This is a genomic window from Cypionkella sp. (genome assembly GCF_030652235.1).
Lineage (GTDB): Bacteria > Pseudomonadota > Alphaproteobacteria > Rhodobacterales > Rhodobacteraceae > Cypionkella.
This window is the reverse complement of sequence record NZ_JAUSBA010000058.1, coordinates 1-42,359: the sequence shown is the minus strand read 5'-3', so window position 1 is coordinate 42,359 and position 42,359 is coordinate 1. Positions and strand designations below refer to the sequence as shown.

Here is a 42,359-nt window from a genome sequence, read left to right as displayed (position 1 = left end):
GGCATCCCGCCTTCAGCCTGACGCAGGATCGCGAGGATCTGCGCCTCAGTGTATCTGCTTGTCTTCATTCGGAATCTCCTCGTTCATATTGCCGAGAAAATTCTACTTATGCAGCCCCTTACTTTCAGGGGGGATTACCACGGCACTTGCTGCCGTGCGTGGCGTTCGCTCTATGCCTGCTGCCCACGTGGCGAAGTTGCATCGGGAAGAACTGTTGCAGCGCAGTGAGGCGGTCCAGACGCCACAAACCGCGCCGCCTAATCATCCGCGTCACCCAAATTCAACCATAGCGCGGTCCACTCTACAGGCCGATACGTCTCAAATAGCTGTGGGCGGAGGACAAAAGGCGTCGCGCAACGCTGCGATTACCGGTTTAACGTCGTCACGCAAGAGATTGTAGATCACGGTTTTTCCGTCTCGACGTGTCCCAACATAGCCTTCGGCCCGCAGTCGCATAAGTTGCTGAGAAACTGTTGGCTGTGACAGACCAAGCGCGTCGGAGAGGCTGCCTACCGAAAGCTCTTGATCCAGCAAAAGGCACAGAATTTGCAAGCGCCCCTCATGCGATAGGGTCTTCAGGAAGTTCACGGCCTTGGCCACGGCATTGGCACTGCCGCCAAAACCTTCTGCGTCAAGAACGGGTCTCGTCATGGAGGCTCCTGCAACTGTGGGCCTTGATGTTTATGCGCGGCTTACTCGAAGGCGCAACCCTTCTTGATTCCGAACGCGCGGAAAACCGAAGCTGCCGGGCAAAAGCCCGTGAGGGAGGACTGAATCAGGTTCGCCCCAATAAAAACGGTGAACCAGACGAAATGGGGGGAGACGAAGGCCGTCAAGACCACGCTAAGCAGGGTCATGCAGCCTGCGAACAACAGAACGGAACGATCGAGGGTCATTTCAGTTTCCTTAAGGTTGGGGGCCGGGGCGAAACGTCCCGGCGGCGGGCCTTAGCCCTTTTTGGTTTCTTTCAGTTTGTCGATGCCCAGCACCTTGAGTGCCAGGCTTTCGTAGAACGGCTCGGACTTGCCCTGCCGTAGCTTGCGCATGAAGTATTTCTCGAATCCCACCTTGGCGAGGTGAACCCATTTCCCACTGGACGACCAGTTCACGTTGCGCGGCGGGATTTGCGGTTGCGCCACAAAGGCGATGCCGCCGTCGCCGAAATCAGCCAGACAGATGGCGTTCCAGGTGCCGACCTGATCAGGCTCTGCGCCGCGCACCAGTTTACCGATGTTGTGGGCGGTGGCTGTAACCATGGATTCAATCATGAAGCCGGTCTTGGGCACGCCGCAGGCCACCGGAGTAGGCGCAAGCGGCGGGATGGCCACACAGACGCCCACGGCAAAGATATTCTTGAACCTTGGGTTCTGCTGGTGCTGATCGACAAGGGTAAAGCCGCGCGGATTGGACAGACCTTCAATCCCCGACACCGGTTTGATGCCGCGAAAGGCGGGCAGCATCATGGAATAGGCGAAGGGCAGAACCTTTTCGGGCTTGGCCACGCCATCTTCACCAACCTCCTCCACGGTCATCTTGCCGTCTTCGACCTTTTTGATCCGGGTCGAGGTCATCCATTTGATCGTCTTGGACCGCATCTCGGATTCCAGAAGGCCCTTGGTGTCGCCCACGCCATCAATGCCCAGGTGGCCGACATAGGGCTCGGGGGTCACGAAGATCATCGGCACCTTGTCGCGGATTTCCGCGCGGCGCAGAGCGGTTTCAAGGATGAACAGAAACTCATACGCCGGGCCGAAGCAGCTTGCCCCCTGTGCCGCCCCGATGATCACCGGGCCGGGGTTCTTCAGCAGGTGCTGGAAGGCCAGTTCGGCCTTTTCAGCATGGTCGATGTGGCAGACCGACTGGGTAAAGCCGTCCTGCGGGCCAAGGCCCGGAACCTCGTCAAAGGCCAGCTCAGGGCCGGTGGCAATCACAAGATAGTCGTAAGCCACCGATTGGCCGTCAACCAGTTCAATGCGGTTCTCCTGCGGGTGCAGACGTTCGGCGGCAACAGGGATAAAGTTGATCTTCCTCTTGGCCATTGTCGGGGCCAGATCGACGGTAATCTCCGCGCGCTTGCGCCAACCCACCGCAATCCACGGGTTCGAGGGGACGAAGTGATAGGTCGGGTCCTTGGTCACCACGGTGACCGTGTCTTCTTTGCGAAGCTGGTCCTTGAGTTCGTAGGCCATGATGGCCCCGCCAAGTCCCGCTCCAAGTACGACGACATGCGCCATTGCAAACTCCTCTGTTACGTATGAACCGCAGGGCCTCCCGCCCGGCGGGCAGAACGTCAGGTCTTGAACACGCGGTAGATCGCCGGGATGACCAGCACGGTCAGCAGGGTTGACGACAGCAGCCCGAACAGCAGCGAGATCGCCAGGCCCTGGAAGATCGGGTCGGACAGGATCACCACGGCCCCGATCATGGCGGCAATAGCCGTCAAGAGGATCGGCTTGAAGCGGACCGCCCCGGCCTCGACCAGAATGTCGATGGTGACCAGGCCGTTGCCGCTGTTGCGGATGAAGTCGACCAGCAGGATCGAGTTCCTGACGATGATCCCCGCCAGGGCGATGAAGCCGATCATCGAGGTGGCCGAGAAGGGCGCGCCAAACAGCCAGTGTCCCGCTACGATGCCAAGGAAAGTCAACGGGATTGGCGTCAGGATTACCAAGGGCAGCCGGAACGAGCCAAATTGGGCGACCACAAGGATGTAAATGCCCAGCAAGGCCACGCCGAAGGCCGCCCCCATGTCGCGGAAGGTGACGAAGGTGACTTCCCACTCGCCATCCCACAGAAGCGTGACGCGGCTTTCGTCCTGCGGCTGGCCGTGCAAGCTGATGGTGGGCTTGCCGTTCGGCCAGTCCTGTTTGCTGATTTGATCGGCCACGGCGAGCATGCCGTACAAAGGCGCTTCAAATTGCCCAGCCAGTTCCGCCGTCACCATCTCGGCGTAGCGGCCATTGTGGCGGAAGATCGGATAAGAAGCGGGCTCTTCCGCCACTGTCACGACATCGCCCAGTTCCACCACCGATTTGGCGCCGGGCAGCACATTGGCAGGGATCGGCGTGGTCATGAATCGCTGGTCCATCACGCGGTCAGACTTGGGCCGCGCGACCTGCAGCGGGATCGGGAGCCGCCCCTCGCCCCGGTTGGAATAGCCCACCGTCTGCCCGCCGTTCAGCAAGGCGATGGTGTCGAACACGTCTTGTTCCTGCACCCCGAAGAAGTCGAGGTTGTCGGTCGACACCGTCGCCCGCAACCGGCGCGCCGGGGTGCCGTAACTGTTATCAACATCGACGATGAAGGGGACCGCCTCAAACGCCATTTGAATCTTGGCGGCGGCAGCGCGGCGGGTGGCGGCGTCGGGGCCATAGACCTCGGCCAGAAGGGTCGAGATCACCGGCGGGCCGGGCGGCGGTTCGACCACTTTCAGGCTGCTGCCGGCCGGCATGGTCAGTGCGGCCAGCTTGGTGCGGATGTCCAGTGCTATGGCATGGCTGGCGCGGGCACGGTCGCCCTTTGGCGTCAGATTGATCGCCACTTCGCCCAATTGCGGTTCCTGACGCAGGTAGTAGTGCCGCACCAGACCGTTGAAGTTGAAGGGGGCCGCGGTTCCGGCATGGGTCTGCACGGTGGTCACCTCCGGCATCTGCATGACGATCGCGGCCACGTCCTGTGCGACGCGGTCGGTCGCTTCGACCGAAGACCCTTCGGGCAGGTCGATCATCACCGACAGTTCAGATTTATTGTCGAAGGGCAAAAGCTTGACCGTGACATCGCGGGTATACAGGGCAACCAGCGAGCCGAAGGACAGCGCCGCAGTCACAAGCAGGAAGGTCAGCGACCGCGCCTTTGACTGCAGCAAGGGCCGGGCCACGCGGTTATAGGCGCGCGCCATCCAGCCGCCGTGATGCTCGCCAGAGATGTCGTCATCGCCGTGCGCCGTTATATCGGCCCGGCCCGCGATCTTGACCATCAGCCACGGGGTGATGATGACGGCCACAAAGAACGAGAAGATCATCGCGGCGCTGGCATTGGCCGGGATGGGCGACATATACGGCCCCATCAGGCCCGAGACGAATAGCATCGGCAGCAGCGCCGCCACCACGGTCAGTGTGGCCACGATGGTGGGATTGCCCACCTCGGCCACCGCGTCGATGGCGGCGGCGGACCGGCTGCGGCCATCCTTCATGCCCCAATGCCGCGCGATGTTCTCGATCACCACGATGGCATCGTCGACCAGAATCCCGATCGAGAAAATCAGCGCAAACAGGCTAACGCGGTTCAGCGTGTAACCCATGATCCACGCCGCAAACAGCGTCAGCAGGATCGTGACCGGGATGACGATGGCCACCACGATGGCCTCGCGCCAGCCGATGGCAAACAGGACCAGAACGATGATCGACACCGTGGCAAGTCCAAGGTGGAACAGCAGCTCGTTGGCTTTCTCATTGGCGGTCTCACCATAGTCGCGGGTGACGGTGACGGTCACCGAGTCAGGGATTTGATGGCCCTTAAGCGCCTCGACCTGCGTAAGGACCTGTTCGGCCACCACAACCGCATTGGCGCCAGCGCGCTTGGCAATGGCCAGCGTAACGGCGGGGGACCGGGTGATCGACCCATCGGCGTTGCGGATGATGTTGGCGACGGTATGGTCAGAGGTATCGGCCACATAGACGACCGCGGCCACGTCAGAAACATAGACCGGGCGGCCATCCCGCGTGGTCAGCAAAAGCTGCGCCACAGCGGCTGGCGCGGTCAGTGTCTGGCCCGCCACAAGGTCGATCTGTTGACCGCCGTCGCGCAGCTTGCCGGTGTTCAGCGTGCGGTTCGCTTGTCCCACCTTCAGCGCCAGTTGTTGCAGCGTCACACCGTAAAGCGCCAACCGATCCGGATCAGGCTGGATCTGGATGGCATCCTGCGCGTCGCCGACCAGATAGGTCAGTCCGACGTTGTCGGCCTTGGCAACCTCGGTCTGCAGGGTGCGGGCGATGCGGGTCAGGTCGTTGGCCGAAATGTTCTCGCCGGGGGCTGAAGACAGCGTCAGGGACAAGATCGCCACATCATCAATGCCGCGCCCGATGATCAGGGGTTCGGGGATGCCCAAGGGAATCCGGTCCATGTTGGCGCGCACCTTGTCATGCACGCGCAGCATCGCTTCGTCGGCATTGGTCCCCACGGCGAAGCGCGCCGTGACCATGGCCGCGTCGTCGCGGGTCGAAGAATAGACATGCTCCACCCCGTTGATCCCCTTTACGATGACCTCAAGGGGTTCGGTTACCAGCTTGACGGCATCCTCAGCCTTCAAGCCTTGCGCTTGCACATGGATATCGACCATCGGCACCGAGATTTGCGGCTCTTCCTCGCGCGGAAGCGAGACGACGGCCAACATCCCGGCGGCGAGGGCGGCCAGAATGAACAGCGGGGTCAGGGCCGATTGAATGAAGGCCTGAGTCAGACGTCCGGCGAGACCCAAAGGCTTGTCTGCCGGCTTGTCAGAGAAATTACTCATTTTGCGGCACTGGGTAGGATGTGGTCACCCGCTTCAAGGCCTGACAGAATCTCAACCATCTCGACCCCGTCAATGATCGCGTGTTCTCCCGGAACGACGCTGCGTTGAACCGGCCCAGAGGCCGTTTCGACGCCAACAAAATCCAGACCGGCGGTTGACGAAATCGCCGTCACCGGCACCATCAGCGCGTTCCGCTGGCCAACCGGCAGCCGCACCAGCATTCGCGCTTGGACGAAGGTATCGGGCAGACCTGCCAGTTCAACATCGGCAATCACCCTTCCATTCTGAATCAGCGGGTAAATCCGCGACAGGGTGCCCGTCTGGGTCGTATCGCCTGCGGAAATCTCGATCTTGTCGCCCTGATGCAGGCTGGGGGCATGACGTTCAGGAATAGAGATCCGCAGGAAGGTTCCGCCACCGCCGATCAGGGCAATCTCCTCGCCCGGCATCACCACCCCGCCTTTCGAGACGGGCACATCCAGCACCCGCCCATCGGCAGGCGCCAGCACCGTGCCCTCTTTGACCTGTTGGCTGATCACCTCGGTCTGCGCATCCAGCGCCGCGATCTGGCCCTTGAACACATCGACCCGCGTGCGCAAGGCATCCAACCCCTGCGCTGTCGTCACCCCCTGCTTCAGCAGGCTTTCGCCCCGCGTGAGTTCGGCTTGCGCATTCGTCAACTGTGCTTCCAACGCGCCCCGCTGCGCAGAAAGCGCCGAGAGTTGAAACGCCAGCTTTTCATCTTCTATCCGCCCGATGGGCTGACCCGCGGTGACCAGATCTCCCTCGACAACGGTCAACCCAATCAATGTACCACCAAGGCGAGCCCGCGCGGGGATGCGGTCCCTTGCCTCGACCTGACCGTAAACCGCCTTCCACTCGATGATCGTGGTCGGCTGCAGGGCTGGCGTTTCAGCATAAGCCAAGCCGCCAAACAAGGGCAGCACGGCGCATAAAAGGCTTTTCAGGGCAGAGCGCATGATTCAGGTCCTCACTTCGGTGCAGCATACATATTCTTATATATGAATTTGTAAATGTATAATTTGCAAGAAAATGCCGCAACTGGCCGTATCCCGAGCGCTCAGGTTCAGACGCGCGGGCCGTTTGGGTAAGTCTATCTGAGAATTTTGGCGTCAAATATGATCCAGATCATCCGCAGAACGGCCGCGCGACATTACATTTAGCATATGGAATGTGAAATCATCGGAAGCTGATCATAAGAAAGAATCTGGCGGCCACACTGGCCACCACTGTTGCGGCCTATGCTTGGTCCATCACTGACTTCGAACCCTAGCTGTTTGATCCCGGGCTTTGATGGTGCAATCTTTCCAAAGCAACGCGGGCAATGCCGACGCCACCCCGATGGCCCTGCAGTCTCTGTCCGACAAGGGGGCAACGCCTGCGTCAGGTCGCCAAAGGCCGGATGGGGGGCTGTGTGTTGTCGTGGGTCACCCAAACCGCAATGACGGCACGGACCTTGCGCTGAACACGCGCAGGCAGCTAGGATCGATGCAATGTGCCGGGATGGCACAGCCAGCAAACCCATTCAGCCTAAAAGGTGTTGTGCAGCAACAGCCCATTCTGCGCGGCGATAATTGCCGCATGGGCACGGTTTTTTGCTTTCAGTTTTGTGCAAATCGACCGCATGTGCATTTTCACGGTCACTTCTGCAACATCAACTTTCCAAGCAATTTCTTTGTTGGTCAGACCGTCAGAGACGTGGTTCAGGATGCGCAGTTCCTTGAGTGATAGGCGCTCCAGATCTTCGATTTCCGGCTCTTTTGGCGGGCTATATGCGACGAAGGGCACAAAAATCTGCCCCGAGGCTATCAGATGGATCGCTGTCGCAAGCGATTTTAGCGGCAGCGTCTTTGGGATGAAACCGCGTGCCCCCAGCGCCAAGGCCTGCGTGATAAAGTCAGGAGCGATATTGCCCGAAAACACCACAACCGCGCCGTCGGCGTTCACCTTGACGAAATCCTCGATGCTTTTCAGCCCATTCATCCCCGGCATGACGATATCCAACAACAGCACATCGACTTTGCCAAGTTTAGAGATTGCGGCCAAAGCCGCCATGTAGCTGTCTGCTGTGGTTACGGAAAACCGTTTATCGAACGACAGAGCCTGCGCCAATGCGTCCCGCACAAGGTCGTGATCATCCGCAATCAGAACGGAAACTGTGGAGTGGGTGTGTGATTTTTCCATACGAAGGTGCGGCTTTCTCTGCACATTTTTCTTGTTTTTGGCACACTTACATGACCTTCTGGCACTGGCACATTCCAATGAATTCGCATGATATCCATAGGATATGCAACAACATAGATCAGTTACTAAAGTATATGACCCTGCGCCAATCTATCTAAAGTATAACTATCAACTCTGCTGTATTTCATGCACGCGCGTCATGCGATAGAGAGGTCAATGTGTCGTTTGGCCGTGGAAAGGGCATATCGAATGATATCAAGGCGTACATTTGTGGCTTCACTTGCCTGTTGGGTGCCGATCTCGGCTTTGGCACAGACGCCCGCCCTTGCGATGCCGCAGGGCACGGTGCTGTTGGAAGCAGATGGCGCCATCCATCGGCGAAACGCAGGCACGACAGCCCAGTTTGACCTTGCCATGCTGGACGCTTTGCCACAAACCAGCTTTAGCACCACCACAATCTGGACCGAAGGTATGGTATCTTTTTCGGGCCCTACTCTGATGTCGGTGCTGGATTCGATCGAAGCCGAGCCAGGGCAGATCACGGCCATTGCCGCCAACGAATACAGCATCGCGCTTTCGCCTGACACTGTAGATGCATCTTATCCGATTCTGGCGACACGCAAGAACGGCCTGCCATTTTCGCTGCGCGAGTCGGGGCCAATTTGGCTGATCTACCCATTTGATTCATATGAAAAATACAGAAACGATCTGATTTACTCACAAAGCGTGTGGCAACTGATCCAGTTGCGTGTGAACGCCCCATAAATGCGCATCACGATCCCAATTTGGGCTTGGTTAAGAAAAAACGTAACCAACCGCGGTCTGGGCAACTTCACTGCGGCCCTCATTATAGTAGGGATCATTGGGTTAGAGCTGACAGCCCTGGTTGTCATGAAAAAGATGGATGCTCTGAAGTCCGGTCGATTCGACAATTCCATCTGGACCGTGTCGCAACTGGAAGTCGAGTTTCAACGCTTTCTTCTGGCAACGCACAACGCTGTTGATGCGCCTTTGGCCAGCAGGCCCAACGCCATTGCCGCGGTTGTCAACAGTTTTGACATTTATTTTAGGCGCATCAGCATCGTTTCGGCGCGCATAAACTACTTTCGCATTGAAGATAATAAACGACTTGCGCTGCGTCTGGGGATGTCCAAGATCGAGGCCCATCTGCGCGAGCTTGCGCCGCTTGTTGACAACAGTGCGGGGCAGAACGCCGATTATTTTCGGAGGCTTTTGGCCGAGGCCGAGTTAATTTTACCAGTTTTGCGGCAGAACGCTATGGACACCCTTGACGGGATCGTGCGCAACGACACGACAGAATTCTCGAACCGCGTGCTTGTGCTGAAATGGCTGATGGTGCTGACCCAAGGCGCCGCCATCTTGTTGGGGGGCATCGCGGTGTTCGTGCTGCGGCAATCTTCGTTGTTGACGCGGCGCACTGTGGATTTCGCCCGCATCAGCGCGAATTTAACCAAAGCGATCGAAACATCGCTGGATGCGGTGATCATCACCGATGTTTCTGGCCGGATCAGCAGCTTTAACACGGCGGCTGAAACCATGTTTGGCCACAGCCTTGCCGAGGTGAAGGGCGATCTTGTCGAAAACCTGTTGCACCGCGACGATCGTGCCCAGCGAAAGGGCCAACTGAGCGGGCGGCAGATAGCAGCAAACCTGGTACGTTCGGCCAACAAGGGTCGGGTGCGTCTGACGCTGCAAAAAAGCGACGGCTCTGATTTCATGGCAGAGGTTGCCATCGCTTCGGATGTGGACGTCGACGGCAAGCCGATCTTCCTCGCCTTTCTGCGCGATATCACAAAACTGGTCGAGGCCGATGCAATACAACGGGCGGCGCGGCTTGAAGCCGAACGCAGGGCTGCCGCCAACGCGCGCTTTCTGGCGGTGATGAGCCACGAAATGCGCACGCCGTTGCATGGCGTCATCGCGGCAATCGACCTTTTGGGTGGGACTACCACGGACGCACAAAGACGGCCATTGCGAAAAATTGCACGGGATTGCGCGGGTGCCGCGCTTGAGCAGATTGAAGAGGTGCTGCAACTGGCCTCGGACGATGCGGCAGATGTTCCGGGTGTGGTGTTGACATTTTTTCCAGTCGAGCTTGCAAAGTTAATCGTGGATCAGATGCAGTACCTTGCATCTGCCAATACTACCTTGCTGTCGCTTGATTTCGACCCCGCTTTGTCGGGGCCGATGCTGGGCAATCGCCGCGCGTTTCGCAGCGCATTGGCCAATCTGGTGGGCAACGCGATCAAATTCACCAAACAGGGCACGATCACTGTACGGATTTTCCCGACGCCTGACATGGTGGGGAAAATGCGGGTTGAAGTGCGCGATACAGGGATTGGCATTGAACCCCAGCACCTGACCCGCATTTTTGATGATTTTGTGACCGTGGCCGATCCGAGGCTGGAATCCTTTGGCGCATCGGGTCTTGGGTTGGGTATCGTGCGCCGTGCCGTCGATTTAATGGGCGGCACATTGCAGCTTGAAAGCACCTTCGGAAACGGCAGCCGCTTCTGGTTCGACATTCCGCAAAGCATCGCACCGCTCATACCCGTTGATCGCGTCGAGGCGGCGCAGGATGAGGCATCGGTTTCGCCGCTGACTGTGCTGGTGGTGGATGACAACGTGGTGAACCGATTGCTGCTGGAACAAATGCTAAAGCGGCTGGGGCATAGCGTCGAATTGGCGAGTGATGGGGCGGTCGCCGTCAAAGTCGCAGCTCAGCGCCAGTTCGACTTGATCCTGATGGATATCAACATGCCGGAAATGAACGGTTTGGAAGCCACGCGGTTGATTCGCGCCAGTGGGGCCTCGGCCAAGGTTCCGATCATGGGGGTGACCGCCAATGCCATGCCGCAAGACTTCGCGCGGTTCATAGCGGCTGGAATGAACTGCACACGGGTCAAACCGATCACCTCGGCTGCATTGGCGATCCATTTGCAGGGTTTGGCCTCTGCGCCTCCTCCTGCGCCTGCGACTGCGCAGGACAACCCACACCCGCTGATCGCCGTTGAAAGTCTGCGCGACATGCAGGCTGTGTTACAACGCGATGATTTTCTGGCGTTGGTGCATACTGCCCTGAGCGATGCAAACCTTGCCTTGATCAGCGCCCGCGATGCGCCCTTGGACGATGCGCTGGCCACGCAAATGCACCAAGCCGCCGGGTCAGTCGCAGTGATTGGGGCGCATCGGTTGTATAAGCTGCTTTGCGCGCTTGAGGATGCGATAAGGGCCGGCCAGTACATGGCAATTGCCACGCTGCTGGATGCGGCCATCGCGGCCAAACAAGACACGGACGAGTGGTTTGAGACACCATTTCCACTGCTGGTTGGTGCAAACACCTAAGGCCCTGCAGCGGTCTGATCGTCAAAAACCCGAGACCTCACTATCTTTGGCACAGCCTCTCACGCGGAAGATAGCGCCGGTTATGCCTTTGCGCCACGCCGTTTGGCACTACCGCATGCTAGTAAAAATTGGGCAACAAATTTACTCTGGGTGGCGGACCTGGGGTGATCGACCAACAGGCATTTTATGAAAGCCAAAAGGCATCTGAAACACCTGCCCTTACTCGGGGCAGAGCACGATAGGTATTGCTTACACTGGTTTGCAATGTGGCGTCGACCATTCAGCTGACGCAACGCGCATAGCGCCAAGATGCGGCGCATGCCCGCAAACGGTCAGGTACGGCACAAGAAACCTGTCTGACCGACCGATAAAATCCATAGAAATTAACAAGTACCGCGCTTGGCCCGGATGTGAAGTCACGTCCCGCCGTCGCTGAAGGAATAAAAATGGCAACCTTGACCGTTGGACTGCTTTCCACCTACCCGACAATTCAAGCCGCACTGGTTGCGGCCTTGCCCGGCGATACGATCAAGTTGGCGGTGGGTTACAGCAATGAAACCGCGACGATCACCAAAAGCAACATCACCGTCGATTCGGGGGCTTTGTCAGCGGGTATTCATTTGAAGCTTGCGACGGGAATCGCAAATGTGCAGCTGACCGGAACCGGCGCAATCGACGTGGTGGACAACACGTCAAGCAATACGATCACCGGAAATGCGGGCGATAACGTGATCACCGTGACGGGTGGACTCGATGTGGTCAATGGCGGCTTGGGCGATGATCGCCTGGTCATTGACTATCACACCGCAACTAACTCGGTGATTGGCACCGCGACCACCGGGTTCGCGGCACTCGGCACTGGCTCTGTCACCACGACGCCGGGCAGTATTGAACATTTCACCGTTCTTGCCGGGTCAGGCTCTAACACGCTGACCACAGGTGCGGGAAATGACTATATTGAAACTGCGGGGGCCGGCGACAACCTGATCGATGCGGGCGAAGGCAACAATACCGTAAAAACCGGTGCCGGTGTCGATACGATCACCGTCGGTAGCGGTAACGATATCATCAACGCGGGCGAAGGCGCCAACACCATCACGGGGATTGGTGGGGATAAACTTATCGTCACGGGTGCCGGGGCCGATACCATCACCGTGACGGATGGTAACAACAACATCTTCGCGGGCGAAGGCGCCAATACGATCACAGCCGTCCGTGGCAATAACATTATCCACGCTGGCAGTGGTGTCGATACGATCACCGTGACCTCTGGCACAAACATAATTTATGCGGGGGATGGTGCCAATACGATCACAGCCACCTCGGGCAACAACACCATTTACGGCGGTACTGGTGTTGACACCATCGCCGTGACGAGCGGCGGCAACTACATCGATGCCGGCAATGGCGCCAACACAATCACCGCAAGCTCTGGAAATGACACCATTATTTCCGGTACCGATACCGACACCATCTTCACTGGTGCAGGCGACGATAGCATCACGGTAAGGGGCGGCACAGACGGGGTTGCAGGCGGCGTGGGCAATGACACACTTGTGGTTGATTACGCCAACGCGACGACAGACGTCATAAGCACGATACCCGTGGGCATTTTGGACACCGGGTATGCAGGTGCCTTTACCAAGGGTGTTACTGGAACGGTTACCTACGCGGGAATTGAAACGTTCGATATCAGAACGGGCAGCGGCGACGATTTAATCTACACCGGGGGTGGCAATGACACCATCAATACCGGCGCAGGCGCGGATCACGTTCATGCCGGGGGGGGGGCTGACCTGATTTATGGCAGCGTCGGCGATGAGATTGACGGGGGTGAGACCGGAACAGACTTTGACACGCTCAACCTATACGGCATCGGGCGCTACGAAATCGACTATGATCCAATGAATGGCGAAAACGGCACCGTCTATCTGCTGAATGCAGAAGGAGGAAGAACCGGCGAAACTCTGTCCTTCACCAATGTTGAGAACATCGTCGCCTGTTTCACACCCGGTACATTGATTGCCACACCTCAGGGTGCACATGCGATCGAGACTCTGAAGGCGGGCGATCTGGTGCTGACGCTGGATCACGGCTTCAGACCTATTGTGTGGGTCGGAATCAAGCGCCTATCGAGCGCGCTGCTCGCGGCAGATGCTGCGCTGCAACCGATCTCAATTCAGCGCGGGGCCTTTGGCAACGACACCCCCAACCGCGATATGCTGGTATCGCGTCAGCATCGCATGATGGTGTCCAGTCCAAGAGCCGAACTGCTGTTTGATACCCATGAAGTCTTGGTCCGGGCAAAGCATCTTGTTTCGCTTCCCGGCATCGAGGAAGTCTATTTAGAGTCGGTGACTTACATACATATCATGTTCGATCAGCACGAGATTGTGCTTGCCGATGGCGCATGGAGCGAAAGTTTTCAGCCCGGGGATCGCACCCTGGCTGGGATCGATGCCGACCAGCGGCAAGAACTGGCGGCAATCTTTCCCGAGCTTTCTGACGCGAATCGCTTCGCAGAGTTTGACGCGGCGCGACTTACGCTGAAAGCCCATGAGGCGCTCGTCTTGCTGGCGGCCTAGCAAGGCGGCACAAAGTCTCGATCGCTGCGCTGCGCGGTCGCCACATCAGCAAATCTGTGTCGCTGATGTGGCGACTTCGCGGCAACACCTCGCACACACTCAAATAAGACGCAATCGTAGCGGCTAGTGTGTCCAGCTGCGCGTTGATGAAAGGCTGTTATGACAATCCTCACTGTTGGACCGACGTCTGCGTACCAGACGATTCAAGCGGCAATGGCTGCAGCTTTTCCGGGCGATACCATCATGTTGCAGGCTGGCTACAGCAACGAGATCGCCACAATCACCCAAGACAACATAACAATTGATGCGGGTGCTTTATCGTCGGGCATTCATCTGCACCTTGCGCCGGGGGTTGCCAACCTGCATCTGGCCGGAACCGCTTCGATCAACGTGTTGGACGCTGGATCGGGGAACGTGATCAGCGGCAACGCGGGCGATAATCTGATCACGGTGACGGGTGGCACGGATCACGTCGATGGCGGTTTGGGCGATGATCGCCTTGTCATCGACTATCATTCTGCAACGGCTGCAATGAACGGCTCGTCAGACAGCGGCTTTGCCGCCGCCGATGCAGGCTTGGTCACGGTCACTGCCGGAACGATTGAACATTTCACCATTCTGGCCGGATCGGGCATCAATACATTGACCACCGGCGCTGGCGATGACCGCATCGAAACCGCCGGGTCCAGCGCCAACACCATCGCGGCGGGCGACGGCGACAACACGGTGATCACGGGGGCTGGCGCTGATACCATCACCGTGGGGGGCGGTCGCGACATCATCATGGCAGGCGACGGGGCAAATACCATCACGGGCCTCGGCGGCGACAAGATCATCACCGCCGCTGCGGGTGCCGATACCATCACCTTCACCACCGGCAACAACACGGTCCACGCCGGGGCTGGGGCCAATACGATCACCGGCACTTCGGGCAACAGCAAAATCTGGGCGGGTGACGGGGCTGATACCATCACGCTGACCTCGGGCCACAATGTGATCCGGGCCGAGGGCGGTGCCAACACCATCACCGCGACGTCCGGCAACAATATCATCACGGCGGGGGCTGGGGCCGATACCGTCACCGTCACCTCGGGCAACAACGCGATCTGTGTGGGCGAGGGCGCAAACACCGTCACCGCGACCTCTGGCAACAACACCATCGTCACGGGCAGTGGTGCCGACACCATCACTGTGACCAGCGGCAACAACACCATCCATGCCGGGGATGGCGCCAACACCATCACCGCCACCTCGGGCCACAACACCATCATCAGCGGTAACGGCGCAGACACCATCGCGACATCCGATGGCGGCAATTACATCGCGGCGGGCAACGGGGCCAACACCATCGCAACCGGGGCCGGAGACGACACCATCATCACCGGCGTTGACATCGACACCGTCGATGCGGGCGCGGGCGACGACAGCATTACCATCAACGGTGGCACAGATGGCATCGCGGGCGGCGCTGGATCAGACGTGCTGATCGTCGATTTTTCCGCAGCGACTGGCCCTGTCGTGATCAGCGCGCTTGCGGGCACCTACAGCGCTGGATACGCCGGAAACGTCTCGGGCTTGGGCGTTGCCACCTTTGCGGGTATTGAGACATTCAACCTGCGCAGCGGATCAGGCGATGATTGGCTGGCGACGGGCGGTGGCGATGACACCATCGACGCAGGTGCGGGACAGGATCATGTCGCAGCCGGCGCAGGCTCTGACCTGATCCTTGGCGGTATTGGCGATGTGATTGACGGAGGCGAAGGCGGTTCCGATCTTGACACGCTTAACCTGCACGGCATCGGGCCATATGAAATCGTCTACGACCCCCTGAACGGCGAAAATGGCACCGTCTATCGGCTGGATGCACAGGGGCAGCGCACCACCGAAAGCCTGTCCTTCAGCAACATCGAACAGATCACCGATATCGCCGTTGAAGTGGCCCCTCCCCCTGCCCCGACACATCTGAGCGTGGTGGAAGATACCGCCTCGGCGCTGGATTTATCGTCGCTGACCGTCTCGAACTCGGATTGTTGCGAGGATCTGACCGTCGTGGTCAGCGCCACGGCAGGCACACTCAACGCCGAAAGCCATGATGGCGTGACAGTCAGCAACTCTGGCTCAGATGCCATCTCCCTGACAGGCGCGGCAGAGGATATTGACAGCTATCTCAACGCCATGACCAACATCCTTTACATGGGCGCTTTGGATGCGGTGGGCGACGCAGCTGCCGCAGTCACCGTCACTGCCGGTGATTGCGATGGCGCTGTCACGCTGGGCAGTTTCACCGTTGATATCACCCCAACCGACCATCCCCCCGAAGACACACCAATCAACGGTGTGTTTTCGGGCACCGAAGGCCCAGACACTGTGCTGGGAGGCGCGGGAAATGACCTGCTGCTGGGCAATGATGGCGACGATACTCTAGCCGGTGGCCCCGGAGATGATACGCTTTACGGCGGCAACGGCACCGACAGTTTGCTGGGCGGTGACGGCGATGATCTGCTGGTAAGTGGTGGAACTGACTGCGTCGTTATGGTGGTGATTGAAGGCCCAAGTTGGAGCCCTTGTGCCGATCTTCAGGGCAACGACACCCTGATCGGCGGGGCGGGCAACGACACGCTGCTGGGCAATTTCGGGGCTGAGTCGCTCGACGGTGGCAGTGGCGACGACATGATGGCTGGCGGGCCGGGCGATGACACCTATAGCGTTGAGTCTGCGGGTGATACCGTGACCGAAGATGCCTATGGCGGCTTGGACACGGTTCTCACCACGCTTGCCAGCTATACGCTGGGCGCCAACCTTGAAACGCTTGTGGCCATGGGTGTGGCCGGCTTTACCGGGACGGGCAACACGCAGGACAACACCCTCATCGGCAGCGCCGGGAATGACAGTTTAGATGGCGGCTTAGGGGCAGACACCATGCGCGGCGGTCTGGGCGATGACACCTACCACGTCGACTCGGGCAACGATTTGGTGGTCGAACTTTACAACGGTGGCTTTGATACGGTCGTAACCTCGGTCAGCTACACCCTTGGCGATAATATCGAATCCCTTATCCTGATCGGCTCTGCTGCACTGGATGCAACCGGTTCTGCCAGCGATAACCTGCTGGTCGGCAACAACGGCTCAAACCATCTTTGGGGCATGCGGGGCGATGATACCCTTTTGGGTGCAGACGGCGCGGATACGCTGGATGGCGGTGCTGGCGACGACAATATGCAAGGCGGCACAGGCAACGATACCTATTATGTCGATAGCCTTGGCGATGTGCTGACCGACCAAACCGCGAGCGGCACCGATACAGTGATCGCGGTCGTGGACTGGACCTTGGGCAGCAACTTTGAAACGCTGATCCTTGATGGTACAGATAATTTGAACGGCATCGGCAATTCCGAAGCCAACCTGATCTACGGCAACACGGGCGACAACGCGTTGTTCGGGATGGCCGGGAATGACACGCTGACGGGCGGCGGCGGCAACGACACATTGGATGGCGGTCTTGGTGCGGACACCATGAAGGGCGGCAATGGCGACGACACCTATGTTGTCGATACGACCTTCGACAGCGTAACCGAGGCTGCCTATGGCGGGACCGACGCCGTGCTGTCCTCGGTCAGCCTGACACTGGCGGCCAATGTCGAAAATCTGACCCTCACCGGACAAGCGGCGATCAACGCCATCGGCAACGCGGCAAGCAACCTGCTGATTGGAAACACGGCTGATAACCTACTGTCGGGCCTTGCCGGGCGCGATACGATGATCGGCGGCTTGGGCAATGACAGCTATACTGTCGACTCCGTCTTGGATATGCTGTTTGAATTTGCCGATGAAGGTACAGATCTTGTCACAAGTTCGGTCAACTGGACGCTCGGCAGCGGGTTTGAAGACCTGATGCTGTCCGGATCAACAGCCTCCAGCGGCACGGGAAATGCGCAGGCCAACGCCATCACCGGCAATGGTGCGGCCAATCGCTTGCTTGGACTGGCAGGCGATGACTCGCTGACCGGAAACGCAGGCAACGACACGCTGACGGGCGGCGCGGGTGCCGACCACTTCGTCTTCACCATGGCCAACGGCAATGGCGTCGACACGATCACCGATTTCAGCGCGCTGTCGGGTGGTGCGGACCAAGGCGATGTCTTCGAGTTTAACGGGCTGTTGATCGGCACCTTCGCCTATATGGGGGATGCTGCGTTTTCGGGTGGGTCGGACAATTCCGAGGCAAGGTTTGTTGGAACGCGGGTGCAGGTCGACGTGAACGGCGACGGTACGGCGGATATCCTCATCACCGTAAGCGGCCTGACAAACGCCGGGCAACTCAGCACGATGGATTTCATGTGGAGTTAAGCACTGCATAAAACGGGATTTGCGGTGTTACCCCCAGCTCGGCGCGGGTGATAAAGCTCGGCGCGCGTGATAGTGGTCACTGAAGTGTGGCCAAGCGTCCAAAGTTCTATCGAACGCGTCAGTTACAGTTTTCAGTGCTGCCGCAACGCGTTTCCCGCGCATGCCATTTGCGTGTCGCACTGCGCCACACCCGAAACCCTTGCTCAGCCAGAAACCGACGACGATCACCCCCAAGGACTGTCGCTATGACCGAGGAACGACCGGGGGCGAGGTCAGCAAGCTGGAACAGCAACTTCGGGTCGCACTTCAAACCCTTGGCTGCGTCGGGCACCCGGTCAATGGGTAGCTTCGATAAGCCATTCTTGATCCCCGCAGGCACTTTCGGGTTCACCTATCCGGTTTCGGTGGCGATCTTGATCTGTGATTTGCGCGGGCGCAGTTCGCAGATGCGGGTTTCGATGAACTCGGCCAAAAGAGACACTTTCTTCACGCCCTTCAGACCTGCCGTTTACAGGATATTTCAGCCTGGCGGCCCGGCGCCGACTGACGCACCGACGCCGTAGACCAAGGCGGTGGTCGCTAAAGAAATCATCGCCCTGCCGGCCCAGCCGATGCGCCCGATCAACGGAATAAACCGGGAAACCAGCGCCATCGCAGCGGCAAAAGGCAAGATCAGCCATGCCGGGGCCTGCATGAATCCCAGCAGGCCCAGCACGAAAAGAACAAGCGCGCCAATCATGGCGCGCCTCGCTTATTGATCAAGGAAACTCCGCAGCTTGCGCGAACGGCTCGGGTGCTTCAGCTTGCGCAAAGCCTTCGCCTCAATCTGCCGGATACGCTCGCGCGTCACCGAGAATTGCTGGCCCACTTCTTCCAAAGTGTGATCGGTGTTCATCCCGATGCCAAACCGCATCCGCAACACCCGTTCTTCCCGTGGCGTCAGGCTGGCCAGAACCCGAGTCGTCGTCTCTTTCAGGTTTTCCTGAATAGCCGAATCCAGCGGCAAAATCGCGTTCTTATCTTCGATGAAGTCGCCAAGCTGGCTGTCTTCTTCGTCGCCAATCGGGGTTTCCAAGGAAATCGGCTCTTTGGCGATCTTCATCACCTTGCGGACTTTTTCCAATGGCATTTGCAGCTTTTCAGCCAATTCTTCCGGCGTCGGTTCGCGGCCGATTTCGTGCAGCATTTGCCGGCCGGTGCGCACCAGCTTGTTGATCGTCTCGATCATATGCACCGGAATACGGATGGTGCGGGCTTGGTCGGCGATCGAGCGGGTGATCGCCTGACGGATCCACCATGTCGCATAGGTGCTGAACTTATAGCCCCGGCGATATTCAAACTTATCAACCGCCTTCATCAGGCCGATATTGCCTTCCTGAATCAAATCCAGAAACTGCAGCCCGCGGTTGGTATATTTCTTCGCAATCGAGATCACCAAACGCAGGTTGGCCTCGACCATTTCTTTCTTGGCCTGACGGGCTTCTTTCTCGCCCTTCTGCACTTGGTTCACGATCCGGCGGAATTCGGAGATATCGACACCGATATAGGTGCCGACTTGCGCCATCTCGGCGCGCAAATCTTCCACCTTGTCGCGGCTTTTCTCGATCAGCGCCTGCCAGCCACGGCCCGCTTTGGCGGCCATCTTGTCCAGCCAGTTCGGGTCCAACTCGTAGCCTTGATATTCGTCGATAAACTCGCGGCGGTTGATCCTAGCTGCATCGGCCAGCTTCACCATGCCGGAATTGATCGCCATGATCTTGCGGTTGATGCCGTAAAGCTGGTCAATCAGCGCTTCGATCCGGTTGTTGTGCAGATGAAGCTCATTCACCAACACTACAATTTCGCCGCGCAATTTCTGGTAGGCCGATTCTTCGGTCGCCGAGAACCGCGACTTTTCCGACAAAGTCGCAGACATCCGCAGATCCTGCATCTCGGCCAGCTTGGTGTAGTCGCGCGCGATCAGGTCCAGCGTTTCCAGCACCTTCGGCTTCAGCGCCGCTTCCATCGCGGCCAGCGACATCGAGGTGCCATCATCCTCCTCATCATCATCATCATCCGAACGCATCAGCGGATTGCCGTCAGCATCCAGTTCAGGTTCGTCTCCAGCCGCCCGACGCGGGGCAGCCTCCACATCGGCGCCTTCCAGATCAGCGCCAACCAGACCTTCTTCACCATCCAAAGACCGCCCGAAGGTGGCTTCCAGATCAATCACGTCGCGCAGCAGAATGTCTTCGCTCAGCAATTCGTCGCGCCAGATGATGATCGCCTGAAACGTCAGTGGGCTTTCACAAAGCCCCGCGATCATGGTGTTGCGGCCCGCCTCGATGCGCTTGGCAATCGCGATCTCGCCTTCGCGCGACAGCAACTCAACGCTGCCCATCTCGCGCAGATACATGCGCACCGGATCATCGGTGCGATCCAACGCCTCGGTCGTGGTGGTGACAACAGCCACGTCGCGCGCGCCCGATCCGGTTTCCACCAGATCGCCGCCAACCACAGGCTCGCCTTCCTCAACATCCTCGTCTTCAATGACGTTGATGCCCATCTCGGACAGCATCGACATCACATCTTCGATTTGCTCGGACGACACCTGTTCGGGCGGCATCACATTGTTGAGCTGCTCGTAAGTGATGTAGCCCCGCTCACGCGCGTCAGCGATCATTTTCTTGACGGCCGCTTGGCTCATATCAAGGGAAACGTCCGCCTCATCGGCTTCGGGTTTGCCGTCGTCGGTGTCTTTCGAGGCCATGAGCGCTCCTAGGTCAAAACGGGGTGGTCGGGTCGAGATAGCGAATCAGAGTCAGTCAATCGAATCAATAGCGCGAATCACGGCAGGGGAAAGCCGAATCAGTGAAAACCCCGTGATCTAACGCTTCGGGCCGTCCTTAGAGAACTGGATGCTGTCCCACAAGCTGCGAGCCCCTTCCAATTCGTCCTTATCCATCTGCACGCCATTGCTGGCCATAACCGCCTCGGCCGTTTTGCCTTTTGGGCCAGCAGAGGCAGAAAACCGCGCCACATTGGCTTGGGATATCCGCCAGGTCAGGCCCTCATCGGCCAGACCTTCGATATCTTCCATCGCCTCGGCGATCTCACGCTGCGCCCCCCTGCTGGCTTCCAGATGCGTCAGAGCCTCGGCAATGCAGAATTCGGCAAGCTCGCTGTCGGTGCGGTTTCTCACCGGCGGTGCGATCTGAACATGGGGGCGGGCAAGCAGCGCATCAAGGGCAGCGGGCGCTGCCTGCTGAATTTGGTCATAAAGCTGGGCAGGCTGGGCATCATGCCCGATCAGCAGTTGGCTGCGCAGGGCATGGTGGCCGTCTCCGATCAACTCCATGCGTTCCAGCGCAGATTCAAAGCGCCGGATCAGCCGGGGATGAAAGATCAGCACCGCTAAAATCACTGCCTCGCGCAAAACTTCCTCGGCGCGTTCAGGAGCAGCGGCCAGCATGGAATCCTTGGTAGACGCTACAGGCGGCATTTCAACCGTCGGCCCAAAGCGCCCCTTCTGCCCCGGCTGGCGCGGGGTGTAAGGTCTGGCAACACGCGGACGTTGCCCAAACAACTCCCAGCGCAACTGCTTGATATCCTCGCCGTAATGGCTGCGGATCGACGGGTCCGCGATGCGCTTCAAATGCGCGCGCAGGGATTTGTCCAAAGCCGCCTTGCGCTCGGGGCTGTCAAATTGCTTGCCCTCGATCTCGCGCTGCCACAGCAGTTTGACCATCGGCACCGCTTGATCCAGCACCGCCTTCATCGCCTGCGCGCCCTGCGCCTTGATCAAATCATCCGGGTCCATGCCCCCCGGCAGCACCGCAAAGCGCAGGCCTTTGCCCGCCTCCAACAGCGGCAAAGCCAGATCAATCACCCGCAAGGCCGCCCTGACGCCTGCCGTATCGCCATCCAAAGCAATGATCGGCTCATCCGAAATCCGCCACATCAACCGCAACTGATCTTCCGTTACCGCCGTGCCCAAAGGCGCGACCGAGGCCTTAAACCCAGCCTCTGACAGCGCAATCACGTCCATATAGCCCTCGGCCACCACCAAAGCCGCGCCCTTACCCGAGGCTTCCCGCGCAGGCGCATGGTTGAACAGATTGCGCCCCTTGTCGAACAGCTCGGTCTCCGGTCCGTTCAGATATTTCGCGGGATCATTAGGGTCCATCGCCCGCCCGCCCAGTGAAATGGCTCTGCTGCGCCCGTCACGGATTGGGAAGATGATACGTTTCCGGAATCTGTCGTAGGGCGCGCCGCCCTTGTCTGATCTAGCACAAAGCCCCGCGTCAACGAGAAGGTCATCAGCGATACCCTTCTGCTTCATCGCTAATTGCAGCCCATGCCAGCCATCCGGCGCGAACCCAATCTCCCAACGATCCTGCGCCTCTACCGACAGCCCGCGCTTGGCCAGATAGGCCCGCGCCTCAGAGGCCGCCGAGGTGCGCAGTTGCAGCCGGAACCACTTCGCCGCCTCTTCCATCACCTCAACCAGTTGCGTGCGCCTGTCCGCCACCTGCGCCGCCCGCGGGTCGCGCGCGGGCATCGGCATCCCGGCTTCCCGCGCCAGAACCTCGACCGCCTCCATAAAGCCAAGGTTGTCGGTTTCCTTGATAAACGTCACCGCATCGCCTTTGGCCTGACAGCCAAAGCAATAGTAAAACCCCTTGCGGTCATCGACATGAAAGGACGCGGATTTTTCCTGATGGAACGGGCAAGGCGCCCACATATCGCCCTTGCCCTGATTGGATTTGCGCGGATCCCACGTCACTTTCCTGCCCACAATCGAGGACAGCGAGACGCGGGTGCGCAATTCTTCAAGGAAACCAAGTGGCAGACTCATGCCCCGTTATATCAGGTCTGATAGCCCCTCTGTCCAGTGCGCCGCTTGCATTTCACATTGGCTTAAACACTTCCGCCGGAGGCTTCTACGGCCAGTGTAAAGTGCCTCCGGCGGAGATATTTGAGCACAGAGGATGACAATTTTAGACAGATTTTAGGCAATTTACCCCAGCCGATCGCGCATCACCTGATGGAAAATCTGCACGCCCAGCGGGATCAGCGCATCGGGAAAATCGTAGTCCGGGTTATGCAGCGCCGGATGATGCTTACCCACGCCCAGAAACAACATCGCAGATCGCGTGCCGCCCTGCCCAAACCGGCCGAAATCTTCCGAGGCCCGCATCGGCAGATCGCCCGCATCAGATGGCATTCCCAAGGCGTCCAGCGCGTGGGCCAGATGGGCCACCGCCTGCGCATCATTTACCGAAGCCGCGAAATCGTCGTGGTGGCTGAAGCGGATGCCAAGCCCCTGCGTCGCAGCCTCTGTCCGCGCCATATCCATCGCAGCGCTGCGCAACGCCGCCATTTGGTCATCTGCCATCGTGCGCAGGGTCGCCCAAAGTTCCGCCGCTCCCGGCGCAATCCCGAAAGCCGCCTCACCCAGCCGCGCATGAGTGATTGTGACCAAACGGTAGTCCCTGCCCAAAGCCCCGCCCTGCCCCAGCGCGCCAATCGCAGGGATCAGCCGCGCCAAAGCCAGCGCAGGCGACAGCCCTGTTTCCGGCAAAGACGCGTGCGCAGTCTTACCTGTCAGTGTGATCTTCAACCCTTGGCTGGCGCAATTCACCGCCCCCGCCTTCAAGGCTGAATGCCCAAACGGCAGCCCCGGCATGTTGTGGATCGAGAACGCCCAATCTGGCCGCAATGCTGCAAAACGCGGATCAGCCACCACCGCAGCCGCCCCCGAGCCATCCTCCTCGGCAGGTTGGAACATCAACACCACCCTGCCCCGTGCGGGCCTTTGGCGTGCGATCAATCGGCCCAACCCGATCAGCAAAGTCATATGGCCGTCATGCCCGCACAGATGCCCCTTGCCGGGAATGGTCGAGCGGTGCGCAGCCTCTGACAGTTCCCTGATCGGCAGCGCATCAAGTTCTGCTCGATACAGCACCGTCGGGCCCGCCTCAGCACCGTCGAACACCGCAGCCACGCCATGCCCGCCCAGCCCCGTCACTATGTGATCAGGGTCAAGCCCCGCCAAAGCCTGCACGATACGCGCCGCTGTGGCGGCTTCCTCGCGCGACACCTCTGGATAACGATGCAACTCACGCCGAAACGCGGTCAGCGCGCCCAAATCCTGCGCCGAAAGCATCACGCCGCCCGCGCCGCCAAGGTTTTCAGCGCCACTTCAATCTCATGCCACGCCGTCCGCGCCATGGACCTGAACAGCATCAACCGGAAGCCATCCTCGGCCACGCGCAACAGCACCATCGACATGTGATACAGAGGCGTGCGCGCCGCAGCCCCGACCGGAAACGCGCTCAGCCGCAAATCCATCGGCACATAGCGCGCCAACGCCTGCACAGCCAAAGGCCCCTGCAACGACAGGCTGACCCAACCGCCAGATTGATCCGTCACCGCTGCCAGCCCGCTCAAATCCGGGCAATCCACCCCGATCAGAAACGCCTGCTCGCGCCCCGCCCAAGCGATCATCGCGTGACCCTGCATCGTAAAACTGTTTACCGCAGGAAAGCCAAAGCCAAGCGCCTTCAATGCATCCCCCACCGCGTCCCTTTGTCCCGGATAGGGCGCGATCGAGCAGACCACGCCATGATCCACCTCGGCCAGCACCGTCCCCGCCACCACCAGCGTCTTGCCCGCCAAAGCGGTCTTTGCGATCAATTCAGGCACGCAATTTCTCCCCGTCTTTGTCGTGGAACACCGGATCGCAAACTTCGGCCAGCACATCAATATCGCGCAGACGGTCAATCACCCGCACCGTCTCACCCACGCGCGCCCGACCGTTCACCAGGAACCCCAGCCCCAGATCGCGGTCAAACATCGGCGAATATCCGACCGAGCTGATATGGCCCTGAGAATTCATCCGGCTCAAATCAGCCCCCGGCACGAACAAATGCGCCCCCGAGGTGATCTTTTCCGCCCCCAAAGGCTTCAACCCCACCATCTGTGCCCGCTCTGGCCCAACCAGACCGGGCCGGGTCGCCGCCAGCTTGCCAATGCAATCCTTCTTCGCCGACACCATTTTCGCCGCACCAATATCAAATGCCGTCACCCGGCCATCAATCTCGGCATGGGTGATCAGACCCTTTTCGATCCGCAGCACGTTCAGCGCTTCCATGCCATACGGCCCGCCGCCCATGGTTTCCGCCCGCGCCACAAGGTCACGGAACAAAGCCTCGCCATAACGGGTCGGCACCGCAATCTCATAGCCTTCCTCGCCCGAGAAGCTGATGCGGAACAGCCGCGCTTGCACACCGCCGACCGTCACCGCCCGCGTCGCCATGAACGGGAAATCGCTCAAAGGCTGATCGAGGTAGCCGTTCAGCAAAGCCCGCGCCATTGGTCCTGCCACCGCGAACTGTGCCCAAGACTCCGTTACCGAGATAAACCGCACATCCCAGTCCGCGCATTCGCTTTGATGCACGAAATCCAGGTGCCGCATCACCAGACCCGCAGCCGCCGTTGTGGTGGTCATCAGATAGTGATTTTCCCCAAGCCGTGCCGAGGTGCCATCATCCAGCACATAGCCATCCGCCCGCAACATCAAACCATAGCGCACGCGCCCGACGGCCAAGGTGCTGAACATATTGGTATACACCAGATCAAGGAACCGCCCCGCGTCGCGGCCCTGAATATCAATCTTGCCCAAGGTTGAGACATCGCACACCCCAACCACGCCCCGCACGTAGCCAATCTCGCGGTTACACGACGCAAGCCAACTCGCCTCGCCGGGCTTCGGGAAATAGCTGGGCCGATACCACAGCCCAGCCTCAATCATCGGCGCACCCCTATCGCGGCTGGCCTGATCCGAGGTCAAAAACCGTTGCGGCGCAAAGCCCGCCCCGCGCCCGCCCGCCCCCATAACCGCAATCGAGGTTGGAACAAACGGCGGCCGGAATGTCGTCGTCCCGGTCTCGGGTATCCCCCGCCCGGTGGTATCCGCCAGCACCGCCAGCGCGCCTACGTTCGAGTTTTTGCCCTGATCCGGTGCCATGCCTTGGGTCGTATAGCGCTTCATATGCTCGACAGAAGAATACCCCTCTTGTGCCGCCAGTTTCACATCCTTGGTGGTCACGTCATTGGCAAAATCGAGCCAAGCCCGTCCCTTGCCAGCCACCTGCCACAGGGGCGCGATCACATAAGGCAACCCTTCGGCGGTCGGCAAAACTGCATCCGCTGCCGCCCTATTCAGCCCACGCAACGCCGCCTGCGCCGCCGCTTGGCCTTCGCGCAGACAACCAAGCGTATCAAACGCCCCATTACAAGCCCCCGCCGCTTGTAAATGCGGCACCGCATCCGCCAGCGGCACAAAGGCCGCCAAAGACGACTCCCACCGGGGCCGCCCGTTCAGATGGCAGGTGATATGCAGCGTCGGGTTCCAACCACCCGACACCGCCAACAGATCGGTTTCCAAAGCAAATTCACCGCCGACATGCGTGCCAGTGATCGCCCGCAGCCCCAAACGCCCCTTGGTGTCGGTAACTTGCGCGCCCAGATACACCGGGCAATCCTCAACCGCACTGGCATCCGTCCGGCTGTCCAAAATCGCCGCCACCGTCACGCCCGCCGCCATCAACTGCCGCGCCACAGCCCGCGCGCCGTCGTTGTTGGCGAACAAAGTCACCCGCTTGCCGGGCACCACGCCGAACTTGTTCAGATATGTTTGCACCGCAGACGCCAGCATAATCCCTGGACGATCGTTCATCGGGAAGGCAATCGAGCGCTCCAACGCCCCCGCCGCCAGCACCGTCCGCGCCGCTGTGATCCGCCAGAAACACTCGCGCGGCAAATCCGGGCGCGGCCCCTTGTGCAGCCCCACCCGTTCCACCGCCGAATACTGCCCGCCGTCATAGGCCCCGGTCACCGTGGTGCGCGCCATGAGCCGCACGTTGGGCAGCGCCTTCAACTCGGCCTCAACAGCCGCCACCCATTCGCCCGCAGGCTTGCCATCGAGATGCGCGTCATCGGCCAGCAGACGCCCGCCCAAAAGCCAATCCTCCTCGCACAAGATCACATCCGCGCCTGCCCGCGCCGCCTCCAACGCCGCCATCAAACCCGTAGGCCCAGCGCCAATCACCAGCACATCGCAGAACGCAAAGGCCTTCTCGTAATGCCCCTCATCATGCTTGCCCGACAGGCTGCCAAGCCCCGCCGCCCGCCGGATGATCGGCTCGTAAATCGCCTCCCAAAACGCGCGCGGCCACATGAAGGTCTTGTAGTAAAACCCCGCCGACAGGAACGGCGACACCATATCGTTCACCGCCATCACATCAAACCGCAGGCTGGGCCAACGGTTCTGACTGCGCGTGTTCAGCCCCTCAAAAATCTCTTGCACCGTGGCGCGCACATTGGGGGTCTGGTTCGACGCCCCAATCACCTCGATCATCGCATTGGGTTCTTCCGACCCCGCCGTGAGAACCCCACGCGGGCGGTGATATTTGAACGACCGCCCGACCAACTTGACGCCATTGGCGAGCAGCGCCGAAGCCACGTTATCACCCTTAAAGCCCTGATAGGTCTTGCCATCGAACTTGAACGAAACCGGCCTCATGCGGTCAATCAGCCCCTTACCTGCAATCCGCATGCTCAGGCCTCCTTCTTCTTGGCAACCAGTTCCGATCCCAGAACCTCATGCGTGATCGTATTGCGCGTCACCACCATCCAAGCCCCACAACCCGTCTCATGATACCAGACATCCCGCGTCACCCCCGCCGGATTGTCGCGCAGGAACAAATGGTTGTCCAAGTCCTCAACCGTCCCCTGATCGGTGGGCCGCTTCAGATAATCCTCGGATCCGTAGTAATAAAACTCGCGCCGATCCCGCGTGCCACAAAGGGGGCAAGGTATACGCATCTCTCTACTCCCTTAATGCAGGTTATGTTGGCTGCCGGTGGCTTCTTCGTCCATCACATGGCCGGTTCGGAAGCGGTCCAGACGGAACCGCCGCGCCACCTCGTGGCTGTCCCCGGTCGCCATCAGATGCGCCATACACCAACCACTCGCCGGAGCCGCTTTGAAGCCGCCATAGTTCCAACCCGCATCGACAAACAGCCCATCGACAGGGGTCTTGTCGATGATTGGGCTGCCATCCGGCGTCATATCCATAATCCCGCCCCAAGACCGCAGCACCTTCGCACGCCCGATCATCGGCATCAGCGTCATCGCGGCCTCCATCACATGCTCGACCATCGGCAGATTGCCCCTCGCTGCATAAGACGCATAGAAATCCAGATCACCGCCGAACACCAAACCACCCTTGTCGGACTGGCTGATATAAAAGTGTCCCATCCCGAACGAGATCACAGAATCAATGATTGGCTTCAGCCCCTCGGTGACAAATGCCTGCAACACATGGCTTTCAATCGGCAACCGCATCCCCGCCATCGCCGCGACCTGACTGGAACGCCCCGCCACCACCATGCCTACCTTCTTCGCCCGGATCGCCCCGCGCGTGGTCTGCACGCCCTGCACAACGCCGTTCACAATATCAATACCAGTGACTTCGCAGTTCTGGATCAAATCAACCCCGCGCCGATCCGCGCCGCGCGCATAGCCCCAAGCCACCGCGTCATGCCGCGCTGTGCCACCGCGCTTGTGCATCAAACCGCCATAAATCGGGAACCGCGTCTGCGCGAAATCCAAGTAAGGCGCGAAGTCCTTGACCTGATCCAAGTTCCACAACTCGGCATCGTCGCCCTGATTGATCATCGCATTGCCGCGCCGCGCCAGCGTGTCGCGCTGGCCATCCGAATGCGCCAAGATCAACTGGCCGCGCTGGCTGTGCATGACGTTATAGTTCAACTCGGCCTCAAGCCCTTCCCACAGCTTCAAGGAATGCGAATAGAACTCGGAATTCCCCGGCATGTAGTAATTCGCCCGCACAATCGTCGTATTGCGCCCGATATTGCCACCGCCAAGATAGCCCTTCTCCAGCACCGCAATATTGGTCAGCCCATGGTTCTTCGCCAGATAATACGCCGTCGCCAGCCCATGCCCACCACCGCCAATGATGATCGCGTCATACTCGGCCTTCGGCGCTGGATTGCGCCACGCAGGCCCCCAGCCCTTGTTGCCGAACAACCCTTCGGTGATCACCTTCAACCCGGAATAACGCATGGGGTGGCTCCTTGCTTGGCCTTGCGGGCAAGTGAACCCGCTTTGCATGGGTTATTCAACAGTCAAACCCGAATAACTGTGCCATCCGCGACAAATCATGTCGCAGGCCTGTCAAGCTGCCAGCGTTTCATCTGTTCTCAAATATCCCCGCCAGAGGCTCCTACGGCAGATGTCGGATGCCTCCGGCGGGGATATTTGAGCCAGCCTGAAAGCCCTTACAGCCCCTTTGACTTATAGGTCGCCGCAATCCGCCCGATTGACACGATATACGCCGCCACCCGCAGATCGCCCACTTCGGGCCGGCCATGCCAAACCTCACGCATTGCCTGATACGCGGTGCGCATGGTGTCATCCAGGCCGGATCGCACCAGTGCCAACTCGTCCGAGCCTTGCAGAAATTTCTTCTTGAAATCCGGCGTCAACTGCCAGCCGAGGTGCTGGTCGTTCGACAACCGCTCCAATTCTTCGACCAAAATCCGCGAACGGCTTTCCTCGGCCCGTCGCTGCATCCGGCCAAAGCGGATGTGGGACAGGTTCTTCACCCATTCAAAGTAAGACACGGTGACGCCGCCCGCATTGGCATACATATCGGGAATGATCACGCAGCCCTTGGCGCGCAAAACCTCATCCGCGCCATAAGTGATCGGGCCATTGGCAGCCTCGACGATCAACGGCGCTTGAATCCGCGCCGCGTTGGAAAGATTGATCACGCCTTCAAGTGCTGCCGGGATCAGGATATCGCAGGCGATTTCAAGCACCTTGGCCCCATCAACGACATGCTTGGCCTTGGGATAGGCCGCGAGCAAGCCATCGTTGCGGTTCATCCATTGCCGCACATCTTCCACGTCGATACCGCCTTCGTTCACCAAAGCGCCGTCGCGCTCGATGATCGCGATCACCTTGGCACCGTCTTCTTCCGACAGAAATTTCGCCGCGTGATAGCCGACGTTGCCGAGGCCCTGCACAATCACCCGCTTGCCGTCCAAATCGCCCGACAGACCCGCCATCGCCGCATCTTCCGGGTTACGGAAAAACTCACGCAGCGCATACTGTACGCCGCGCCCGGTGGCCTCGACCCGGCCCTGTATGCCGCCCGCATGCGGTGGCTTGCCGGTGACGCAGGCCTTGGCGTTGATATCGGTGGTGTTCATCCGGGCATATTGGTCGGCAATCCACGCCATTTCGCGCTCGCCCGTGCCCATATCCGGGGCGGGGACGTTCTGCGCCGGGTTGATCAGGTCGCGCTTGATCAGCTCGTAGGCAAAGCGCCGGGTGATCTGCTCCAGCTCATGCTCATCCCAAGCCCGCGGATCAATGCACAAACCGCCCTTTGATCCGCCAAACGGTGTCTCGACCAACGCACATTTATAGGTCATCAGCGCGGCCAAAGCCTCAACCTCGTCCTGATTGACCCCCAATGAATAGCGGATGCCGCCCTTCACCGGTTCCATATGTTCGGAATGCACCGAGCGATACCCCACGAAGGTCTCCATCTTGCCGCGCAACCGCACGCCAAACCGCACCGTATAGGTCGAGTTACACACCCGGATTTTTTCCTGAAGCCCGGGGCCAAGGTCCATCAGCGCGGTTGCCCGCCGAAACATCATATCTACGGATTCGCGAAAACTCGGCTCGCCTGCAACGCTCATGCTCATTCCTCCCAAAATGCCGTCTCTCACCCGGCAGAGCGCGTTTTACGCTCCCTCAACACCTACTGCCGTTTGCTTAATAAACCAGCAAACAATGTAGGCAGATTTGAGCCGCTTTTGACCAAAAGTGATTCGAAATTGTACAATTTGGGCGATAGTGTGGCTGCCCGTACAACCTATACGAAAGTATACTGTCGTCGGTTTCGCCACAGTAAAATATCTGCATTACCAGTGTTTCCAGCCCCCCCACAATGCCCCCTGCCTGCCCATGTTGCCACAATTTTGCCATAACTTCTGGGCAGCAAAAAGGCGAAACGGTGTGTTTGCGGGGGCAGCATCCGATGTGGCTTGTAAAGGAAAATAGACCGTGGTTTTTGCCCCCTCCCCCCGCGCTCTGATGCGCAATCTGATTAATCACAGCCAGCGCTTTCAGCGCGAGGAAGACGGCTCGCTGATCATTTTCGCGCTGGTGCTATTCTTGCTGATGGCGATGATGGGCGGCTTTGCCGTCGACATGATGCGCTATGAGCAGACCCGCACCGCCCTGCAAAACACGCTGGATCGCTGCACCCTGATGGCAGCCAGTCTTGACCAGAGACTCGATCCTGAATCCGTGGTCAAGGATTGCGTCGACAAGGCCGGGTTTGGCACCGATCTTCAAAGCGTGCTGGTGACGCAAGCGCTGAATTCGCGCAGCGTCGTCTCGAAGGGCCGCGTCGATACCAAGCCGTTCTTCATGCACCTGATCGGCATCAACAAATTTGACGCCCTTGGCACCTCTGGGGCCGAACAAGCCATCACCAATGTCGAAATCGCGCTGGTGCTGGATGTGTCCGGCTCGATGACTGGGGCCAAGATCGCCAACCTCAAGATTGCCGCTGCCGAGTTTGTCGATAACATGCTGGCCAACGATCCCAATCACCGCATTTCGATCACGATCGTGCCCTACAATGCGCAGGTTAACCTCGGCTCGGTGCTGCGGGCGAAGTATCAGGCGGTCAATCTGCATGGCGTGGCCGACGTGAACTGCCTAGAGCTGCCAACGTCGGTGTTCAGCGCCCCCGGCATCCCGCGCAATGTCGATTTGCCGATGATGGCCTATGCCGACCATAACTATAACACCAGCCAGACCAATGCCGCTGTCTCGCCAACCTCCAGCGCGGCGCTGCCGAACTATGCTGCCGCCTTTTGCACCAAGCAGCCTGCCAATATCGTGCGCCTGCCCAGCCAGAACGCCACCACCCTGAAATCCCAGATCAATGGCCTTGTCGCAGGCGGCAACACCTCGATCACTTTGGGGATGAAATGGGGCGTATCGCTGCTCGACCCTGCGGCGCGCGGCATGTATACTGAGTTGATCGGCGCGGGCCAGATGGGCGCGAACCTGTCCGGCCGCCCGTTCAATTACACCGACCCCGAGTCGATGAAAGTCATCGTGCTGATGACCGATGGCGAGCATGTTGCCCACAACCGCGTCACTAATACCTATAAGACTGGCCCGTCGCCGATCTACAAAAGCAGCGGTGGGGACTATTCGGTGTATCAGGCCGCACATGCTGGTAACAAATACTGGGTGCCGCATTTGGGCACATGGTCGGCCACCCCCTATAATGGCGGTGCGCAGCAAAACTGGGAAACCGTCTGGACCAATTTGAAGGTCAGCTATGTCGCTTGGCAATTCTACGCCCGCGCCTTGGGCAGCAGCAGCACCGCGCGCAGCACGATCTACACCAACCAGATGAACGACATGGTACAGACCTATGACTCGGTCAGCGGCATGAATGCCTCGCTGCAACAAAGCTGCGGGCAGGCCAAGCAGAACAACATGCTGGTCTATGGCATCGCGTTTGAAGCCCCCAGCAATGGCAAAACGCAGATCATGCAATGCGCCACCTCGGCTGCACATTACTTCGACGCGCAGAACGGGGCCGAGATTCAGGCGGCGTTTCGGACCATCGCCTCGAACCTGACCCAGTTGAAACTGACGCAATAACCCAAGCCCCCCGATCCCGGCATCGGGGGGCGCATTTCCTGCATCGGTCAAATCAATGCCTCAACCTCACATGACGTCTGATTCGCACCGCCCGCCGCTTTACGATGCCCGGGCGCACAGCGGGAAAGCCAATTTGGGTCATTCTATCCAAGATTGCGTTCAATCTTCCTGTGATTGTGCCAAACCACGCAACAATGCCGCCCATCGGCGCAGTTTTCCGCCAAAATTATGGCTTTTGCGACAAGCCGCCCACAATCTGAAACACCAAAGCCATAGTTTTGCCCAAGCCCACGCGCTTTATGCCGCTTCAAGGTGTGTTTCTATGCTGCGTCGCCCGGTGCCCCGCACCGCAAGCCACGAGCTGAAGTTGGGGTGTGTCCATGTTCATGGCGAACGTTGGAAATCAGGATTGCGGCCAAACCAAACCGCGCGTTGCGGTGTTGAAACGCTTTTGGGCGGCGCAAGACGGTTCGCTGACCATTCTGGCGCTCACCCTGTTCCTGCTGATGGTGATGATGGGCGGCCTCGCGGTTGATCTGATGCGCTACGAACAAACCCGCACCACGCTGCAAAACACCCTTGACCGCGCCACGCTGGCATCGGCCGCGCTGACCCAAACACTGGACCCAAAGACCGTGGTGGCAGATTACTTCACCAAGGCCGGGATGGACAAATACCTGAAAAGGGTCATCGTGTCCGAGGGCATGAACTTCCGCAACGTCACCGCCGATGCCGCTGCCGCCACTGATCCGTATTTTCTGCATCTGATTGGTCAGGACAAGTTGGATGCACTGGGCCATTCGATGGCCGAACAGCGCGTCACCAACGTCGAGATCATGCTGGTGCTCGATGTGTCGGGCTCGATGGCGTCCAACAGCAAGCTGGTCAACCTGAAAACCGCCGCCAATGAATTCGTCGACACCGTGCTGTCCAGCGATGCCGAGCACAAAATTTCGATCGGCCTGGTGCCGTTCAACGGTCAGGTCAATATCGGCCCCGACCTGCGCGCCAAATACACAGGCCTCACCGATGATCCCGGCGTGACCAATGTGCAATGCGTGGATATGCCCAGCACCGTCTACAATGCCACGGCACTGCCGACCAACACCGCAATGTCGATGACCGCGCACGCCGACACCTATTCCGGCACCAACCAGACCAACGCATGGGTGGCTTATACCGACACCAACTATGCCATCGGCTACCATGTCACCAATAACGCGGGGAACGTCTGGTGCCCGCCGATTGCCGGCAACATCATCCGCCTGCCCGCCGAGACAATTTCAACCCTGCAAACCCAGATCAACGGGCTTTCCGCGATTGGGGCCACCTCGATCAATGCCGGGTTGAAATGGGGTTTGGCGCTGATGGACCCTTCGGCAGCCCCCATGTACACCCAGTTGATTGGCGCGGGCAAAATGGCCGTCACTCTCAGCGGGCGCCCCTACAGCTTCACCGATCCCGAGGCGATGAAGGTAATCGTGTTGATGACCGATGGCGAGCATTTTGCCGAAGAACGGGTCAACGCGGCCTATAAAGGCGCCACGTTGTCTCCGATTTGGAAGAGCAATGTCGATGGCAACTATTCGATTCAACATACCGGCGTTTCCGGCAACCAATGGTGGGTTCCCCATCTCAGCCGGTTCCAAGCCGTGAAATGGACCAACTCAAGCAACACGCTGACGGCCACACAGCAATCATGGCAACAGGTCTGGAGTTCGATGCGCCTCAGCTATGTCGCATGGCAATTCTACGCCCGTGCCTTGGGCAGCACCAGCTCGGCGCGCAACATCGAATATGCCAACCGGATGGCCGCAATGCGCACCCAGACCCCAACCACCACGATGGACAGCCAGTTGCAACAAATCTGTGGGTTGGCCAAAGGTCAGGGCGTGATCGTCTATGGCATCGCGTTTGAAGCCCCGACCAACGGCCAGACCCAGATTCGCAACTGCTCGACCTCGGCTGCGCATTATTTCAACGCCTCGGGCCTGCAAATCCGCACTGCGTTCCGCGCTATTGCCAGCAACATCAGCCAGTTGAGGTTGACGCAATGATCCGCTGGTTCAGACGCCTCCGTCCTGCGTTTCGGCGCGAAGACGGCACCGCCGCGATGGAGTTTGTCCTTGCGGTACCGCTCTTGATCACCATCTTCATGGCCTCGTTTGAAGCTGGTCTGCTGATGATCCGCTCGATCATGCTGGAACAATCCGTCGATATGACGATGCGCGAGTTGCGCTTGGGACATTACACGCTGCCCGACACCGCCTTGCTGAAGACCGAGATTTGCAAACGCACCGTGATCTTCAAAGATTGTCAGGCCAACATCACCATCGAGATGACCCGGATCACCACCACCGGTTGGGCGCTGCCCACCACCGGCGTCGCCTGTATTGACCGCTCAGAAGACATTGTGCCGGTCACCTCGTTTGTAATCGGCCAGCAGAATGACCTCATGTTGATACGGGTCTGCGTTGTGCAAGACGCGCTGTTTCCCACCACAGGTATCGGCCTTGGCCTGCCGAAAGACGGTCACGGCGGCTATGGCGTGATTTCGACTTCGGCCTTTGCGGTAGAACCAAGTTGAGGGTAACTCTATGAAATCGCTTCGTAACATGTTCCGCCGTTTTGGCCGCGACGAAAGCGGCGTGCTGATGGCCGAGGCTATCATCGTGCTGCCTTTCATGCTCTGGTCCTACCTCGCGCTGTTCGTTTATTGGGACGCCTTCCGCTCGGTCAACACCTCGCAGAAGGCCGCCTATACCATCTCGGACATGATCTCTCGTGAGATGATTACCCTGCCCGCCAACTACATCACCGGGATGCGCGATCTGATGCGCTACCTGATTGACAACGATCAGACCGTCAGAATCCGCGTCACTTCCGTCACTTGGTCTGACGCCAACGCCCGCTTCGAAGTTCACTGGTCGCGCTCGCCGGACAATGCAGTGCCGCTACTGACCACGACCACGCTACAGACTTACGCCTCACGCATCCCCAAGATGGCCGGGGGTGATTTCGTGACCATCGTCGAAACATGGGTCAGCTATCATCCGGCTTTCGACGTCGGCATGGATGATGAAGAGATCAAGCAGTTCGTGGTCACCCGCCCCCGCTTCTTCACCTGCATAAGCGTCAGCGCGACGCCCTGCCCGATCTCCTAAGCCGTGGCGCGCCCACAACATCCATTCGCGCAAATCCGCACATAAGACCTACACATTCGCGCCTTGCTGCAAATACGCACCAGACCTACCTTGGAGACAACGCAATTAAAGGAGCTTGCCATGTCTCTCCGCCCCGTCCTCAGCCAATCCACCGCCCAGCCGCATATCGAAGGCGCAGGCGTGCACCTGCACCGCGCCTTCGGCTTTGGCGATCCAACCCAGTTCGACCCCTTCCTGCTGTTCGACGATTTCCGCGGGGAGACCCCGCGTGATTACATGGCGGGTTTTCCGTGGCATCCGCATCGCGGCATTGAAACGATCACCTATGTCCTCGCGGGCGCGGTTGATCACGGCGACAGTCTTGGCAATCGCGGCACGCTGAAAGGCGGCGATGTGCAATGGATGACCGCAGGGTCGGGCATCCTGCATCAGGAAATGCCGAAGGGCAACGCCAAGGGCCAGATGCATGGCTTCCAGCTTTGGGCCAACCTGCCCAAAGCTCTCAAGATGACCCCGCCGCGCTACCAAGACGTCAAATCCAACGACATTCCGGAAATCATGGATGACGATGGCAGCATCGTGAAGGTGATCGTGGGGTCGTTCTGGGGCAAAACCGGGCCGGTGGACGGCATCGCCGCTGATCCGCAATACCTTGACGTCTTTGTGCCACCAGAAAAGAAAAAGACTTTCAAAATTGACACCCGCCGCCATGCCTTCGCTTATATCTTTGAAGGCGCTGGCAAATTCGCCGACAGCTCCCGCCCACGCGGGGTGCTGCTGGAAAAGGAATACAAGGGCGAGGAGCTGAACATCCGCGATCTCTCGGGCAACCGCACCCTGATTGAATTTGGCCGCGGCGATGAAATCACCGTGCAAGCCGGCCCCAACGGCATCCGCTTTCTGCTGGTCTCAGGTGCCCCGATCCAGGAACCCGTCGCATGGCACGGCCCCATCGTGATGAACACCCAAGCCGAGCTGCAACAAGCCATGGCCGAATTGCGCAACGGCACTTTTATCAAACCCGCACATTAAAACCATTTGTTTTTGATCTGGTGCAAAGCCCTAAAAAGCTGCGCCAGATCAAACGCACTGCATCTGAAACCTGCGCCCAATCGCAACAAAAAACCAAACAACCACAACATATTGTGGTTGTTCTCTCAAAAATAGACACACACCACAAGTTGCTCCCAGCTGGGAATACTTTCTACGGTCAGAAACTTGGCTTTGGATCGCCCCCTCATCGCGCCGAAACCCGCGCATTGAACCTGCCCCCCGCGCGCGGTATGCTCTGCAGCATGATGCGCGCCCTTCTCCTGTTGCTCAGCCTTTCCGCCTGTGCCCAATTCCCCGAAGTGGATGCAGGCGCGCGCACCAATCTGCCCACCCCCAACTTGTTGCCCACGGATCAACTGATCTCTGGCGTCAATCAGACCACGCCCGCTGATCCGCTGGCAGGCCCGGTTGCCACCCTGAACGCCCGCGCCGCGGCTTTGCGCGTTGAAAGCTCCAGCCCGTAACGCCCGCGTTGCACCCCGGCCCGCCATCAGCTAACACCCGGCGCAAGCAATCTGAAACGGAGTTCCCTCATGTCTGCCAAACCCCTGCGCATTGGTCTCGCTGGTCTTGGCACTGTGGGCATCGGGGTGGTGAAGATCGTGCAAGCGCATGCCGATCTGATCGCCAAACGCACCGGACGCGCCATACAGATCACAGCCGTCTCCGCCCGCGATAAAACCAAGAACCGCGACGCTGATCTGTCCGCCTACGCTTGGGAAACCGATCCAGTCGCTCTTGCTCAACGCGATGATGTCGATGTGTTTGTCGAGGTGATGGGCGGCCACGAAGGCCCCGCCAAACTGGCCACCGAAGCCGCTATCGCCGCTGGCAAAGATGTGGTCACCGCCAACAAAGCCCTGCTCGCCCATCACGGTCAAGCGCTTGCCCTCGCCGCAGAAGCCGCAGGCCGCGTCATCCGCTTTGAAGCCGCCGTCGCAGGTGGCATCCCGGTGATCAAAGCGCTGACCGAAGGGTTGGCCGCCAACCAAATCAAACGCGTGATGGGCGTGATGAATGGCTCATGCAACTACATCCTGACCCGGATGCAGAACGAAGGCCTGTCTTATGCCGAAGTGTTCGACGCCGCCCAACAACTCGGCTACCTAGAGGCCGACCCGAACCTCGACGTCGGCGGCATCGACGCGGGCCATAAACTTGCCCTGCTCGCCGCCATCGCCTTTGGCACCCAAGTCAGCTTTGACGCAGTGGAACTTGAAGGCATCGGTGCGATTTCCATCGACGACATCAAACTTGCCGCCGACATGGGCTATCGTATCAAACTGCTGGGCGTGGCCCAAATGACAGGGCGCGGGCTAGAGCAACGCATGACCCCCTGCCTTGTCCCCGCCGATAGCCCGCTGGGCCAGTTGCAAGGCGGCACCAACATGGTGGTGCTGGAAGGCGATTCCGTCGGCCAGATCGTGCTGCGTGGCGCAGGCGCAGGCACGGGCCCCACCGCCAGCGCCGTGATGTCCGACGTGCTCGACATCGCACGCGGCCTGCGCCTGCCCACATTCGGCCAGCCCGCAAACACGCTTGCCACCCCGCAAGCCGCCCAATCCGCGACCCCCGCCAGCTATTATCTGCGCATGAGCCTGCTGGATAAACCCGGCGCTCTGGCCAAAATCGCCACCTGTCTGGGCGAGGCTGGCGTCTCGATTGACCAGATGCGGCAGTACGACCACGAAGGCGACAAAGCCACCGTGCTGATCGTCACCCACAAAGCCACCCGCGCCGATATTGATCACGCAACCGGGCGCTTTGCAGGCACCGGCGTGATGGTAGGCGCGCCCGTGGCGTTGCGGATCGAAGAAGTTTAACCGCGATTCGCAAAGCCTTGAAGACCACAAGCCTCGCCCTGTGCCCGCCAGCGCAGCCTAAGCACAGCGGCAATACGCCCTAAAATCTTGCAACTCGGCGGATTACCTCAGCGCCCTCAAACTGTTAGCGCCACCATCCTTGCCGCCCTGCGCGCCCCCGGCTAGACGAAGGAAAATCAATTTCCCGCAAGGATATCTCATGGCCGACGTCACCGAATTCCAAGACCGCCTGCTTTCGCTTGGCCTCGCCCGCGTGTCTGAGGCCGCAGCCCTCGCCTCGGCCAAACTGATCGGGCGCGGCGATGAGAAAGCCGCAGATCAGGCTGCGGTCAACGCCATGCGCGACCAGTTGAATATGCTGGATATTGCGGGCGTCGTGGTGATCGGCGAGGGTGAGCGCGACGAGGCGCCGATGCTCTACATCGGCGAAGAAGTCGGCACCGGAAATGGCCCCGCCGTCGACATCGCACTTGATCCGCTGGAAGGCACCACGCTGACCGCCAAAGACATGCCAAACGCGCTGACCGTCATCGCCATGGCCCCGCGCGGCACCCTGCTGCACGCTCCCGATGTCTATATGGAAAAACTCGCCATCGGCCCCGGCTACGCCCGTGACACGGTGACGCTTGACATGGCCCCAGCCCAACGCGTCCGCGCTTTGGCCCGCGCCAAAGGGGTGGCCGCCGACGAGATCACCGTCTGTATCCTAGAGCGCCCCCGGCACGAGGCTTTGATCGCCGAGGTCCGCTCCACTGGCGCTGCCATCCGCCTGATCACCGATGGCGATGTCGCAGGCGTCATCCACTGCGCCGAAAGCGAAATCACCGGCATTGATATGTATATGGGCTCCGGCGGCGCACCCGAAGGTGTGCTCGCGGCCAGTGCCTTGAAATGCATGGGCGGGCAGATCTACGGTAAGCTTTTGTTCCGCAATGACGACGAAAGATCCCGCGCCTACAAGGCAGGCATCACCGATCTGAACCGCATCTACACCCGCGATGAGATGGTCACCGCCGACGTGATCTTCGCGGCCACGGGCGTCACCCAAGGTTCGATCCTGCAAGGCATCAAAATCGAACCCGGATGGGTCACCACCGAAACCATCTTGATGCGGTCAAAAACCGGATCAGTGCGCCGCATGCTTTATAAAAGCCCAATGAAATAAGGGTGCAACCGATTTCCGATCCGGAAATCGTGCCGGAATTTCTCAAATTCCGCCTTGCTCCGGGCCGCGCTGTCAGGCACACCCACCCCCATGACAGCGCGCGCCTTCCTCTCCGTCGAACACTCGCTCACCCAGCGCCGCTGGATCGGCCCCGGCGATGAGGCCGAACGTCTGGCCGAGGCGATGGCGCAAATCACCCGCCTGCCCCTCGCGCTCTGCGCCACGCTTGTTGCGCGCGGCGTCACCCCGCAAGACGCCCCGGCTTTCCTTGCGCCGCAACTGCGCGATCTGCTGCCCGATCCGCTGAAACTGCGCGACATGGCACGCGCCGCCGCCCGCTTCCTGCATGCGGTAAAAACCCACCAACGCATTGCAATCTTTGCTGATTATGACGTGGATGGCGGCTCCTCTGCCGCCTTGCTGATCATCTGGCTGCGCGCCATGAACAGCCAGGCCACGCTCTATATCCCAGACCGTATTGACGAAGGTTACGGCCCCAACGTGCGCGCCATGGCCGAACTGGGCAGCAAACACGACCTGATCCTCTGCGTCGATTGCGGCACCCTCAGCTTTGATCCCATCGCCGCCGCAAAATGCGATGTCGTGGTGCTCGATCACCACTTGGGTGCCGAAACCCTGCCCGCCGCCTTCGCCGTAGTGAACCCCAACCGCCAAGACGAAGACGGTGATCTCGGCCATCTTTGTGCGGCTTCCGTGGTGTTCTTGATGCTGGTCGAGGCCAATCGGCAGTTGCGCGCCGACGGCAGCCAAGGCCCTGATCTGATGGCGCTGCTTGATCTCGTCGCCCTCGCCACGGTCGCGGATGTGGCACCCCTGATCGGCGTCAACCGCGCCTTCGTGCGCCAAGGCCTCAGGGTCATGGCCCGCCGCGAACGCGCAGGCCTGCGCGCCCTCGCCGATATCGCTCGCATGGACCAAGCCCCCACCCCCTACGCTTTGGGCTTCCTGCTTGGCCCCCGCGTCAACGCGGGCGGCCGCATTGGCCAAGCCGACCTCGGCGCGCGGCTGCTGTCCACCGATAGCCCTTCCGAGGCAACGGCCTTGGCCGAGAAACTTGACCTCTTGAACACCGAGCGCCGCGATATCGAAGCCCGCGTGCGCGAAGAAGCCCTCTCGCAAGCCGAGATGCGCGGCATGGACGGCCCCCTCGTCTGGGCTGCGGGTGATGGCTGGCACCCCGGCGTTGTCGGCATCGTCGCGGCCCGGCTGAAAGAAGCCAGCCACCGCCCCGCCGTGGTGATCGGCTTCGATGGCAACGAAGGCAAAGGCTCCGCCCGCTCTGTCACCGGTGTTGATCTCGGCGCGGCAATCCACCGTCTGACCACCGAAGGACTGCTGTTGAAAGGCGGCGGTCACAAGATGGCCGCAGGCCTGACGGTGGCGCGCGATAAACTCGAAGCCGCGATGGAACGCCTTTCCGAACTGCTCGCCAAACAAGGCGCAGGCGCGGGTGGGCGCGAAGACCTGCGCATCGACAGCCTGCTGATGCCCACCGCCGCAACCCCCGGATTTGTCGAGCAAATCGAATCCGCAGGCCCGTTCGGCGCCTCCGCCCCCGCCCCGCGCTTTGCCTTCGCCGACACCCATGTCACCACCCGCCGCATCGGCGAAAAACACCTGAAAATCAGCTTCGGCGACAGCTTGGGTGCCCGCCTCGAAGGCATCGCGTTTGGTGCCTTTGACACCGATCTTGGCCCCGCCTTGGAAACCCCCGGCCACCAACGCTTTCACTTGGCAGGGCGGCTAGAGTTGAACACATGGGGCGGTCGCACAAAGGTGCAATTTCGCCTGGAAGATGCGGCAAAAGCCTGATTTTTCCTCTTGCGAAGCGCCAAATCTGCCCTTAAACACCGCCGCACGACAGTGGCCCGTTCGTCTATCGGTTAGGACACCAGATTTTCATTCTGGTAAGAGGGGTTCGACTCCCCTACGGGCTGCCACTTCCCATATTTATTTGAATGAAATCAAGTAGTTGCCCCTAGGGCTACTTCTCTGCCTAAGGATTGCCTATGCTTCGCAAAGGCGGGTCTTGGCGTATCGAAGCTAATGAACCAATCACGGAAACGTGAACAAGCAACTTTGCGCCCGCTACACTCTGCTGCATAAATACAGGTGCGGCGCAATGGTGCGACCGTAGTTCATTCCAAACACAGGAGATTTCAAAATGGACATTGCGACAATCACGACGAAAATCGACCAAGATGTTGATTTGCACTGAGAAGTGACCCGGGTTTTTCATCGAGAATTGACCCACCTTTGATTATGGATTTTGGGTCATGCTTGGGTCAAGGGCGAGTTTCACTCCTTCTTTTTTTGGGCTGCAGCGGCTGAGCTTGCCTTGAA

General features: G+C 59.5%; 29 protein-coding genes and 1 tRNA gene. 14 read left to right on the top strand and 16 right to left on the bottom strand.

All coding sequences use genetic code 11. The annotated features are described in order from the left end of the window. Positions 1–318: 318 nt before the first annotated feature. The 6 genes from Q7V03_RS19915 to Q7V03_RS19890 all read right to left on the bottom strand — a co-directional run bounded on the left by Q7V03_RS19915 (position 319) and on the right by Q7V03_RS19890 (position 7,717). Entirely contained in the window at positions 319–651 is a 333-nt protein-coding gene (locus tag Q7V03_RS19915) for a helix-turn-helix transcriptional regulator (protein WP_304927334.1), read from the bottom strand. 41 nt (positions 652–692) lie between these two features. Next, complete coding sequence (locus tag Q7V03_RS19910) at positions 693–896, bottom strand: DUF2892 domain-containing protein (RefSeq protein WP_304927333.1); 204 nt, start codon at positions 894–896, stop codon at positions 693–695. Positions 897–947: 51 nt separating this feature from the next. After that, complete coding sequence (locus Q7V03_RS19905; RefSeq protein WP_304927332.1) at positions 948–2,234, bottom strand: NAD(P)/FAD-dependent oxidoreductase; 1,287 nt, start codon at positions 2,232–2,234, stop codon at positions 948–950. Between the two features lie 56 nt (positions 2,235–2,290). Continuing rightward, positions 2,291–5,512, bottom strand: coding sequence for an efflux RND transporter permease subunit (locus tag Q7V03_RS19900; RefSeq protein WP_304927331.1), 3,222 nt, complete (start codon positions 5,510–5,512; stop codon positions 2,291–2,293). Then, positions 5,509–6,492: an efflux RND transporter periplasmic adaptor subunit gene (locus tag Q7V03_RS19895; RefSeq protein WP_304927330.1), complete on the bottom strand. Its 984-nt coding sequence runs from the start codon at positions 6,490–6,492 to the stop codon at positions 5,509–5,511. Before Q7V03_RS19895 ends, Q7V03_RS19900 begins: the two co-directional genes overlap by 4 nt. 571 nt (positions 6,493–7,063) lie before the next feature. Beyond that, complete coding sequence (locus Q7V03_RS19890; protein ID WP_304927329.1) at positions 7,064–7,717, bottom strand: response regulator transcription factor; 654 nt, start codon at positions 7,715–7,717, stop codon at positions 7,064–7,066. A 270-nt stretch (positions 7,718–7,987) separates the two neighbouring features. On the opposite strand from Q7V03_RS19890, the gene Q7V03_RS19885 reads away from it, so the two are divergent. Further along, on the top strand, positions 7,988–8,482 hold the full coding sequence (locus Q7V03_RS19885; protein WP_304927328.1) for an oxidoreductase: 495 nt from the start codon (positions 7,988–7,990) through the stop codon (positions 8,480–8,482). A 102-nt stretch (positions 8,483–8,584) separates the two neighbouring features. Here the strand turns inward: Q7V03_RS19885 and Q7V03_RS19880 are convergent, their stop codons facing one another. Further along, on the bottom strand, positions 8,585–8,884 hold the full coding sequence (locus Q7V03_RS19880) for a hypothetical protein (RefSeq protein ID WP_304927327.1): 300 nt from the start codon (positions 8,882–8,884) through the stop codon (positions 8,585–8,587). Between Q7V03_RS19880 and Q7V03_RS19875 the strand changes: the two genes are divergently transcribed. The 3 genes from Q7V03_RS19875 to Q7V03_RS19865 all read left to right on the top strand — a co-directional run bounded on the left by Q7V03_RS19875 (position 8,864) and on the right by Q7V03_RS19865 (position 18,015). Beyond that, positions 8,864–11,083 (top strand): ATP-binding protein, encoded by a 2,220-nt coding sequence (locus Q7V03_RS19875; protein ID WP_304927326.1) that lies wholly within the window; start codon positions 8,864–8,866, stop codon positions 11,081–11,083. The genes Q7V03_RS19880 and Q7V03_RS19875 overlap by 21 nt on opposite strands. A gap of 539 nt (positions 11,084–11,622) precedes the next feature. Further along, complete coding sequence (locus Q7V03_RS19870) at positions 11,623–13,668, top strand: Hint domain-containing protein (protein ID WP_304927335.1); 2,046 nt, start codon at positions 11,623–11,625, stop codon at positions 13,666–13,668. 159 nt (positions 13,669–13,827) lie between these two features. Further along, positions 13,828–18,015, top strand: coding sequence for a calcium-binding protein (locus Q7V03_RS19865; RefSeq protein WP_304927325.1), 4,188 nt, complete (start codon positions 13,828–13,830; stop codon positions 18,013–18,015). Between the two features lie 520 nt (positions 18,016–18,535). Here Q7V03_RS19865 and Q7V03_RS19860 read toward each other — a convergent pair. From Q7V03_RS19860 to Q7V03_RS19820, 9 genes are all read right to left on the bottom strand, one after another. Next, a complete protein-coding gene (locus tag Q7V03_RS19860) occupies positions 18,536–18,754 on the bottom strand; it encodes a hypothetical protein (RefSeq protein ID WP_304927324.1) in 219 nt (72 codons plus the stop codon). 12 nt (positions 18,755–18,766) lie between these two features. After that, entirely contained in the window at positions 18,767–20,764 is a 1,998-nt protein-coding gene (gene rpoD / locus Q7V03_RS19855; RefSeq protein ID WP_304927323.1) for an RNA polymerase sigma factor RpoD, read from the bottom strand. Between the two features lie 117 nt (positions 20,765–20,881). Further along, positions 20,882–22,852, bottom strand: coding sequence for a DNA primase (gene dnaG, locus Q7V03_RS19850; protein ID WP_304927322.1), 1,971 nt, complete (start codon positions 22,850–22,852; stop codon positions 20,882–20,884). 162 nt (positions 22,853–23,014) lie between these two features. After that, on the bottom strand, positions 23,015–24,163 hold the full coding sequence (locus tag Q7V03_RS19845) for an amidohydrolase (protein WP_304927321.1): 1,149 nt from the start codon (positions 24,161–24,163) through the stop codon (positions 23,015–23,017). After that, positions 24,163–24,702, bottom strand: a complete 540-nt coding sequence (locus Q7V03_RS19840) for a sarcosine oxidase subunit gamma (protein WP_304927320.1) — start codon at positions 24,700–24,702, stop codon at positions 24,163–24,165. The genes Q7V03_RS19845 and Q7V03_RS19840 overlap by 1 nt, the downstream gene beginning before the upstream one ends. Next, positions 24,695–27,616, bottom strand: a complete 2,922-nt coding sequence (locus tag Q7V03_RS19835; protein ID WP_304927319.1) for a sarcosine oxidase subunit alpha family protein — start codon at positions 27,614–27,616, stop codon at positions 24,695–24,697. Before Q7V03_RS19835 ends, Q7V03_RS19840 begins: the two co-directional genes overlap by 8 nt. A 2-nt stretch (positions 27,617–27,618) precedes the next feature. Then, the gene (locus tag Q7V03_RS19830) at positions 27,619–27,885 is read right to left on the bottom strand and encodes a sarcosine oxidase subunit delta (RefSeq protein WP_304927318.1); all 267 of its coding nucleotides are present in this window, start codon (positions 27,883–27,885) and stop codon (positions 27,619–27,621) included. A gap of 12 nt (positions 27,886–27,897) precedes the next feature. Then, the gene (locus Q7V03_RS19825; RefSeq protein WP_304927317.1) at positions 27,898–29,148 is read right to left on the bottom strand and encodes a sarcosine oxidase subunit beta family protein; all 1,251 of its coding nucleotides are present in this window, start codon (positions 29,146–29,148) and stop codon (positions 27,898–27,900) included. A gap of 215 nt (positions 29,149–29,363) precedes the next feature. Beyond that, positions 29,364–30,797, bottom strand: coding sequence for a Glu/Leu/Phe/Val dehydrogenase (locus Q7V03_RS19820; protein ID WP_304927316.1), 1,434 nt, complete (start codon positions 30,795–30,797; stop codon positions 29,364–29,366). A 397-nt stretch (positions 30,798–31,194) separates the two neighbouring features. On the opposite strand from Q7V03_RS19820, the gene Q7V03_RS19815 reads away from it, so the two are divergent. From Q7V03_RS19815 to Q7V03_RS19770, 10 genes are all read left to right on the top strand, one after another. Next, positions 31,195–32,790 (top strand): Tad domain-containing protein, encoded by a 1,596-nt coding sequence (locus Q7V03_RS19815; RefSeq protein ID WP_304927315.1) that lies wholly within the window; start codon positions 31,195–31,197, stop codon positions 32,788–32,790. Positions 32,791–33,170: 380 nt separating this feature from the next. Continuing rightward, on the top strand, positions 33,171–34,847 hold the full coding sequence (locus Q7V03_RS19810) for a TadE/TadG family type IV pilus assembly protein (RefSeq protein ID WP_304927314.1): 1,677 nt from the start codon (positions 33,171–33,173) through the stop codon (positions 34,845–34,847). Beyond that, on the top strand, positions 34,844–35,377 hold the full coding sequence (locus Q7V03_RS19805; RefSeq protein WP_304927313.1) for a TadE/TadG family type IV pilus assembly protein: 534 nt from the start codon (positions 34,844–34,846) through the stop codon (positions 35,375–35,377). Before Q7V03_RS19810 ends, Q7V03_RS19805 begins: the two co-directional genes overlap by 4 nt. Positions 35,378–35,387: 10 nt before the next feature. Beyond that, the gene (locus Q7V03_RS19800) at positions 35,388–35,954 is read left to right on the top strand and encodes a TadE/TadG family type IV pilus assembly protein (protein ID WP_304927312.1); all 567 of its coding nucleotides are present in this window, start codon (positions 35,388–35,390) and stop codon (positions 35,952–35,954) included. A gap of 120 nt (positions 35,955–36,074) precedes the next feature. Then, positions 36,075–36,986 (top strand): pirin family protein, encoded by a 912-nt coding sequence (locus Q7V03_RS19795; protein WP_304927311.1) that lies wholly within the window; start codon positions 36,075–36,077, stop codon positions 36,984–36,986. Beyond that, positions 36,893–37,471, top strand: a complete 579-nt coding sequence (locus Q7V03_RS19790; protein WP_304927336.1) for a hypothetical protein — start codon at positions 36,893–36,895, stop codon at positions 37,469–37,471. Before Q7V03_RS19795 ends, Q7V03_RS19790 begins: the two co-directional genes overlap by 94 nt. 69 nt (positions 37,472–37,540) lie before the next feature. Further along, complete coding sequence (locus tag Q7V03_RS19785) at positions 37,541–38,830, top strand: homoserine dehydrogenase (RefSeq protein WP_304927310.1); 1,290 nt, start codon at positions 37,541–37,543, stop codon at positions 38,828–38,830. 199 nt (positions 38,831–39,029) lie between these two features. Next, positions 39,030–39,995, top strand: coding sequence for a class II fructose-bisphosphatase (glpX, locus tag Q7V03_RS19780; protein WP_304927309.1), 966 nt, complete (start codon positions 39,030–39,032; stop codon positions 39,993–39,995). A 90-nt stretch (positions 39,996–40,085) separates the two neighbouring features. Next, entirely contained in the window at positions 40,086–41,828 is a 1,743-nt protein-coding gene (gene recJ, locus Q7V03_RS19775; protein ID WP_304927308.1) for a single-stranded-DNA-specific exonuclease RecJ, read from the top strand. Positions 41,829–41,881: 53 nt separating this feature from the next. After that, positions 41,882–41,956: transfer RNA gene (locus Q7V03_RS19770), tRNA-Glu, on the top strand. Positions 41,957–42,359: the final 403 nt, after the last annotated feature.

Coding starts and splice junctions, on each gene's coding strand:
- Q7V03_RS19905 (WP_304927332.1), bottom strand. CDS start 2,234: ATGGCGCATGTCGTCGTACTTGGAGCGGGACTTGGCGGGGCCATCATG.
- Q7V03_RS19820 (WP_304927316.1), bottom strand. CDS start 30,797: ATGAGCGTTGCAGGCGAGCCGAGTTTTCGCGAATCCGTAGATATGATG.
- dnaG (WP_304927322.1), bottom strand. CDS start 22,852: ATGAGTCTGCCACTTGGTTTCCTTGAAGAATTGCGCACCCGCGTCTCG.
- Q7V03_RS19835 (WP_304927319.1), bottom strand. CDS start 27,616: ATGCGGATTGCAGGTAAGGGGCTGATTGACCGCATGAGGCCGGTTTCG.
- Q7V03_RS19830 (WP_304927318.1), bottom strand. CDS start 27,885: ATGCGTATACCTTGCCCCCTTTGTGGCACGCGGGATCGGCGCGAGTTT.
- Q7V03_RS19805 (WP_304927313.1), top strand. CDS start 34,844: ATGATCCGCTGGTTCAGACGCCTCCGTCCTGCGTTTCGGCGCGAAGAC.
- Q7V03_RS19915 (WP_304927334.1), bottom strand. CDS start 651: ATGACGAGACCCGTTCTTGACGCAGAAGGTTTTGGCGGCAGTGCCAAT.
- Q7V03_RS19790 (WP_304927336.1), top strand. CDS start 36,893: ATGGCACGGCCCCATCGTGATGAACACCCAAGCCGAGCTGCAACAAGC.
- Q7V03_RS19795 (WP_304927311.1), top strand. CDS start 36,075: ATGTCTCTCCGCCCCGTCCTCAGCCAATCCACCGCCCAGCCGCATATC.
- rpoD (WP_304927323.1), bottom strand. CDS start 20,764: ATGGCCTCGAAAGACACCGACGACGGCAAACCCGAAGCCGATGAGGCG.
- Q7V03_RS19825 (WP_304927317.1), bottom strand. CDS start 29,148: ATGCGTTATTCCGGGTTGAAGGTGATCACCGAAGGGTTGTTCGGCAAC.
- Q7V03_RS19875 (WP_304927326.1), top strand. CDS start 8,864: ATGTCCAAGATCGAGGCCCATCTGCGCGAGCTTGCGCCGCTTGTTGAC.
- Q7V03_RS19865 (WP_304927325.1), top strand. CDS start 13,828: ATGACAATCCTCACTGTTGGACCGACGTCTGCGTACCAGACGATTCAA.
- Q7V03_RS19785 (WP_304927310.1), top strand. CDS start 37,541: ATGTCTGCCAAACCCCTGCGCATTGGTCTCGCTGGTCTTGGCACTGTG.
- recJ (WP_304927308.1), top strand. CDS start 40,086: ATGACAGCGCGCGCCTTCCTCTCCGTCGAACACTCGCTCACCCAGCGC.
- Q7V03_RS19910 (WP_304927333.1), bottom strand. CDS start 896: ATGACCCTCGATCGTTCCGTTCTGTTGTTCGCAGGCTGCATGACCCTG.
- Q7V03_RS19900 (WP_304927331.1), bottom strand. CDS start 5,512: ATGAGTAATTTCTCTGACAAGCCGGCAGACAAGCCTTTGGGTCTCGCC.
- Q7V03_RS19880 (WP_304927327.1), bottom strand. CDS start 8,884: ATGGGCCTCGATCTTGGACATCCCCAGACGCAGCGCAAGTCGTTTATT.
- glpX (WP_304927309.1), top strand. CDS start 39,030: ATGGCCGACGTCACCGAATTCCAAGACCGCCTGCTTTCGCTTGGCCTC.
- Q7V03_RS19815 (WP_304927315.1), top strand. CDS start 31,195: ATGCGCAATCTGATTAATCACAGCCAGCGCTTTCAGCGCGAGGAAGAC.
- Q7V03_RS19800 (WP_304927312.1), top strand. CDS start 35,388: ATGAAATCGCTTCGTAACATGTTCCGCCGTTTTGGCCGCGACGAAAGC.
- Q7V03_RS19895 (WP_304927330.1), bottom strand. CDS start 6,492: ATGCGCTCTGCCCTGAAAAGCCTTTTATGCGCCGTGCTGCCCTTGTTT.
- Q7V03_RS19810 (WP_304927314.1), top strand. CDS start 33,171: ATGTTCATGGCGAACGTTGGAAATCAGGATTGCGGCCAAACCAAACCG.
- Q7V03_RS19845 (WP_304927321.1), bottom strand. CDS start 24,163: ATGCTTTCGGCGCAGGATTTGGGCGCGCTGACCGCGTTTCGGCGTGAG.
- Q7V03_RS19860 (WP_304927324.1), bottom strand. CDS start 18,754: ATGATTGGCGCGCTTGTTCTTTTCGTGCTGGGCCTGCTGGGATTCATG.
- Q7V03_RS19890 (WP_304927329.1), bottom strand. CDS start 7,717: ATGGAAAAATCACACACCCACTCCACAGTTTCCGTTCTGATTGCGGAT.